The following is a 56,357-nucleotide window of genomic DNA, read 5'->3' as shown; positions in this document are numbered from 1 at the left end:
TACGTCAAGCTCGACTCGGAAGCGAGAAGCATCGTGAACGAGAAGCTGGAGAAGCAGGTAGAGGCGATGCGCCAAGCAGTGGAATCCGTTGCGAAGGAATACGGTGCGAAAGCGGAGTTCGACAACAGGCTGGCCTATCCCGCGTTCATGCACGGCGACGAGGAGCCGGTCGTGGAGCTGGCGAAGGAAGCGATCCGGAACATTGGCGCAACGCCGCGCACGTTCCATTCCGGCGGCGGCAGCGACGCGAATATTTTCAACGGCTTCGGCGTGCCGACCGTGAATCTCGCCATCGGCTACGAACATATCCACACGACGAACGAGCAGATCAAAGCTGCGGATTTGGTCAAGGTGGCGGAGCTGGTCGTGGCGATCGTTTCGTTGTCTGCACAGCGACAGGCGTAAGCCGATTATTATCATCAGAAAGGGGCAACCTTCGAAGCTGTAGAGATTTTCTACGCTCGAGCTGCCCCTATTTTTGAACCTATATGGCGAACTGCATTGGTCCCTATTTGGCACTGATATCATTGGAGTATCATTGGAGCCGACTCCGGCAATGTCGTTTCGTTAGCGCGAACGGGAGTTTTTCAGAAATTCGCCCAACGTCGGCGCAGGCAGGGCGAGGGCGGTTTTCGAGCCGGTTTTGCTTAGCAGCTTCAACTGATGACGGATTTCCCAAGCCTTGCCCACAAGCGTCAATCGGCTGTTCACGATATATTGTTTCATCGTCGCGCACCCCTTAATAGCTGTTTTGATAGAAGATATGCCGCAAGCGGACAAGTTATGCAATGATCCATATCATCCGATCGATACCGATACCAAGGGAGAGATTCGCATATGCTGGAAAAAACCGAACAGTACCAAGAAGTAACCGTCAAGACGGAATCGATTTTTCAAGGGAAAATCATTTCGCTGCAAGTGGATACGATTCAGCTGCCTAACGGAGGCACGGCGACGCGAGAAATCGTCCGTCATCCCGGAGCGGCTGCGGTGCTGGCGCTGATCGAAGGCAAGATGCTCGTGGTGGAGCAATATCGGAAGCCCATGGAGAAATTCCAAATCGAAATTCCGGCAGGGAAATTGGATGCCGGCGAAGATCCCATGGTCGCCGCGGCGCGCGAGCTGGAGGAGGAGACGGGCTACCGTGCGGGCAAGCTTCGTCCGCTGAGCGCTTTCTACACGTCGCCGGGATTCGCTGACGAGAAGCTATACCTTTACATCGCAGAGGATCTGACGAAGGGGGAAAGCGCGCCGGACGAAGACGAGTTTCTGGCCGTGGAAGCCATTACGTTCGAGCAGGCACAGCAGTATATCAAGGAAGAGCGCATCAGCGACGCCAAAACCGTGCTGGCGGTGTATGCTTGGCATATCTACCGCCTCACGGGGGAGATTTAAACGATGACACGCCAAGCGGCTTCGCTGAAGCGGGTTTTCGCGGACCTGCACCTTCATATTGGACGCACAGAGCGCGGGGAGCCCGTCAAGATTAGCGGTAGCCGCGACCTGACGTTCCGGAACATCGCCCACGAAGCCGCGGTGCGCAAAGGCATCAGCCTGCTCGGCGTTATCGACTGCCACTCTCCCGGCGTGCAGCGGGATATCGAAGAGCTGCTGCTGACCGGCGAAATGACCGAAGCCGAAGGCGGGGGCATCCGGTACCGGGATACCGTCATCCTGCTCGGCGCGGAGATCGAGGTGCGGGACGCCGGTTTCGGGATCGCCCATCATCTGGCGTATATGCCGGATTTCGCGGCGATGCGGGATTTCACGTCATGGCTCTCGAAACATATGCGCAACGTGCAGCTGAGCTCGCAACGTTTGTATGTGCCGGCTCGCGAGCTGCAAGAGGAAGTCAAGGGCAGGGGCGGCTTGTTCGTGCCTGCCCATATTTTCACGCCGCATAAGAGCTTGTTCGGCAGCTGTTCCGACAAGCTGGAGGATACGCTGGATCCAGGCATCGTGGATGCCGTAGAGCTGGGGCTCAGCTCCGACAGCCGGATGGCAGGATTCATTCACGGCTTGGACAGCTTTCCGTTCGTGACGAATTCGGACGCGCATTCGCTTGCGAAGATCGGACGGGAATATAACGAGCTGCGCCTTGCCGAACCGTCCTTCCGGGAGCTTGCGCTCGCGCTGCGGGGCGATGAAGGGCGTGGAATCGCGGCCAATTACGGGCTGAATCCCGTTCTTGGCAAATACCATCGGACCTACTGCCTGAATTGCGGTTCGCTGGCCGAAGAGCAGGACCATGAACGCTGCGCCCAGTGCGGCAGCCAGAAGCAAGTCAGGGGCGTTCTGGATCGCATTATGGAGCTCGCCGAACAGGCGGGACGCAAGTCGCCGTATATACCGGATACCCGGCCCCCGTACGTCTATCAAGTGCCGCTGGAATTCGTTCCCGGCATCGGACGGAAGACGCTGGACAAGCTGCTGGAACGATTCGGCACGGAAATGAACATCCTTCACGATGCCTCGGAAGCGGAGATCGCCGAGACGGCGGGCGAATCGGCGGCGGCGATGATCGTATCGGCCCGCATCGGCACGCTTGCGCTTGAAACCGGCGGAGGCGGCAAGTACGGCAAGGTCGCCAAACGTCCTTAAGGAAAGCGGCGTACGAGGAATAAACGTCATAGCGGAGGGAGCTTGGACATACACTGTACCAATTCTTATTGGAGGCGTATGCCATGCGAACTTCCGCGCTTCAATCGTCCGCGAAGGATCGATTGTCGCTATATGTGTTTGTGTTCGTGCTCTTCGTTGTCGGCGTCGTGTTCGGCGCGCTGATGGTCAATGCGCTTACGCTGGGCCAGCAGCAGGATTTGTCGGACGACGTGCAGCAGTTCATCGTGCATATTCAGAACGGAACGCTGCAGCAGGGAAGCGAGACGTTCGCCGACCGCGCCTGGTTTCAGGCCAAATGGCTGCTGATCGTCTGGGTGCTGGGGCTGACCGTCGTCGGATTGCCGTTCGTGCTGGCGCTCGACTTTCTGAAAGGCGTGCTCGTCGGCTTCGCGATCGGCATGCTTGTCCGGGAATACGCATGGAAAGGGCTGGTGTTCTCGCTGGCTTCCGTAGCGCCGGTCAACCTGATCGCCGTGCCGGCTTTCCTGATCGCGAGCGTATCCGCCGTCACCTTCGGCGTCCATGTCGTCAAGAGCAGGTTTCTCGGCCGTTTCGGCCCGCTGGGCCGGCCGCTGCTCTCGTTTACGGCTACGGCAGCTATCATGCTGGTTCTCTTGATTGCCGCCGCTTTAGTAGAGTCGTACTTGACGCCGATCCTGTTAAAGTGGGCTGTACCGCTGGTTAATGATGTCAACGGTCAATTGGAATCATTCTAAAATAATTGACTTTCCCCGATAGAAGCACCTATAATTAAAGCTGAAACTAACCGGTTCCGGCTCAAGTCAAGTTGCGAGGGGGAAAGCGATGGAATCCCGGATTGATAAGATCAAGCAGCAGCTGCAGTCGCAGGGGTACAAGCTTACTCCGCAGCGGGAAGCTACAGTTCGCGTGCTTTTGGAGAACGAAGCGGATCATCTGAGCGCTGAAGATGTGTTCATGCTCGTAAAGGACATAGCGCCTGAGATCGGGCTGGCCACCGTATATCGCACGCTGGAGCTGCTAAGTGAGCTACATGTCGTGGAGAAGTTGAATTTCGGTGACGGCGTTGCCCGTTACGATTTGCGAACGGACAATAATAAGCATCATCACCATCACCTCATCTGCGTGCAGTGCGGCACGATGAGTGAAATATTAGAAGATTGGCTTGGTCCGCTCGAAGAACGGCTGGAGCGGGAGTACGGCTTTACGGTCGTCGATCACCGGCTGGACTTCCAAGGCGTTTGCAAGAATTGCAGAGCGAAGAACAATCTGCCAAAACCGGAGCAAGAATAACTCCCTCAAGCAGGGTGCGCAGTCTATGGACTGGGCGCCGCTGTAAAGGGAGTTTTTTGTCGCCTTTTTCGGCGTTGAGGCGAGGCGCTGACGTTCCCGATTGTCACCGCGCGATGAAGCCATTCAGCAAAGCATACCGCAGCGTTTTAACTGCGGCCGTTCTTCCGGCTCTTGCGACCGGAGCGGCTGGCTGTGGCCGCGCCGCGGGCTTTGCGGCTAGTTCGGCTGGCTTCGGTTCCGTTGTCGCTTTCGGATAGGCCGGAAGCGGCAAACAGCTGCATCACGCCGTAGCCCTGGGAGCGCGTGCCGTACCCCGATATTTTCTTGGCCGTCGAGCGCAAGCGCTTCTTGATGCCGTAAGCCGTCAGATTGGGCTGGAGCGATTTCAGCAGCGCCACCCCGCCAGCGACATGCGGACAAGACATGCTGGTACCGGACATGATGGCATAACCGCCGCCCGGACGGGCCGATTTAATGAAGCTCCCCGGGGCGGTGACGTCGATGCCGTAGCCTCTGCTGCTGTAATCGGCGACTTTGCCGCCGCGCGTGGAGGCTGCTACCGCAATCGCATCCGTATATCGTGCGGGCTGGTCGATGCCCTGTTTATTCGACGGCCCGTCGTTGCCCGCGGAGGCGACGACGGTAATGCCGTTCTTGCGCGCCCGCTGGACGGCTTCCTTCAGCGCGGAGCTCGTTTCGCCGGCGAGGCCGAGGCTCATGTTGATGACTTTGATGTTCTTCTTGATGCACCATTCGATTCCTTTGATGAGATCGGATACATAGCCGGCGCCGTTCGCGTCCAGCGCCTTGACCGCATAGAGCTTCGCGTTCGGGGCAACCCCCGGAGACAAGCCGTTCTTGCCGAGGGAAGCGGCGATGCCCGCGACATGCGTGCCGTGTCCGTGGTCGTCTGCATACGAAGATCCGCCCATCGTATTGACGCCGCCGGATACGCGCAAGTCGGGATGCTTGCCGATGCCGGTGTCGATGATCCCGATGCTGGCGGCGCTACCGCGCGTCGATGGCCACACTTTATGAGCTTGCACCTGACTGATGTTCCAAGACGCCTGCACGTCGCCGGAGTCCGCTCGAACGCGAGCCCTTTTCGTCTGCGTCCGAAGATTTCGTTTCAAGTAAGGGGAGGAGGACGACTTGCGGGCTCCCGAAATGGACAGCTTTGAACCGCCGCCGCTGCCTTTTCCCATCCCGTTCCCGGAAACGATGCCGTGCGCATGCACTTTGAAGTCCGGCTCGACGTAACTCACGTCCGGATGCCGGGCCAGCTTTCGCAGCTTATCGCTGCGCCGGCCGTCGATATGGCAAACGATGACGCGTCCCTTTTGAATGCTCTTGAGTGGCTTGATCCCGTAATTCGCCAGCTGCCGCATGCATCTCGCATATTGATCCTGCCGCTTGAAGCTAATGAGCTTTCGTGACGTATGCGATGTCGATCGGGCTGTCGAGCAGCTAAGCAGCAGCTTCTCCACCTTTGGCAAGGCCGTTCCTCCTTTAACGATAGGCAAACTTGAATGATATGATCTTCGGAAATCGCCAACGTATAGCAAGCTGATCTGTATTCGGATTGACACGTACCTTGAAGCGAACGAAGCCGTTACACCAGTGTATGGAGGCATGCGTACAAGGGCTTGGGCAGGCGCCTGATAGGGTACATATTTTATGACAGCCGGGGAAAAGGTATCAGCGAGGACTGTCAACCCGTCCTCTGCGTGTATATGATGAAGCATGGAACTGGAGAGGGAGATGCATATGATCATTGGCGTGCCGAAGGAAATCAAAGCAAGCGAGTACCGCGTCGCGCTGACTCCTGCCGGAGCGGCGATGTTGAAGTCGGCCGGGCACGAGGTCGTCGTTCAAAGCGGCGCCGGAGAAGGAAGCAGTTTTACGGACGAGGCGTACGCGGCGGAGGGAGCGGCGATTCTGCCCGAAGCCGGCGACGTATGGGCGCGTGCCGAAATGATCATGAAGGTCAAAGAGCCGCTGCCCGAAGAATTCGGTTATTTTCGCGAGGGCTTGCTGTTGTTTACGTACTTGCATCTCGCGGCGGCGCCCGAATTAACGAAAGCGCTCGTCGATAAGCGGGTTTCCGGCGTGGCGTACGAAACGATCCAGATGCCGAATGGCAGCTTGCCGCTGCTGACGCCGATGAGCGAGGTGGCCGGACGGATGGCCGTCCAGGTCGGTTCGCAGTTTCTCGAGGCGTTCTACGGCGGCAGAGGCATTCTGCTTGGCGGCGTACCGGGCGTTCCTCCGGCGGAGGTCATTATTCTCGGCGGAGGCATCGTCGGTACGAATGCGGCGCGCATCGCGCTCGGCATGGGTGCCAGCGTCGTCATTCTCGAGCGCAGCGCCGATCGGATGCGTTATATCGACGAGGTGTTCGGCGGCCGAATCGGTACGCTCATGTCGAATGCTTACAATATTGCAAGCGCGGTTAAGAAAGCCGACCTGCTCATCGGCGCCGTGCTCATTCCCGGCGCCCGCGCCCCGCATCTCGTCACGGAAGAAATGGTCAAGACGATGAAGAAAGGCGCCGTTATCGTCGATGTCGCCGTCGACCAGGGCGGGACGATTGCGACGATCGACCGCGTTACGACGCACAAGGATCCGGTATACGAGAAACACGGCGTGCTTCACTATGCCGTCGCGAACATGCCGGGCGCCGTGCCTCGCACGTCCACGCTGGCGTTGACGAACGTAACGATGCCGTATGCGCTGGAGCTGGCGGGAAAAGGATTAGCCGGTGCGGTCGCGAACAACGAGCCGCTGCGCAAAGGCGTCAATACGTACAAAGGACGCGTTACGCATCCGCAAGTCGCCGAGGCGGTCAGCATGCCTTATGTCGAGCTGGGTCAGCTTCTCGAGAACGTATCGTACGAGGAGCTGGGCTAGCCGCTCCCGCTCAAGCGCGCCAGCCCTAGTGCGATTGCGCTTGCCCGAACCGATGCGGGCCGGCGCCTAGGCATGAATCGATTTCCCTTCTCATAAGGTGTTGTAAAGGACAACCTGGGCTTGCATCCTGAAGCGCCGGTCGTTGTTCGTACACGCGGAGAAAGGGGACGCTGTCGATGGTAGTCTCGGTGCGCAGATGGCTGCGTCGGTTTATTTTCGTGCTGCTGCTCAGCTTCTTCACCATTACGATGTACGGCGGGTGCAGGCTGCTCGCGGTGTGGATCGCTCCTGACGATCCTTATCGCGTGCCGCAGGGCCATGCGCTTAAAGTGTTTAAAGCGTCGGATCAGCAGCAGGGTGAGAACGGCAGCATCGCCGAGCGGCTGCGGCTGTTTTATTGGTACGGCGAATAGGGTATTTCACCGGAAGGAACTCGCTTAAACCGCTTAAGGCCGGCGCAGGCCGGTCCGCCTTGCTTAGCAGGAAAACAGCGGTTTGCCGTTGAAATAAGCTAGTGGCTGGCTGAAGCGACGGCCGGATCACCCTTGAGAGGACCGCATGGAATGAAGGAGCAAGTGCAAGCTTTTATTAATTCGCTGCAGCAGGGAAGCCGCAATCGTTCCCCGCTTACGCTGCAATCGTACGAACGGGATTTGTCGCAGCTGCTACGCTATTTGGATAGCGAGGGAATAGGCCGCGTTCAGGACATTCAGAAACATCATCTTTCTTTATACGTACTTCAATTGAAAGGCCTGGGCCGCTCGGCTGCGACCATCTCCAGGCAGCTGGTGTCTCTCCGCGCCTTTTTTCATTATCTGCTTGCGGCTGGACGCGTGACCGCCAATCCGACGCTCCATTTGGAGCCGCCGAAGCAGGACAAGCGCGTTCCGGACGCCCTAAGCCTCGAAGAGGTCGAGCGGCTGCTTGCCGCCCCGGATACGGCGACGATCGCGGGCATTCGCGATCAAGCGATGCTGGAGCTGCTGTACGCGACGGGCATGCGCGTCTCTGAACTTATTTCATTGGATCTTGAGCATGTCCAGCTGATGCTGGGCTTCATACGCTGCATGGACGCGAAAGCGAAAGAGCGGATTATCCCGCTGGGCGGCGCCGCGGCCGACGCGCTGACGTCGTATCTGGGAGACGTTCGGCCGCAGCTTGCGAAGAATGGCGGCGAAGCGTTGTTCCTGAACAGGCAGGGAGGCCGGATGACCCGTCAAGGCTTCTGGAAAATCATGAAGAAATACGCGTCGGAAGCGGGAATCGGCAGCGAGCTGACGCCGCACTCGCTGCGACATGCGTTCGCGTCGCATCTGCTGCAGAACGGGGCTGACCTTCATTCCGTCCAGGAAATGATGGGACATGCCGGTCTGCAGACGACGCAAAAGTATGTGCAGCAAGCGAAGACGCGCATTAAGGACGTCTATCAGCTCGCTCATCCGCGTGCCAAGCGGCTCTGAAGAAACACGACAAACACAACAACACAACAACATAACAACAAACAACAAGACAAGAAACGGAGTGAAAGCATACGATGCGTTTTGAACGGATTGCAGTCATAGTGCTGGACAGCGTCGGCATAGGAGAATTACCCGATGCGCCGGCGTTCGGGGACGCGGATTCCCATACGCTCGGCCATATTTTGCAGGAAGTGCCTGCGTTAAGCTTGCCGCATATGAGATCCTGGGGGCTCGACCGGATCGCCCAGCTGGGCAGCTGGACGCCGGAAGGAGAGGCGGGAGCCTATTACGGCAAAATGGCCGAGGTATCCTCGGGCAAAGACACGATGACCGGCCACTGGGAAATCGCCGGCCTCAAAATCGCCGTACCGTTCCAAACGTTTACGGACGGCTTCCCGGCGGAGCTGATTCAAGCGTTCGAGGAACGGACAGGCCGCGGGGTGCTCGGCAACAAATCGGCCAGCGGCACGGAAATCATGGACGAGCTGGGCGAGGAGCAGCTGAAGACGGGCAAGTGGATCGTCTACACGTCCGCGGACAGCGTATTTCAGATCGCGGCCAACGAAGAGCTTATTCCGCTGGAGGAGCTGTACCGTGCCTGCGAAATCGCGCGCGAGTTGACGATGGATGAACGATACGCGGTCGGCAGGGTCATCGCACGGCCGTTCGTCGGCAAGCCGGGTTCGTTCAAACGCACTTCGAACCGTCACGATTATGCCGTCAAGCCGCCGGAGCCTACCGTTCTGAACGCGCTGGAGGATGGCGGGTTCGACGTCATTGCAATCGGCAAAATCAATGATATTTTCTGCGGCGAGGGCATTACGGAAGCGACGCCGACCAAGAGCAATGCGGACGGCATCGACAAAACGCTGGAAGCGCTGGACAAGCCGTTCCGCGGCATGCTCTTCACGAATCTGGTCGACTTCGATTCGCTGTTTGGCCATCGCCGCGATCCGCAGGGCTACGCGGGAGCGCTCGAAGAATTCGACCGTGCGTTGCCTGAGCTGGCCAAGCGGCTCGGAGAGCGCGATCTGTTGATCGTGACGGCCGATCACGGCAATGACCCGACCTATGCCGGCACCGACCATACGCGCGAATACGTGCCGCTGCTCGCATACGGTCCCGGACTCGCGAAGACCGGTTCGCTCGGCGTGCGCGCCACGTTCGCCGACGTCGCCGCTACGATTGCGGATAACTTCGACGTGAAGCGGCCGGCGAACGGGACATCGTTTCTGAACGAGCTGATTTGATTCGATTCCTTCAAGCCGACGATCGATTGGGAGAGGCAGCACGCGTTGAACAAGCGTCGGAACGGGTTTTCGACATCTTTCAAACCATTTTAGGAGGATATTCATAATGACATTGAACGCAGCGCAAGTCCGCGAAGCGGCGGACTATATATTGGGGAAAATCGAAGCAAAGCCGGAGGTCGGCTTAATCATGGGGTCGGGCCTCGGCATTCTGGGCGATTACATAGAGGACGCCGTCGTGATTCCTTACGCGGACATTCCCCACTTCCCGTTATCCACGGTCGAAGGCCATGCCGGAGAATTGTTGATCGGCACGCTGTCCGGACGAACGGTCGTGCTTATGCGCGGACGATTCCATATGTACGAAGGCTACGGTCCCGATTTGACGGCCTTCCCGGTTCGCGTCATGAAAGCGATCGGCGCGGACAAGCTGGTCGTGACGAATGCGGCAGGCGGCGTCAATACGGCCTACAATCCCGGCGATCTCATGCTGATCAGCGACCATATCAACTTCCAGGGACGCAATCCGCTCGTCGGCCCGAACGACGACGAACTGGGTGTCCGTTTCCCGGACATGTCGCAGCCGTACAGCAAACGCCTGCGTCAGCTGGCCGCCGACGTGGCGAAGCAGCAAGGCTTCTCCCTCCAAGAGGGCGTATACATTGCCGTACTGGGACCATCTTACGAAACGCCAGCGGAAATCCGCATGATGCGCGTGCTCGGAGCGGATGCTGTCGGGATGTCTACCGTTTCGGAGGTCATTGCGGCGAATCATTCCGGCATGGAAGTTCTCGGTATTTCGTGCATTAGCAACATGGCGTCGGGTATATTGGATCAGCCGCTATCCCACAACGAGGTCATGGAAACGACAGAACGCGTGAAATCCCAGTTCCTTGGTCTCGTAACGGGACTGATTCCATCGGTTTAAATAAACGCGCGTTGTAACAAAATTGTAACATTAGGGTCGACTGATTGTGACAATCTTTGTTTTGGCATCGTCGTATAATGTCCGTGATAATGATTACACCATCTCTCATAAAGTGGGGAATTTCTTTCATGGACAAGCAAAGCTATCATTTACTTGAGCGTCTGCGCGGACAACTGGTTGCCGCAGCATTGAGACAAGGATCGTTCCTTAATCGGGACGTGCTCATACTCAGCCAGACGCTCGATCAGTTGATCGTCAAGGCACAACGAGAGAAAATGCGGAATCCGGAGGCGGCTCAAGGCTGAGAGCCGGACGAGCCGACTCCCGGCGGGACGCAGAGGAGGCAGACTGACTTGCGAGCGGTGGACATCATTCACAAGAAACGAAACGGCGGGGAATTGACCAACGATGAACTGTCGTTCCTTATTAAAGGTTATAGCCAAGGGGAAATTCCGGATTATCAAATGTCAGCGTGGGCGATGGCCATATATTTTCGCGGTATGAATGCAGAGGAAACTGCTTACCTGACGATGGCGATGGCAGAGTCCGGGGATCAAGTCGATTTATCGCCGATTCGCGGCATTAAAGTGGACAAGCACAGCACGGGAGGCGTCGGGGATAAAACCAGCCTCGTCATCGGGCCGCTTGTCGCGTCCTGCGGGGTGCCCGTAGCCAAGATGTCGGGAAGAGGCTTGGGGCATACCGGCGGAACCATCGATAAAATGCAATCGATGCCAGGATTTAGGACAGAGCTTACGCGCGAAGATTTCATCGCGCAAGTGAACGACATCGGCGTTGCCATCATCGGTCAAAGCGGCGATATGGCGCCGGCCGACAAGAAACTGTACGCGCTGCGGGACGTCACAGCGACCGTGGAGTCCATTCCGCTGATCGCCAGCTCTGTCATGAGCAAGAAAATCGCCGCCGGGGCGGATGCCATTGTCTTGGACGTGAAAACCGGCAGCGGCGCTTTCATGAAGACGCTGGACGATTCCGAGAAGCTGGCGATGGCCATGGTCGAGATCGGCACGAAGGTCGGCCGGCGGACGGCCGCGCTTATCAGCGACATGGACCAGCCGCTTGGCTTCGCGATCGGCAACGCGCTCGAAGTGCGGGAGGCCATTGAGACGCTTCATGGCCGCGGACCGGCCGATCTGACCGAGCTGTGCATCGCGCTCGCTTCTCATATGGTCGTCCTTGGCGGACAAGCCGCGAATCTGGAGGAAGCGGAAAATCTGCTGCGCGAGAAGCTTCGCTCGGGCGAAGCGCTCGCCAAGTTCAAGCAGTTCGTGGCTGCGCAGGGCGGCAATCCAGAGGTCGGCGACGATCCTTCCTTGCTGCCGCAAGCGCCGGTCATCGTGGAAGTGCCGGCTCCGAAGAACGGGCATGTGCATGCCATTCAGGCAGAAGAACTGGGACTCGCGGCCATGCTGCTCGGAGCGGGACGGGAAAAGACGGACTCCGTGATCGATTATGCGGTCGGCATTACGCTGCAGCGCAAAGTAGGCGAGCCGGTTCGCGAAGGCGAGACGATCGCGCTGCTTCACGTACGGGAAGACAATGCCGCCGTTCAGGCCGTATCGAAGCGGGTGCAGGATGCATACAGCATCGGCACGGACGAGCTGTCGCCGTCACCCCTGCTGCTTTCGATCGTGACGGAGTCGGGGATCAAACGCATATAACGCGGACGGAGGCGGTTAGCGCCCTGTCCGCCCGCAAGCATCCGATCATCGATCGGATGCTTTTTTTTGCTGGCATTGCTGGAATATTTTAGATCGATCAGGTGCACACTAGGAATGAGATTTTAGCCGGTTTGCGGCCTTGATTACCTTATAGACGGGATAAGTTTCATGCCTGTGCATTTCTAGAAGGTGATCGGAACGAAACGCGAATCGTCGCCTAATGACGGCGCCAGCCGTTTCACCTTATGCCGCGGGCATCACTCAGGAGGAGAACATCGATGAAAAACAACTGGAAAAAGCTCGTCGTCGCAGGACTGACGATGGTTTTAGCGCTTTCTGTACCTGTATCGGCCATGGCGGAAGAAAAACCGGCAGCGCAGGCTCCGAAGGCTGCGGGCACGGCGGATCTCGCGCCTTCCGCGCGTTCGGCGATTCTGATGGATGAAGGCAGCGGTACGATTATTTACGAGAAGAACAGCCATGTCAAGCTGCCGCCGGCAAGCATTACGAAAGTCATGACGATGCTGCTGATCATGGAAGCGATCGATCAAGGGCGCATTAAATTGACCGATAAAGTACCGACAAGCGAATATGCCGCATCCATGGGCGGTTCGCAGATTTTTCTGGAGCCGGGCGAGCAGATGACCGTCGACGAGATGCTGAAAGGCATCGCGATGGCTTCGGGCAACGACGCATCGGTTGCGATGGCGGAGAAAATCGCCGGCACGGAGTCGGCTTTCGTCGACATGATGAATAAGCGCGCCGAAGAGCTGGGGCTGAAGAACACGCATTTCGCGAACTGCAACGGTTTGCCGGCAACAGATCACTACTCCTCCGCGCATGATATCGCCGTCATGTCGAGAGAATTGCTGAAACACAACGAAATTACGAAATATACGGGCGTTTACCAGGACTACTTGCGCAAATCGAGCGAGAAGCCATTCTGGCTGGTGAACACGAACAAGCTGGTTCGTTTCTACACGGGGGCGGACGGTTTGAAAACCGGCTTTACGAACGAAGCGAAGTTCTGTCTCACCGCAACCGCTCATCGCGATAATCTTCGCGTGATCGCCGTGGTGATGGGCGAACCGAACACGAAGACGCGCAATGCGGAAGTGTCCCAAATGCTGGATTACTCGTTCGCGCAATATATGAATCACACGATCTTCAAGAAGGGCGAGGCCATGGGCAGCGTCAAGATCGAGAAAGGCATGCTCCCCGAGCTGCCGCTTACGGCGAAGCATTCCTACAGCGTGCTGCTGAAGAAAGGCAGCTCCGTCAAGGATATCCGCTACGAGCTGCGAATCGATCCGCTGAAGGCGCCGGTCAAGATCAATGCGCCGATCGGCAAGCTGATCGTGTTCCAAGGCGACCAGGTGCTGACGGAATTCGCCGTGGACGCTCCAACCTCCGTCGACCGTGCGGGCTGGTGGACGCTGTTCAAACGTTCCATGGGCAGCCTGTTCGGCTGATCTGCCGCATGGCGATTGCCGTGATTCGCGTTCAAGGCAAGCGCCGCCGTACCTTGCAAAGCGCATAATTTGTCTGCTTGTAGCGGTCTGCTTCTAGTTTTGTCGGGGGGCAGGAAAAGGGCTCCGCAGCGTAGAATCCTCCATCAACACGAAAGCGAGCCGAACGTTACATCGGTTCGGGATGTCTCGTGCTCCGCAAATTTGACGTTAGGAGTGGACAAGAGGATGAGCTTGCAGGTTGAATTGGAGCATTACCGTAACGTGCTTATCGTCAGGCTGCGCGGCGAGCTGGATCATCACACCGCCGATGTCGTCCGTTTCAAGATGGAGGAAGCGATTCTTCGCGGCAACAGCGATCATATCATCCTCAGCTTGAAGGAACTGCTGTTCATGGACAGTTCGGGTCTCGGCGTCATACTCGGCCGTTATAAGCAGCTGAAAGCCAGAGGCGGCAAAATGGTCGTCTGCGACGTGAACCAAAGCGTCTATCGCCTGTTCGAGCTATCGGGTTTGTTTAAAATATTGCCGATTCACGATAACGAGCGTCTTGCGCTCACAAGTTTGGAGGTCGTTTCATGAACGCGAGAAATGAGATGACACTTACGTTCTCCGCACGTTCGGAGAACGAGGCGTTCGCCCGCGTCGCGGTTGCGGCGTTCGTCTCGCAGCTGGACCCGACGCTCGAAGAGCTGAACGATTTGAAGACAGCGATCTCCGAAGCGGTTACCAATTCGATTATCCACGGCTACGACAGCGACCCTGACGGCATGGTCACGATCGAAGGGCTGATCGAAGGCGACGTCGTCCGGTTAATCGTGAAGGACAAGGGACGCGGGATCGAAGACCTCGACCTGGCACGCCAGCCGCTGTACACGTCCAAGCCGGAGATGGAACGTTCGGGAATGGGCTTTACGATCATGGAAAACTTCATGGATGGCTTCGACGTGTCGAGCGAGCCGGGCAATGGAACAGCCATCGCGATGACGAAGCGCATCGAATCGAAAAAAGCGCTATTCAATTAGGCGCATAGGGGTTGGACCGCATGGATGTCGATATGAAACAAACGGCGCAGCCTTACTTGGACGATTCCGAGGTGAAGCGGCTCATCGCCATGAGCCAAGCCGGAGACACGCTGGCACGCGATACGCTGGTGCAGTGCAATATCCGGCTCGTCTGGTCCGTCGTCCAGCGGTTTATGGGACGCGGCTACGAGCCGGAGGACTTGTTCCAGATCGGCTGCATCGGCCTGCTCAAGTCGGTCGATAAGTTCGATCTGTCCTACGAGGTCAAGTTCTCCACCTATGCAGTGCCGATGATCATCGGCGAAATCCAGCGCTTTCTCCGCGATGACGGTACGTTGAAGGTCAGCCGCTCCCTGAAGGAAACCGCCAATAAGGTGCGCAAGACGAAGGATGAACTGTCGAAGGTGCTGGGGCGCCTGCCGACGATCAAGGAGGTTGCCGAGCGGCTCGGCATCACGCCCGAGGACGTCGTCTTCGCGCAGGAAGCGAACAAGCCGCCGACCTCCATTCATGAGACGGTATTCGAGAATGACGGCGATCCCATTACGCTGATGGATCAGATTGCCGACGATTCGCAGGAGCGCTGGTTCGATAAGCTGGCGCTGAACGAAGCGATCGGCGGTCTCTCGGAGCGCGAGCGGCTGATCGTCTTCCTCCGCTATTACCGGGATCAGACGCAGTCGGAAGTCGCCGCGCGGCTCGGCATCTCGCAGGTGCAGGTTTCCCGGCTGGAGAAGAAAATATTGCAGCTCATTCGCGATCAGATCGCGCAATGAGCGAAGCTGTCAAGAAGCCGATTGCCCGGTTGGGGCGATCGGCTTTTTTTCGTCGGCAACTTTGGATATTCGCTCACGGTCAGGGGGCGTTCCATGCTTATTCATCATTTGCTGTGATTATCCTGCGGCTCCTTTTCTCATACTAACAGGGAGATCATGACTGACGTTAAGGAGGGGGTGCGATGAGCGCCGAGAAGACGCCAAGCGTGTACCTGCGGCTGCGCAAGCGGATTGGCATCCGTCCCGAGGGGACGGTGACGCTGAAGCAGGCTGCCCGGCTATTCGCCAGCGACCCGCTGCTGGAAGCGAGGCTGGAGTCGCTCACGCTGCACCGGCACTCGCTGAAGGACGGCAACCGCGTCGTCATCGACCTGCTGCAGATCGTCCGAATCATCCGCGAAGAGGCGCCGGACGCCGTGGTGGACGCTTACGGGGATCCGCAGGTGCTGGTCATCATCGCCGATGCGCCCCGGGAGCCGCGCAAGCCCTTGCTGATCTTGACGTGGCTGCTGCTGTTCTTCGGGTCGGGACTCGCCATCATGAACTTCCATACCGACGTCAATATGAAAGACGTGCATGAACGGATTACGGAGCTCGTGACCGGCAAGAAGACGGAGCATCCGCTCTGGTTCCAAATTCCGTATTCGCTCGGGATCGGGATCGGCATGCTCGTCTTCTTCAATCATCTGTTCCGCAAACGGTTCAATGAAGAGCCGAATCCGCTTGAAGTCGAGCTGTACATGTACGAAGAGAACGTCAATGCCTACGTGATCGCCGATGAAATGCGCAAGAAGACCGAGCCGGGCGAAGAAGCGAAGCCGCAGCTGAAGCAGCCCGAAGCAGGGATCGACGATGGTTAGCGCGGCTGGCGCGGCGTTCGTGGCCTTGCTCGGGTTTGCCGGCGGCTTGGGCGTCGGAAGCGCGCTGGCGGCGCTGCTCATCGTGCTGGATATCATTCCCCGGCTGGCGCAGCTCACCTTCGCGTACCGCAAATCGATCTGGTTCGAGACGGCCGTCGTGAGCGGCGCCGTATTCTGGTCGCTGGCGGACTTCCTCGAATGGCGGATGTGGCTGCCGAAGATATTCACGATGATCGTCATCGGCACGTTCGACGGCATTTTTGTCGGGATGCTTGGCGCCGCGCTGACGGAAGTCATGAACGTGCTGCCGATTTTGGCCAAGCGGGTCAGGCTCAGCCGATATCTCGTCAGTCTGGTGTATGCCATGGTGCTCGGCAAAGTGACGGGCTCTTTGTTTGACTGGCTTGTTTTTCAATATATGGATCCTTAGGAAATGACGAAGAGAGAAGGTTAGAAGATGCGCGAAAGCGAACGTGGCGGGAAAGACCAGGGAACGAGGGAATTCAAGAAGCCGATCCACGTGTTCTGGCATGAGGACGAGGACGGGTTCAAAGTCGATACGATGGATGATAGCGGCGACAATGCGGTGCAAGCGGACAACGCCCCCATTCAGGCGGAGCTGTTAAGCGATGACGAGCCGCAGCCTATTATCAGTCATCGCAAGCCGGCCAAGGAAGAAGCTAAGGATAAGGCTAAGGGAGAGAAGAAGACTGTACCGATTCCGTTAACGTTGGAAGCCTTCTCCAGCAAGCTGGAGGTAGAGGCCGGATACAAAACGACATTCGATATCGTGCTTCGGGAAATGACGTTCGGCGACCGTCGCGTGGCGTTCTTCTTCTACAACGGCTTCGCGAAGGACACCGTGTTGACCGAAGTGCTGAAACGGCTCACCTATCTGCAGTCGGAGGATTACGGAGCCACGTCGTTCCATGACTTCTTCCGGCTTTACGTGCCCGCTATCCAGGTCGTAGAGGAATCGGACTGGGAGAAAATGATGACGGACGTGCTGGCCGGCGGCACGGCGATGTACATCGAAGGCGAATCCAAGGTGCTCCTTATCGATGCCAAGGCGTACCCTGGCCGCAATCCGGAAGAACCGACGCTGGAGCGGGTGGTCCGCGGCGCCCGCGACGGCTTCGTAGAGACGATGCTGACGAACGTGACGCTCGTCCGCCGGAGACTGCGGGACAAGCGGCTTCGCTATGAAATCCTGCGGGTCGGCGAACGCACGCAGACGGATATTTGCATCGCCTACATCGACGATATCGTCGATCATGAAATGCTGGAGTCCATCCGCGACAAAATCAAAGCAGTCAAAATCGACGGCCTGCCCTTGGCGGACAAGCAGTTGGAAGAAGCGACGGTGAAGCGGGGCTGGAATCCGTTCCCGCTCGTCCGGTACTCGGAGCGTCCGGATACCGTAGCCGTCCATCTGATGGAGGGCAATATCGCGGTGTTCGTCGATACGACGCCGAGCGTCATGATTCTGCCGACGACGTTCTTCGACTTGCTGCAGCATGCGGAGGAGAATCGTCAAACGCCGTTCATCGGCACTTACTTGCGCTGGGTGCGTTTCATCGGTATCGCGGCGTCGCTCTTTCTGCTGCCGCTCTGGTTTCTCTTCACGCTGAAGCCCGAGCTGAAGCCGCCGGCGCTCGACTTTATCGGCGCGCAGAAACCGGGCCGCCTGCCGATGGTCGCCCAGTTTCTGATCGCCGAAGTCGGGGTAGACATGCTGCGGATGGCCTCGATTCACACGCCGACGCCGCTCGCGACCGCAATGTCGTTGATCGCCGCCATCTTGATCGGCGATATTGCCGTGAAGACGGGGCTGTTCGTGAACGAGGTCGTCCTGTACATGGCCGTTGCGGCTATCGGCATGTTCGCGACGCCGAGCTATGAGTTGGGGCTCGCCAACCGGATTATCCGGCTTGTGCTGATCGTCGCCGTCGCCTCGTTCAAAGTCGAAGGCTTCGTCGTCGCGACGACGCTCTTCTTCATCCTGCTATGCATGGAACGGTCGTTCAACCGTCCTTACATGTGGCCGCTGATCCCGTTCGATCTCAAAGGCTTGCTGGGCATTCTGCTCCGGGTGCCGGTGCTCCAAAACCGCAAACGTCCGAACTATCTGAAGCCGCAGGAGCAGGACAGATTACCCAATGGCAGCGAGTCGCGGTAACCTTTTTGAAAAAAATACAAATGAAATGTGGAATTATCCATTTCGGCGGGGAACCGAATGCGCTATACTGTTGCTAAATGGTGCAAACAACAACATTGGGAATTTTTACGGAGAAAGCGGAGGGAAACTGGATGTACTTACACGGTACTAGCAAAATTAACGCGCAAGGTCATTTGGAAATCGGAGGCTGCGACACGACGGACTTGGCACAACAGTTCGGAACGCCCCTATATATTGTAGACGAGGCGCTCATTCGTCAGAGAGCCCGCGAATACGTGGAATCGTTCCGCGCATCGGGCTTGAAATTCCAAGTCGCATACGCCAGCAAAGCGTTCAGCGTTATGGCTATGTGCTCCATTGCTGAGCAAGAAGACCTGTCGCTTGACGTCGTATCCGACGGCGAGCTTTACACCGCGTTGAAAGCCGGCTTCCCGGCTGCGCGCATTCACTTCCACGGCAACAACAAAACGCCTGACGAAATCAACATGGCGCTGGATGCGAATATCGGCTGCTTCGTCGTCGACAACTTCAACGAAATGTACCTGCTGAACGCACTCGCGGCCGACAAAGGCAAGCGCGTCAACGTGCTGCTGCGCATCACGCCAGGCGTAGAAGCGCATACGCATGATTACATCTCGACAGGCCAAACGGATTCCAAGTTCGGATTCGACCTTGGCAACGGCACGGCTTACAAAGCGATTCAAGAAGCAGTAGCTCAAACGAACCTGGAACTGCTCGGCGTTCACTCCCATATCGGTTCGCAAATTTTCGAAGTCGAAGGCTTCGCGATGGCTGTCGATAAAGTTGCCGGTTTCGCCGTGCAAGTCCGCGACGAGCTGGACGTAACGTTCCGCGTCATCAACCTCGGCGGAGGCTTCGGCATCCGATACGTGGAAGGCGACACGCCGCTTCCGATCTCGCAATACGTGAAAGCGATCACGGATTCGATCAAAACGAATTTCTCCGCGGCAAGCTACCCGCTGCCAGAAATTTGGGTCGAACCGGGCCGCAGCATGGTCGGCGATGCCGGCACGACGCTGTACACGGTCGGGACAAGCAAGGACATCCCAGGCGTTCGTAAGTATATCGCAGTCGACGGAGGTATGTCGGATAACCCTCGTTTCGCGCTGTACGAGTCCAAGTACGAAGCGATTCTGGCGAACCGCGCGAACGAGCCGCTGGAAGAAACCGTTACGATCGCAGGCAAGCTTTGCGAGAGCGGAGACAAGCTGATCATGGATCTGGAACTGCCGAAAGCGAATAGCGGCGACCTGCTTGCCGTGTTCTGCACAGGCGCGTACAATTATTCCATGGCAAGCAATTATAACCGTGTCCGCCGTCCGGCGGTCGTCTTCGTGAAAGACGGCGCCGCAGACGTTGCCGTCAAACGCGAATCGCTTGACGATATCGTCGGCAACGACGTGATTCCGGCAAGATTGCAAACGTCCGCAGCAAGTAAATAAACGGCATCGCCGTTCCTTACGAGAGTCCAAGCGTGGCATAAGAGGAAATCTTATGCTATGCTTGGACTTTACAATGAAAAATGACAGGAGGCAGTTCAATAATGGCTAAACAAGCAAAAATCACCATGTCTAACGGATCCGAGGTTCTTATCGATCTGTTTGAAAACGATGCGCCTAACACGGTTGCCAACTTCGAGAAGCTGGCGAAAGAAGGCTTCTACAACGGCTTGACGTTCCACCGCGTTATCCCGGGCTTCGTCGCTCAAGGCGGCTGCCCGAACGGCACAGGCACCGGCGGTCCCGGCTACACGATCAACTGCGAAATCAACCCGAACAAGCACGAGCGCGGAGCGCTCGCTATGGCCCATGCCGGCCGCAACACGGGCGGAAGCCAGTTCTACATCGTGTACCAGCCGCAGCCGCATCTGGACGGCCAGCACACGGTATTCGGCAAAGTGGCGCAAGGCATGGAGCATGTCGATAAGTTCCAAGGCCGCGACAAAATGGAAAAAGTCGAGATCGTCGAAGTATAATTGCCCTTCGCCGCAGCAGCCGGAACGCGTTCCGCTTGCTGCGGTTTTTCATTTTTCGCGCAAGCGGACGGAGCGTTCGACAATTAAACCGACGAAACAGGTTGCTTTTTCGATGTGGGAGTGGTAACATTTCCACAAAAGTATTTGCGATTTTTCCTTCGGGGTCGGGTGCAATTCCCAACCGGCGGTGATCAGAGGGCTGCAGTCCGCTTGAGCGTATGCGGCAGTCATCCTTTGTCAGTCCGTGACCCGCCTTGCAAGCGTGCGACTCCTTACCGGAATGCATGGCTGCTTGACGGTGGACCTGGTGTAAATCCGGGACCGACAGTAAAGTCTGGATGGGAGAAGGAAAAGGCACGTGAATTCCATTTTTTCAATTCTTGCCAACCTTGTTCTTTTTTTCACATGGTTGCCGAGTTTGTTTGAATGTGTCTTCAGACGCGTCCTTTTACCTGGAATTCTCTGATCACCCCGTTGGCGCTATATGCCGAGGGGTGATTTTTATTTTGTCGACGCTCGACGTTCTGAACGACGAGACTTATATGCGGCTAGCGCTCGATCTGGCTTCGAAAGCAAAAGGGCAGACCGATATCAATCCCGTTGTCGGCTGCGTTATCGTGCGGGAAGGCCGGATCGTCGGCCTCGGCGCGCATTTGCGCCGGGGGGAAGGCCATGCGGAGGTACACGCGCTGCGCATGGCCGGTGACGAGGCCGAAGGCGCGACGGCGTATGTCACGCTGGAGCCGTGCAGCCATCACGGCCGGACGCCGCCATGCTGCGAACGGCTGATCGAGGCGAAGGTGGCCAGAGTCGTCGTTGCCTGCAAGGATCCCAATCCGCAGGTAGCGGGGCGGGGCATCGACAGGCTGCGCGAAGCGGGCATTTCCGTTGATGTCGGTCTGCTGGAACGGGAATCGATGCTCATGAACGAAATGTTCAACAAGTTTATCGTTACCCGGCTGCCGTTCGTCACGATGAAATCGGCGATGACGCTGGACGGCAAGCTGGCGGCGAAGACGGGCGACAGCCGGTACGTCAGCGGACCGCAGGCCAGGGAGATGGTGCATACGCTCCGTCATAGGCATATGGGCATCATGGTCGGCGCGGAAACCGCGCTGGTCGACGATCCGGAGCTGACGACCCGGTTGTCCGTGCCAGCGGTTCATCCGATCCGCATCGTCGTCGATTCCAGGCTTCGCCTTCCGCTTGAAGCCCGCATGCTGCAAGACCGTTCAGTGCCGGTTCTCGTGCTAACGGTGGAAGGCTCCGATCCGGGCAAACGTGCCGCGCTTGAAGCGGCCGGCGCTGAAGTCATCGACTGCGGCGGAGGAAGCCGCGTCGATCTGAAGATTGCCATGCGCAAGCTTGGCGAGCGGGAAATCGGTTCGATTCTGCTGGAAGGCGGCGGCAAGCTTAACGGCGCGATGCTGGAGCTGGGCTTGATCGACAAGCTGCTGCTGTTCGTCGCTCCCAAAGTGATCGGCGGCCAAGCGGCGCCCGGCGTCTTCCAGTTCGACGGCTTCGAGAAGATGGCGCATGCCATTCCGTTCCGGGATGTGCAGGTGGAACGGATCGGCAGCGATATTTTCCTAGGCGGCTATCCCGACTACGAGACGGGCGACCGCACCGGCGGAGCTTAATTCGCGCTTGTCGTCCTAAGATCGGTTGTAATTATAGCGGCTGGCCGTTAATTGGCATTCCGGAAGAGAGGAGGAATCTGGCATGTTTACAGGGCTTATCGAAGAAATCGGCACGTTGAAGCGCTCCTATAAGCAAGGCGAGGCCATGCTGCTCGTCATCGAGGCGGATCGCGTGCTGCAGGGCGTAGCCATCGGCGACAGCATTTCGGTGAACGGCGTTTGCTTGACGGTCACCGAATATGGCGCGCGTTCGTTCACGGTCGATGTCATGCCGCAAACCTACCGTCATACGAACCTGAAGGATATCCGTTCCGGCGAGCCGCTTAATCTGGAGCGGGCCATGCAGGCCGGCGGGCGATTCGGCGGTCATATCGTGCAAGGCCATGCGGACGGAACCGGCGAGATCGTATCCAGGCGCAGCGACGCCAATGCAGTCGTATTCACCATTCGGCCGCATGACGGCAGGCTGATGCGCTACGTGATTCCGCAAGGCTCCGTTACGTTAGACGGCATCAGCTTGACCGTAGCCGAAGCGGACCGCGACAGCTTCGCCGTATCGATCATTCCGCACACGCTGAAGGAGACGGCGCTGCAGTTCAAGAATGCCGGCGGCGTCATCAACGTCGAATGCGACGTGCTCGGCAAATACGTCGATCACCTGCTTCACTACAAAGACAGCTACGACGACGGCGACCGCACCGGAAAGCCGGAGAGCGGCAGCAAGCTGACCGCCGCGTTTCTTGCGGAGAACGGATTTTTCTAAGAACGACAGAGATAGACAAAAGGCATGCAAGCAGCCTATAAAAGGAGCGGATAGCGATGAGCAACCAACTGGGAGCAAAGAAAATGCCGGAAGAACAACCGGTGTTCGATTCCATTGAAGAGGCGCTGAACGATCTCATTCGCGGCAAAGCCATCATCGTCGTCGATGATGAAGACCGCGAGAACGAAGGCGATTTGATCGCGTTGGCAAGCAAGGCGACGCCGGAGATCATTAATTTCATGATCACGGAAGCGCGCGGCCTCGTCTGCGTGCCGATTACGGCGGAACGCGCGGAAGAGCTGGATCTGCCGCCGATGGTACAGCGCAACACGGATTACCACGGCACCGCGTTTACCGTGTCGGTCGATCACGTTTCGACGTCGACGGGCATTTCGGCATTCGAACGTTCGCAAACCGTGCAGGCGTTGATCGATTCCGATACGAAGGCGGACGACTTCCGCCGTCCGGGTCATATTTTCCCGCTGATCGCGAAGAAGGGCGGCGTTCTGCGCCGCACGGGGCATACGGAAGCGGCGATCGACCTTGCCACGATGTGCGGCTCCAAGCCGGCGGCGGTCATCTGCGAAATCATCAAGGAAGACGGAACGATGGCCCGCCTTCCGGATTTGATCGAATTCAAGGCGAAGCATGACTTGAAGCTGATCTCGATCGAGTCGCTTATTCATTATCGCAACAAGAAAGAAAATCTGGTGGAGCGGGCTGTCGAAGTGAGAATGCCGACCGATTTCGGCATATTCCGGGCGATCGCTTACACAAACGAAGTGGATAACAAGGAGCATGTCGCGCTCGTCAAAGGCGAGATCGATCCTTCGAAGCCGACGCTCGTGCGCGTTCATTCCGAATGCCTCACCGGCGACGTGTTTCACTCCCACCGCTGCGATTGCGGACCCCAGCTCGAAGCGGCGCTTCGCCAAATCGACGAGGCGGGAAACGGCGTGCTGCTCTACATGCGCCAAGAAGGCCGCGGGATCGGCTTGATTAACAAACTGAAAGCTTACCAGCTTCAGGAGCAGGGATTGGACACCGTCGACGCGAATATTAAACTTGGTTTTGCCCCGGATTTGCGCGATTACGGCATCGGCGCTCAAATTTTGAAAGATCTCGGCGTGCGCCAAATGAAGCTGTTGACGAACAATCCCCGCAAAATTCGCGGTTTGGAAGGCTACGGCCTCGAAGTCGTGGAACGCGTGCCGATCCAAATGGATGCGAACGAGGACAACGATCTGTACCTGCACACGAAGAAAGACAAATTAGGCCATTTGCTTAAATTTGACGATGTAGAATATACCATTTAATCCGGTCGTAGGATCGGGACATTCAGAGAGGATGAATTATAATGCCAAACGTATTCGAAGGACATTTAATTTCCGAGGGGTTAAAATACGGCGTCGTCGTAGGACGTTTCAACGAGTTTATTTCCAGCAAGCTGCTTGGCGGCGCGCTTGACGCTTTCAAACGCCATGGCGCCGACGACAACGAAGTGGATATCGCTTGGGTGCCCGGCGCGTTCGAAATTCCGCTGATCGCCCAGAAAATGGCCGAGAGCGGCAAATACGACGCCGTTATCACCCTTGGCGCCGTCATCCGGGGGTCCACGCCGCATTTCGACTATGTATGCAACGAAGCTGCCAAAGGCGTTTCCGCGGTCGCTTTGAAAACCGGCGTGCCGACGGTATTCGGCGTTCTGACTGTCGACTCCATCGAGCAAGCCATCGAACGCGCGGGTACGAAAGCCGGCAACAAAGGCTGGGAAGCCGCGGTAACGGCCATCGAAATGGCGAACCTGACCAAAGTGCTTCAAGGCTAATCGCCGAAGCACGAACTGCAATTCAATTAACCTTTTTAGGAGTGGGCCTGTACCATGGCGGTGACCTATAAACTGGAATCGTTCGAAGGACCGCTCGATTTGCTCCTTCATCTCATCGATAAAGCCGAGATCGACATTCACGAAATTTCCATCAGCGAGATCACGGATCAGTATATGGATTATTTGAATGCGATGCAGGAGCTGGAGCTGGAAGTTACGAGCGAATTTCTCGTCATGGCGGCAACGCTGCTGTCGATTAAGAGCAAGCAGCTGCTCCCGAAACCTCCGGTCATCGAGGACGAGTATTATGACGATTGGCCGGACGACGGGCTCGACCCGCGCGACGAACTGATCGCGAAGCTCGTTGAATACCGCAAGTTCAAACAAATTGCCGAGCAGCTCCGGGAGCAGGAATTCGAGCGCAGCCTGGTCTACACGAAAGAACCGGAGGATATGACGCCGTTCATGAAGGTCGTGCCGGAAAACCCCGTCAAAGGGCTTAACGTAAACGATCTGATCGCGGCGTTCCAGAAGGCGCTTCGCAAGGCTACGCGGCGCAATGTCGTTGCGACGATCCACCGCGATGAAATTTCGGTCAAAGACCGGATTCGCGATATCGTTTCCGTGCTGCGGGAATTCGAGACCGTTCGCTTCTCGAAGCTCATCCGCGACGACATGAGCCGCCATGAAATCGTCGTGACGTTCCTGGCGCTGCTCGAATTAATGAAGATGAAGCACATTCGCTGTTTTCAGCACAGCCTGTTTGATGATATCGTTGTGCATTGGAGGGGAGAAGCGGCTGATGGCGGATTATTCGAAACTGAAGTTGATTATTGAGGGACTGCTGTTCATGGCAGGGGACGAGGGTTTGACGGCGAAGCAGCTGTCGGATATTCTCCAGCTTGATGCGGCGGCCGCGGCGGATCATGCCAAGGATCTGATGAAGGATCTGAAATCGAAGAAGCGCGGCATTCAAGTATCGCTCGTCGCCGGCGCTTACCGCCTGACGACGAATCCGGATCACGCGGCTTATTTCGAACGGATGGCGTACTCGCCGACGCGCTCGAGCTTATCGCAGGCTGCGCTCGAGACGCTGTCTATCGTTGCTTACCGGCAGCCGATCACGCGCGTCGAAATCGAGGAGATCCGCGGCGTGAAATGCGACCGGGCGATTCAATCGCTGGTCAGCAAGGACTTGATCGAGGAAGTCGGCCGCGCCGAACAGATCGGAAGACCGATTCTATATGGAACGACCAAGTCGTTTCTGGATTACTTCGGCTTGTCGGGCCTCGATGCGCTGCCTGAGCCGTCGTCCGTGTCGATCGACGATTTGGACGACCAGACGCAGCTGCTCTTCGAACGGCTTGAAGGGCGCCAGATGACGATCGAAGATATGTCGCTCGCCGATATCGAGACCGAGTTGAACGAAGAACGGCATAGCAAGCCTGAAATTGAAACGGAAACGGAAACGGAATCGGAAGAAGGGCCAGATTCAGCATCTGAATCGGAACCCGATCCGGAGCCTGAACCGGAGCCTGAACCGGTGCCTGAGAACTGATACGCATAACCGAATGAGATTTGTCCGCAAGGTCATACTATATCCGACCAACTTAGGGAAATGGGGGAAGACGCCATGCTTGGCTACCCGTTCGGATGGATGATTGCGGCAGGTCTCTTTTTTTTGCTCGTGCTCGTTATTGCGCTGTCGCCGGTCGTCATTCGCGGCCGCATTAGACGGGTTGGGAATGATGATGACGCCGAGCTGCGGATCCGGGCCTTGTTCGGTATCGTGAATTACCACTGGCAGCTGCCCGAGATGAAATTCAGCGGTCTCGGGATGGAGCTGAAACGGGAATTGACGGCGGAGAACGTCGGCGGAAGCGACAGGAACGTGGACAAGAAAAGCGTGGATGCGAAGAGCATCATGAAATCGATCGATTGGTCGCATGCGCTGCTGCGGCATACGGATGATTTGCTCGGCTGGGTTCGCAGGACGCTCGGCCACGTGCGGGTCACGGAGTGGAAATGGTCAAGCGCGGTCGGAACGGACGATGCCATGTGGACGGCGATGCTTACCGGCATGGTCTGGTCGGTGAAAACGACCGCCATCGGCGTGCTGTCGCAGCTGATTCGCCTGCAGACGGATCCGGAAATCGCGGTACAGCCGGTGTATCAGCAGGCGCATTTCTCCACGGACGGCCAGTTTACGGCCAAAGTCGGCTTCGGCTATGCGATCTTTGCCGGCATTAGGCTCTCGGTGAAGTTGAAGCATGCTGCTGCCAAAGGGGTGCCGCGCGGCATCATCGGCTGGCAGCGGATTTTGCTTCGCGGCTGATTACATAATGCGCTTTAGGCGGGGGAACGCTAGAAACGGCAAGGAGCAGTATCTGATTTTGAACCGAGGAGGACTTTTTCGATGGCAGACCATCCGATTCAAGGCTTAATGCAAACCGCAATGGAAAACATCAAGGAAATGGTAGATGTTAACACGATAGTGGGCGACCCCGTACAGACCCCTGACGGCAGCGTCATCATGCCAATTTCCAAGGTCGGTTTCGGCTTCGTGGCGGGCGGCAGCGATATCCGCATGGGCGGCGACAGCGGCAGCAAGAGCGGCGATGCGCACAACGCATCCGTTCAATTGCCGTTCGGCGGCGGCAGCGGCGGCGGCGTTTCGATTACGCCGATCGCATTTCTCGTCGTCGGCACTCATGGCGTCCGTATCGTACCGCTGGACAATCAAACGCATCTGATGGAGCGCGTGCTTGACTCCGCGCCGCAAGTATTCGACAAGATCCAGAGCATGTTCAAGAAAGATCAATCCTCGTCCGAAATCGATTCCGTGCTTATCGACAGCATGGATATGCGCTAAGCGCGAACGACGACGGTAAGCTTTTGCTTCAATGAGTGACCGTCCATTCCGGGGCGGTTTCTTTTTTTAGGACGAGTTGGGATATATCCCGCTCTGTTTCATATACTTGTACAAGACGAGTACCGACATCCAGAAGGAGGACAACCATGAGGCTCGCCTGCATAAGGAATAAACTGGTAGCGATCGCCGCGACTGCCTTGCTGCTTCTGCCGGGTTTCGACGGGTCCGCGAACGCGGAGTCGAAAGTGTTGAGGACCGGGGCCCAGGGGTCAGCGCTGATTGACGTAGAATCCGGCCGGATTCTATATAGCCACAACGGGGACAAGCCGATGCTGATTGCCAGCCTGACCAAAATCATGACGGCAATCGTCGCGATCGAGCACGGAAAGCTTTCCGATATGGTCGAGACGAGCGTCCGGGCAGCCGGCAAGGAAGGCTCCTCGATTTATTTGAAGCGCGGAGAGAAAATGAGCTTGCATAATATGCTGTACGGGCTGATGCTTCGTTCCGGCAATGACGCGGCCACGGCCATCGCCGAACATGTCGGGGGCTCGGAAGAAGGCTTCGTGCATATGATGAACGCCAAGGCCGAAATGCTCGGTTTGGCGAATTCGCAGTTCATGAATCCAAGCGGATTGGATGCCGCGGGCCACTATTCGTCGGCGAATGACTTGGCCAAGCTCACCGCTTACGCGCTCAAGAATCCCGTTTTCAAGGAAATCGTCAAAACGAAAAGCAAGTCGGCTCCGAATCCGAACGACAGCTGGGATTACCTCTGGAAGAACAAGAACAAAATGCTCGCCATGTACGAAGGGGCGGACGGCGTCAAAACCGGCTACACGAAGAAATCGCTTCGCTGCCTGGTCAGTTCGGCGACCCGCGGCGGACAGCAGCTGGTGGCCGTAACGATCAACGACAGAGACGACTGGAACGATCATATGCGGATGCTCAATTTCGGCTTCAACTATTATCCGCTCAGCGAAATCGCGCATAAAGGACAGCCTGTAAGCGGCTATCCGCTTGCCGTTGGCCGCACGCTTCGCTATCCGTTTGCCGAAGGTGAGAAAGAGCAGCTGCATACGAAGCTGAATCTGCTGGACGCGCGCTCCGCGGCGTATCTGCTAGGCGAGCGCGGAACGATGCAATGGTTCGTTGGCGACGCCAAGATTGGCGAAACGCCGGTATACGATCCGAAAGGCTCGAGGATCGCGTTACCCGATAAGCCGGCTTGGGCGGCTGGGCAATGAAATAACGCACATTAGCAGGAAGGAGGCGGCAGGATGGTAAATATCATTTGGCTCTTCTTCATCGTGATCAGCTTCGTGGCCGCCATTATGAACGGACGGATGGAAGCACTCACCGAAGCTGCGTTCGAAGGCGCCAAAAGCGGCGTAACCGTCAGCTTCGGCTTAATTAGCGTGATGGTGTTCTGGCTGGGCTTGATGCGGATCGGCGAGGATGCGGGACTTCTCCGCAAAATCGCCGTCCTGCTTCAACCCGTCGTTCGTTTCCTGTTTCCTGACGTTCCTAAAGGACATCCCGCACTCGGTTACATAATGAGCAATATGAGCGCTAATATACTGGGTCTCGGCAATGCGGCGACGCCAATGGGAATCAAAGCGATGCAGGAGCTGCAGAAGCTGAATCCCGAGAAGGAGACGGCATCGGCGGCCATGTGCACCTTGCTGGCGTTGAACACGTCCAGCATCACGCTTGTTCCGACGACGCTGATCGCGATCCGCATGACGTACGGATCCGCGAATCCGACGGAAATCGTCGGCACGACGCTCGCGGCTACGCTGGTCGCAACCATAGCGGCGATTGCCGCCGACCGCTGGTACAGGCACCGGTATCGCCGCAAGCCGCCCAATTCGATCGGCCGGAACGGAACGGCGATGAAGGACCCGCCGGGAGCGCAAGGTCCGCCGGGGAATTTCGATTCCGAAGGATTCGGCGGCCAAGGCGAGACGGCCCGCGACAACCTTCTGGCTGCGAAGCATGGAAAGGGTGAGGCCCTTGTATGAGTGGGTAACGTCCATATCCGCTTGGCTCATTCCGTTCATGATCGTATTCATACCGCTGTATGCCGCTTTTAAGAAGGTTCCCGTATATGAAACGTTCATCGACGGCGCCAAGGAAGGCTTCGGCACTGCGATTAACATCATTCCGCATCTCGTCGGGATGATGGTGGCCATCAGCATGTTCCGAGCATCCGGAGCGATGGATATGCTGGCTAGTCTGATTCGCCCGTTGTTCGACAGTTTGGGCATTCCTAGCGAAGTATTGCCGCTTGGGCTGCTGCGGCCGCTGACGGGAGCGGGGTCGCTCGCGTTCACGACGGAGCTGATCAAGACTTACGGACCGGATTCCATGATCGGACGCATCTCTTCCACGATTCAAGGAAGCACGGATACGACGTTATATGTCCTGACGGTTTACTTCGGCGCCGTCGGCATCCGCAAGAGCAAGTACGCTTTGAAGGTGGGCCTGTTTTCCGACCTTGTCGGTTTTTTTGCAGCCATTATCATTTGTTTATTCGTCTTCGGCTCTTAACTTACATCTGAGCGCTACATAGCCATCATCTCTTGCAACGAAGCTCCATCGCAGGCGCCGCCCATGTTTCGGGAGCCCGCAGTGGGGCTTTTTTCTCTTCTTTGGGACTTCTTGCCCGACCAAGCTTTATTTCATATGTCGATTTAGGGTATGATGGAGGGTGAGGTGAAGACATTGGAACGTTTACAGAAAATTTTAGCGCAGGCCGGCGTAGCATCGCGCCGCAAATGCGAAGAGCTCATTTTATCCGGGAAGGTACAGGTCAACGAAGAAACCGTCACGACCCTGGGAGCCAAAGCCGATCCGGCAGTGGATGTCATCACGGTTGACGGACGCAGAATCAAGAGCGAAAGCAAACTGTACTTGATGTTACATAAACCGAAAGGCGTCATTACGAGCGCGAGCGACCCGCAGGGACGCAAGATCGTCTCCGATTACTTGCCGGGCATCAAGGAACGGGTGTATCCCGTCGGCCGGCTGGACTACGATACGGAAGGGCTGCTGCTGCTGACCAACGACGGCGAGTTCGCCAACCTGCTTACGCATCCGAGCCATCACGTGCCGAAGACGTACTGGGCAACGGTTAAGGGCGTGCCGCACGGCTCGGCGCTGGAGCGCTTGAAACAGGGCATTCTGCTTGAGGACGGAATGACGGCCCCTGCCGAGGTGGAATACCACGATGTCGATACGGAGAAAAATCAGTCCACGATCACGATTACGATCTATGAGGGCCGCAACCGGCAAGTCCGCAGGATGTTCGACGCCATCAGTCATCCCGTCGTCCTGCTGCGAAGAATTCGCTTCGGCGATTTGGGCCTGCACGGACTGGCACGCGGGAAGTTCCGCCACTTAACGCCGAAAGAGATTCAAGAGCTTCGGTCGGCGGCTGTCAAGACACATAAAATTCAAAAATAACGAGCGGCGGCAACCTCAATTGCCGTCCGATTTTCGTTATAATGAGAATACGGAAATAGCATCTTTGCAGCATAGGAACAGGCGGTGAACGAATATGAAATCAAACCGCAGACTCATTCAAGTGCTGATCTTCCTCGGCGTTCTCGTTCTCGGCGGTTACGCCATCGGCAACTCGCTGTTTGCCGACGGCAACGGTCTTCCGAGCAAGGGCTCGAAGCCGCCTTCTTTCGCGCTTCTCGACATGGATGGCAAGACGCATCGTCTCGAGGACTATAAAGGCAAGGCGCTCGTCATTAATTTCTGGGGCACGTTTTGCCCGGGCTGCGTGACGGAAACGCCGGATTTGGAAGAACAGTACAAGAAGCATGGGGACAAGCCGTTTGAAATCGTCGGAATTAATCTGAGTGAGGATCATTTGGCGATCAGCAATTTTATCAAGCAATATGGCGTCAGTTACACGATGCTGCAGGACAACAATCGCCAAGTCGAGCAAGCGTATGGACTTAGGTCGTATCCTACCACCTTCTTTGTGAAGCCAGACGGTACGATTTCGGACGTCTTTATCGGGCCGATGGGGAAAGAAGACATGGACGCGCGTATTACGAAGCTGCTGGCGTCCTAGTCGAAGGAGGTTTTTTGGTTTGTCAGCTTTTGAAAATACGAAATGCGCCTGCGGCCATCAGAATCCGACAGGCACGGTTCTGTGCGAGAACTGCGGCTATCCGATGGATCCGGAGGAAGAGAGCAGCGAGGCTCCGCTGGAAATGCGTTACGACGGTATCGCGCGCCGGTCGCAGAAGGTCAATCCTTCGCCGATCGACCGGGTATGGAACTTCTTCTCATCCGTCAAGATCGCCGTCCGGCTGATCATTATCACGCTGATCGCGGCGATGATCGGCACGGTCTTTACGCAAGAGAACGCTTTTATCTCTTTCGATCCCAGCACGTATTACGAAGACCGGTACGGCTGGATCGGCAAATGGTATTATAAGCTCGGTTTCTCCAACACGTACGAATCCTGGTGGTTCATCGGTCTGCTCGTCATGATCGCCACCTCGCTCGTCATTTGCAGCCTGGATCGCGTTCTGCCGCTTTATCGGGCGCTGAACAAGCAGCAAATCCGCAAGCACGAACAGTTTCTGACCCGTCAGAAAACCGTGTATGCAGGCGAGATCGAAGGCGCAGAAGAAGCCTGGATCGATAACATGGCGAAGCAGCTGAAGCGCAGGCATTACAAGGTTCACGTCGAAGGCAGCGCGCTGCTGGCCGAGAAGTATCGGTTCACCCGCTGGGGCCCGTACATCAATCACATCGGCCTTATCATTTTCCTGCTCGCGGTGCTGCTGCGCACGCTGCCCGGCTGGTCGATCGATAACTATGTGACCGTCTCTGAAGGGCAAACGGTCAAAGTTCCGGAGACGTCGTATTACATCAAGAACGAGAAGTTCACGATCAATTACTACACGGATGCCGAGCTGCCGAAGGAATTGAAAGGTACGGAGAGGGCGAAGCTTTACGAAACTCGCGCCGTGCTCTACACCTGTTCCGCCGATTGCGACGATCCGTCGAAGACGCCGAAGCTGACCGAAGTGACGCGTCATAACATTATCGTGAATGATCCGTTGTCGTATAAAGGCATCAAAGCGTACCAGTTCGGATACGACGACACGGCGAAGCTGAAAGCGGTCAATCCCGTCCTGATCGATAAGAAGACGGGGAAGACGTATGGTCCTTTCGAGCTTGACATGCGTAATCCGAAGCTGAACTACACGCTTGGGCCGTACACCTTGGATCTGCGCCAATCCTATATGGATTTTGCGCTGAATTCGGAAGGCCAGCCGACGACGAAGTCGCGCGAGCCGAATGCGCCTGCGTTCGTATTCGTGCTGAAGGGGCCGGGATTGCCGGACAACGGCGAACCGTACATGTACTTCCCGAAGCAGAACGACAAGCAGCGTTTCAGCCAAGATGTCATCAATGCCAATATCGCGGATCGATTCGAATTGAAGGTTCCGTCGATGACAGGCGTGGAGTTCGCGCCAGTGGAAACTTCGCTTAACATCCGTTACGATCGGGCGATGCCTTATATTTGGGTCGGGGCGGGCATTTCCCTATTCGGGCTCCTGCTGGGCTCCTACTTCCATCATCGCCGGATTTGGCTGCGCCTTGACGATCGCCGCGTGACGCTCGGCGCACATACGAACAAGAATAATTACGGCATGCGTGCCGAGGTCGCGTCCGCCTTGAGCGGAATAGGCATCGTCGTAGAGCCAAAGTCGCTCGATAACGGGAGGAACAAATCGTGAGTTTGCTTGATTTTAGCAGCGACGCGTTTATTGTCGCATTCTTTCTTTACTGCTTCGGATTTTTCTTTTACGGCGTATCCGCGCTCGGTAAAAAGTGGAGCAAGCGCAGTCCGGAGGAGCATATCAAACGGTGGGGGCGAGTCGCGTACATCGTTTCCGTGCTTGGGTTCCTCGCGCATCTGACGTTCTTCTTCACCCGCTGGGCAGGCGGAGGGCATATCCCGACGAGCAACATGTACGAATTCATGTCATTCCTCGCCATGGCGATAATGGCAGCCTTCCTCGTCGTCAATGCGATTTACCGCAAACCGCTGCTCGGGCTGTTCACGCTTCCCCTCGTGGTAATCATTGTCGCGTACGCGGCCGTGTTCCCGCAGGAAGTGCAGCCGCTCATTCCGGCTTTGCAGTCCTACTGGCTGAAGATTCACGTGACGACGGCCGCGTCGGGCGAAGCGTTCTTCGCCGTCGGTTTCGCAGCCGGATTGATGTACCTGCTTCGTACGGTCGACTTCACGAAGAAGGATGCGAAATCAAGACGCGAGCAGCGTTGGGTCGAGTTTACGCTGTACGTCATCATTGTCATCATTGCATTCATCAGTACGGTCTTCGCATTCCGCGGAGCGGGCTACGAAGCCAGCTTTAAACAGGAAACCGTCACGATCGACAGCAGCGGCGTAGAGAATTCTACGATCAATACGGTCGAGTATTCGCTGCCGCCGATCTTTAAACCGTACAACAGCCAGGTTATTTCGATGGATTCGTTCATCGGGATCGACAAGCCGCTGTTCGAGACGCCGCATTGGATGAAGGGCGTCGATGCGGCGCGCAAGCTAAATACGATTACGTGGTCGATCATTAACGGTTCTATCCTGTATGGTATTCTAGTGCTCCTGCTGCGCAAACGAATCGGCGCTGCGATCCATCCGCTCATGGACGGCATCGACGCGGACGATATCGATGAAATCAGCTATCGTGCCATCGCGATCGGCTATCCGATCTTTATGCTCGGCGCTTTGATATTCGCCATGATTTGGGCCTATATCGCCTGGTCGCGTTTCTGGGGCTGGGATCCGAAAGAGGTATGGGCGCTCATTACTTGGCTGTACTATACGGCTTATCTGCATTTCCGTTTGTCGCGCGGCTGGCATGGTTCCAAGTCCGCATGGCTTGCGGTCATCGGTTTCGTCGTCGTTATGTTTACGCTGATCGGGGTCAATCTCGTCCTCGTCGGCTTGCACTCGTACGCGGGTGTTTAAATCCGTTCTTGCTTCCAGGCGCGCGTCTCTTGAGACGCGCGCCTGCAGCACAGAAGGGGCAACTTCATTCCTGCTTGAGAGGAGACATATACAATGTCTGAAGAATTACACCGCATTCTTGTCGTCGATGACGAAGAACGGATCCGCAGACTGCTTAAAATGTACCTGGAGAAGGAAGGCTACCTCATCGAGGAGGCGGAAGACGGCGAAACCGCGCTGCGGATGGCGACGGTCGGCGAGTTCGATTTGATTCTGCTCGACGTGATGCTGCCTGGTATCGACGGCATTGAAGTCTGCACGCGCCTGCGGCAAGTCAAAGCGACGCCAGTCATCATGCTTACCGCTAAAGGCGAGGAAATGAACCGGGTGCAGGGCTTCGAAGTGGGCGCCGACGATTACGTCGTGAAACCGTTCAGCCCTCGCGAAGTCATCTACCGGGTCAAAGCGATTCTTCGCCGTTCCTCTGCGACGGCTTTCTTGACCAAGGAAGCGCTGACGAGCAACAACATCGTATTCCCGCATCTCATTATCGAGCACGACGCGCATCGCGTCATGGCAGGCGGACAGGAAGTGAGCCTGACGCCGAAAGAATACGAGCTGCTGCACTACTTGGCGATTTCGCCGGATAAAGTTTTCTCGCGCGAAGAATTGCTGAAAGACGTCTGGAATTATGAATTCTTCGGAGACCTTCGCACGGTAGATACGCATGTGAAGCGACTGCGCGAGAAGTTGAACAAGGTTTCCCCGGAAGCGGCGATGATGATTACGACGGTATGGGGCGTCGGCTATAAGCTCGAGGTGTCCAAATAAGTGGTTATTTGGCGCAGCGTAGTCGGCAAGCTTTGGCTCACCATCATTGCACTCGTGGCGGCCGTGCTGCTCATTCTAGGCATGTTCCTGCTGCAATATATAGATATCGCGTTTAGTTCGAACTCCCATGCGGTCAAGGTGCTTTTCGTCTACACGGCTATTATCGGGTTTCTGCTCTCGACGTTCTTCGCGTTCTTCCTGTCCACCAAAATCACGCAGCCGCTGCTGCAGATGAAGAAAGCGGCGGATTTGATTTCGCAAGGGGAGTACCGCACGCGCGTGCCGATTCGATCCACCGACGAGATTGGCGATCTTGCGAATACGTTCAATAACATGGCCTCCGAGCTGGAGACGCTCATTCGCGACTTGAATCACGAGAAAGAGCATCTAGCCAGCGTGCATCGCAGCATGGCGGATGCCGTGGTCACCTTCGACACGTCCGGCCAAGTCATTCTGGCCAATCCGCACGGCCAGCAGCTCATCGATCGTTGGATGGAGCTGGAGTGGACGGAGGAGTCCCGCGTACGGACGCAGGTACCGGGTCCCATGTTCGACCTCTATCGTAAAGTGCTTCGGGAAGGCCGCGATCTGACGGACAAGGTGCATGTGCAAAGCGGCGTCTGGTCGGTTGTCATGGCACCGCTCAAATCCAACGATTCGGTTCGCGGTGCGGTCGCCGTTATGCGCAACGTAACGGAGGAGTCGAAGCTGGAGAAGCTTCGCCGGGATTTCGTTGCGAACGTATCGCATGAGATACGTACGCCGTTATCTATGCTGCAGGGCTACAGTGAAGCGCTGCTGGACGATATCGCGGCTTCGCCGGAAGAACGCAAGGAGCTCGCTCAAGTCATCTACGAAGAATCGCTTCGGATGGGACGCTTGGTGAAAGATTTGCTGGACCTTGCACGGATGGAAGCCGGACATATGGAAATGAACTTGGAGCCGATGGATTTGACGATGCTGCTGAAACGCGTGCATCGCAAGTTCCAAGGGTTAGCGAAGGAACAGAATATCCAATTGGATATCGAGCTGGCTTCCGATCCGCTCATGATTGCTGAGGCAGACGAAGACCGCTTGGAGCAAGTGTTAACGAACCTGCTAGGCAACGCGATCCGTCATACGCCGCAGGAAGCGCGCATTGCGATTTGCGCGCGTCAAACGGTTGTCGACCAGAAGGCTTTCGTGGAGATTAAAGTCAGGGATGAAGGCGAAGGGATTCCGGGCGAAGATCTTCCGTACATCTTCGAACGGTTTTACAAGGCCGATAAAGCACGTAAGCGCGGCGCTTCATCGGGCGGCACCGGGCTTGGTCTAGCGATCGTGAAGAACATCATCGAGTCGCATCACGGCCAAATTCGCGCCGAAAGCACGGTTGGCGTAGGTACGGTCTTCACGGTGCTTCTGCCGGTCAATCCGGTTCACTAATAACGATTCCGTTCATAAGAAGAGGCGTCCCGCACTGCGGGACGCCTCAGAGTGTAGAGAAACCCACGTTTTTTTAAAAACGGCGGGTTTCTTTTTTATCTCTCTTTCAATTTCAGGGCTTCGGAGGGCGTATTACCCCTCCGAAGCCCTCTTCTCTAGTTGGAGGGCAATCTTCTTCATGTTCTGTACGGCGGCGGTCATCAACGCTTGTTCCATCACGTTATGTAACCCCCGCAAACGGCAATAGCGAAACCCGTGGAGCTGTTTAGCATCCGCGAAGCTTCGCTCAATTGTTTCTTTTCGTTTTCGGTACAACTTTTTCCCCGACTTGCTCAGGCGATTCAAACGTACTTTCTCCTTGCTGTCCTCCCAGATATGCCGGGTCACAATCTTTCGCTTGTTGTGGGATCGTGTGCACTTCTCCAGCATCGGGCAGGATGCGCACTGTTTCGGGTTTGAAGCATAGTGCCGGTAACCTTCACGGTCCGTGGTTCGGTAGGGCAGCTCTTGCTGCTGTGGGCATACGTAAACGTTTCGCTCTGCATCATAGGTAAACTTCCACTTTGGAATCAGACCCTGTGTTGGTTGAAATCTTCGGTGCGCAATGACGCCGAAAATGTTACGGTCTTCAAGTCCCTTGCAAATCGGCGTTGTCATATAACCAGAATCAAGTGCGACAGCTTCTACGGCAAAACCAAATCGGTTACGTTGGCGGTCCAAGCGTGAGAGATACGGCACGGAATCATGCACATTGCCTGCGGTGACGAAGACATCGGTAATGAGGTTGTGTTTCGCATCGACGGTGCGGTGGTCCAGATAGAAGAAGCCTTCCGGCTTGCCTTCTCGAAACATATAACCGCTGTCCGGGTCGGTTGTACTGACCTTCACTTCCTTGTCTTCATTCACCTCCTCTCGTGGTTTTAGAGCTTTTTTCCTTGCGCTTTTCGGTCAGATTCGACCGCGGAATTTAACTCGTCCAGATAATCACGCGTGTTTTGCTGAACCTGCTCTTTGGTGTATTTGTGTTTATTCGCATTGGCTTTTACGTGCGTGGAATCGGAAACGAGCATACGACCGCCAACCATCCGATGCGAGATGGCTTGCAGCACAATCTCATCGAAGATGTCCTGGAAAACCGAGGTACCTTTGAAACGCGTACGACGATTCCAGCTGATCGTGGTGTGGTCCGGAACACGATCGGTGAGTCCCAATCCTAGAAACCAGCGATAAGCCAAGTTCGTTTGGACCTCGCGTTCCAGTTGACGTTCGGAACGAATGCCGTAGAAATAGCCTAAGAAGATCATCTTGAAGAGAACAAGGGGATCGATAGCTGGACGCCCATTGTCTTGCGAATAGAGATGGCGAACCTTCTCGTCGATAAAGGTGAAGTCAATGTATTTATCGATCTTGCGAAGCATGTGATCCGCAGGTACCAAATCTTCTATGGAAACCAATTCGTAATTCTGCTGTTTTTCTTTGTTCGATCGTAGCACCGCGGCACCATCCGTTCGTAAATGTTACTTATATTATAACATATTAACGCGGTGTCGTATTAAATTAATTGGGCAAAGTGAAGGCTGTCGAGACTTTCTCGACAGCCTGAGGCGTCCCGCACTGCGGGACGCCTCTTCTTATGTCGGAGAAGGAGCGACAGAAAGTCACATCTTGTTGAAGGAAGTAGACAAATCTTGTTGGTCGTGAAACATTTTCTTTCCGTAAACGCCGAAAAGGGATAAAAAGAGCGCCGTTCCCCGAAAGGAACGGCGCTCTTTGTCTGATCATTAGCTGCAATCGGTGTATGACGATTAAAGCGTAATTTCTTTGGCTTTGTTGATTTCGGACAGTTTCACCAGTTCGGTGATTACTTCTTTGGATACCGCCTTATCCACAGTCAATACCATGATAGCTGCTCCGCCTTGAAGCTCGCGTCCAACTTGCATGGCGGCGATGTTGACGCCGCTGTTGCCAAGCAGTGTGCCGACGCTGCCGATGATGCCCGGCTTGTCGTTGTGCGAGATCAGGATCAGATTGCCTTCCGGCGCGACGTCGACAGTGAAACGATCGATCTGAACGATACGCGGACCGTATCCTGTCAGCATTGTACCCGTTACTTGGCGTGTCGCTACTTTGGAACGAAGCACGACCGTAATGGAATTCGTAAAGTCGCGGGCTGCATGCTGATTGTTCACGACGATGTTGACCAGACGTTCTTTGGCCAGGTGCATCGAGTTGACAACGTTGACTTGTTCCGCGCCCAAGTGGTGGGAAAGCACGCCGCGAACGATATAACGCGTGAGCGGCTGCGTATCGACTTCAGCCAAATCGCCGGCATAGCTGACCGAGATTTCTTCGATCGCGCCTTCCGTCAGCTGCGATACGAAGCTTCCGAGCTTCTCGCCGAGCGAGAAGTACGGTTGCAGGATGTTCAGTACGTTTGCCGGAATCGGAGGCATGTTCACTGCGTTCATAAATGGTTTATCGCGAAGAATGTTCAACACTTGCTCGGAAACGTCGATCGCTACGTTCTCTTGCGCTTCTACCGTGGATGCGCCAAGATGCGGAGTAACGATGATTTTCGGATGCTTCAGGAAAGGGTGATCCGCTGCGGGAGGCTCGACTTCGAATACGTCGAACGCTGCGCCGGCAACGATGCCTTGATCGGCTGCTTCCACAAGGGCAAGCTCATCGATGATGCCGCCGCGTGCGCAGTTGACGATTCGCATGCCTTTCTTCATCACTTCGAATTGAGGACGGGAAATCATATGGCGCGTTTCAGGCGTCAAAGGCGTATGAACAGTCATGAAGTCCGCGTTGCGTACGATGTCGTCGACGCTGGACAGGCGAACGCCCATCTTCTCGGCGCGTTCTTCCGTCAGGAATGGGTCATAGCCCCAAATTTCCATGCCGAACGCTTTTGCGCGCTTCGCCACTTCACTGCCGATACGGCCCATGCCCATTACGCCAAGCACTTTGCCGCGCAGCTCGACGCCAAGGAACGATTTGCGATCCCATTCGCCGCCGACTGTTTTCAAGTACGCTTGCGGAATGTGACGAGCAACGGCCATCATCATGGCAAAGGTATGCTCGCAAGTCGTGATCGTGTTGCCGTCCGGCGCATTAATGACGATAATGCCGCGTTGGGTGGCTGCTTCCAAATCAATGTTATCGACGCCGACACCTGCGCGTCCAACGACTTTCAGCGATTTGCCTGCATCCATGATGCGGGCGGTGACGCGGGTTTGGCTGCGAACGAGCAGTGCATCGTATTCACCGATAATAGCAACGAGCTCGTCCTCGCTAAGACCTGGCTTTTTGTCGACTGCGACGTCCTCCGCATCCACGAGCTTCTGAATGCCTAAATCGCTGATTGGATCTGAGACCAATACTTTAAACATGTTGGATTGCCTCCTGAGCGTTTGTATGATGGGGTGTATAGTAGAAGTGAAAGACCCTCGACCATCCCGCCGCACAGCGCAGCGCCATAGTCGAGAGTCTATTCACGCGATCACACATCAAAGCTATGTTTGAATCCAGATGAAGCGCAAATACGGTCTACATTAATGCTTTCTATTTTATAGCAAGAGCAACTATAAATGCAATGCTTTAAGCTTGGAATTTAAGTATTATCAATATTCAGATTATAACGCCCTGAGACATACTCGGATGGAGACGGTTACAGGCCGCCAAAGGGCGGCGGCAGCCGTCCCGCCTTGCTCAAACGTGAAAAATTCGATATGATCGTCCGTAAATGGGAGGTATTATAATGGAACGATGGAATCAGATACAACCGGATATATTTTGGAAAATGCTGCACGAGGAAGGACTCGATCCGGCTCTAATCATAGATGTGCGCGAGCAAGAAGAATGGGATTACTATCATCTTAATGGAAGTACGCTATTGCCGCTTTCGTCATTCCAAGAGACATGGGAACAGGTTCCCATGGACCGACCGGTCTACATCATCTGCGCGCATGGCGTCCGCAGTCAGGCGGTTTGCCGGTATTTAAATGAAAAAGGATACGGCAGCCTGGCCAACGTAGTCGGCGGAATGGCGGCGGTATCCCATTTCGATGGTTTCCAATATGACTAATTATTCATCTTGATTATTCATTCACCGGATAGAAGAACGGCAGCTGCGGCAGCAGCTCTTTGCTATAAAGCTCGTCCTTGCTGGTGCTGAAATCGCCGGCTCGGACGGCTTCGGTTTTGACGAGCAAGTCGATGACGGAGTCGACGGTTCGCATTTTCATGGAAGCGGCTTGTCCGGAACCGATGAACTCGTCTACCCGGGAAGTCAAGTCTTGCGGATAGAAGGAAGCAAGCGTCTTGCGTGCATTGAGCTGATCCGCGGCCACTTTATTCTTGACGGTAAGCTTAAGCAATTTCCATTGCGCGATGCTGACATCTGTCGATTTCTCGTAGTCTTCCGGGATGTTTGGATTGACGGATGCGCTCCACTTCAGCATTGCGGCATAATAGTCCTTCTGTCCGCCTAGGGCGAATTTCACGCCGTCTGCGTAGTAGGCGTCTTTCATCAGCGCTTTGTACAATTCGTTCGATTTCATATCTTTCGACGAACCCGCTCCGCGCTGCGCGGCTTCCGTAAACATGCGCAAGCTCTTGAGAAGTTGAAGCTGCGCGGACTCCAGAAGCGGAGAGCTCTTCGACACCGTGGAATGTTGGGTTTCATCGTAGGTTTTCTTAGCTAAGCCGGACAGCTCCTTCAGAGACGAGCCGATATCGTCCAATTGTCCGGACGGCAATTTCCGGATGACGTCGATCCATTCGTTTTGAAATTCACGGTAAGGCAAAAATACGGTATGATAGAAGGATACGAGATCCTGCTGCTGATAAGCGGCGGCAACGCCTTTATTGCTGCTGCTGAGATGTTTGGTATTTTGGACAAAATTTGCTTCCGTCCGGTCGGAACCGACTTTGACGCCATAGAAAAAAGCGCCAACCGAGAAAACGAGCATGAAAAGGAAGCCAAGACTAAAGAGCATTTCGGTGCGAGTTAAACGTTTCTCCATGTTAATCCCCTTCATACTGTATTTCGACAAAGTTTTCAACCCGAATGTCCTATAAGTATAGGATAAAACCTTTGAAAAGGAAATATAAACCTTCCATGGCAGGAGCAGGACATGAAAAAATTCGACATTCGCAAAATCAAGCTAAGAACGACGCGCCTCGAAGACATCGATGATCGGATGCTGCTCATTAATTTGTACGCGACGCAAGCGATTACTCTTGTTATCGGTTTTATTTGGCTATTATTTCAGGGGCGCAATCCATTTAATTTATTTAAGCCCGGAGACAGCATGCACTTCATTTATTGGGGCGTCGGATTGGCTGCCGCAGTCATCGTCCTCGATCTATTAGCCGCGCGAATCGTGCCGGACGAGGCGAGCGACGACGGAGGCGTCAACGATCGGATTTTCCGTCATCGGCCGATCTGGCATATCGCCGTGCTGTCGCTGGTCGTGGCGATTTGCGAAGAAACGCTGTTCCGGGGAGCCGTACAATATCATATTGGACCTTATTGGACATCTATTATATTTGCGACCATACATGTCCGATATTTAAAGCACTGGATTCCAACGGGACTCGTATTCTGCATCAGTTACGCGCTCGGCTGGATTTATATGAAGACCGGCACGCTGTTGGCACCCATTCTCGCGCATTTCATTATTGATTTGGTCATGGGGCTGGTCATCCGTTTTCGGAGGGAAGAATGAGCAGAGTTCAGAAATTCAGCAGGAAGAAAGACGCATCGCAAGTTTTGACCGTGGACGAGAGCGCAGCTGCGCTTGAAGCGGAATGGGGACTGGAAACGAACGAAGAAGCAGGGCAGCTGCCGCCAAGAGGACGGACGCATCCGTCCAACCGACAACAGATGTCCAGATGGTTCTACAGGATTCTGATCGTTTTGTTCATTGCGCTGCTGATCGGCTTATTGTGGTGGGGAAGACAATATGAATATGGGATGAACGACTAGCGGTTTGTCCAAGGGAGGTCGAGGTCCGATGTGGATCGCGTGGGTTGTCGTCGTGATCGCGGCGGCAGCCGTCTCGTTACTGGGTTATATGATGATTCTATCTTACCGCTATCGTCTGGATGAGCAGACCGTTGTGCTCGAAAGGCTTCCGGCTGGTTTCGACGGCACGTCGCTCTTGTTCATCAGCGACGTGCATCGGCGGTTAATTCCGATGACAGTGATCGACGCCGTCAAAGCGGCCGGAGGCGCAGAACTGGTGCTGATCGGCGGGGATTTGCGCGAGAAGTCGGTTCCTGCCTTGCGCACCCGGGAGAACATCAGGCGGCTGAGGCAAATCGCCCCCGTGTACATGGTTCACGGCAATCATGATTATGATGAAGATATCCGGCCTTACGAGGTGTTGCTCGAAGAGGAGCGTGTCAGGTTGCTGGCGAACGAGTCCGTCGTATTGGAGAAACGAGGCGGCAGTCGAATTCGGCTGGCGGGCGTCGACGATCCGCGGACCTTCCACGATAAACCGGAGCTGGCGCTTGCCGAGATGGAGGATGGGCGCGGCAAGCTTTTCACGATTCTCCTCGCGCATGACCCTATTATCGTGCAGCGGCTGAAAGGCGATGAATATATCGATCTTATTCTTTCGGGTCATACGCATGGGGGGCAGATCGCGCTGCCGTTGACCGGGCCTCTATGGAAAGGCGAAGATGCATCCGGTTACTGGAGAGGCTGGTTTCAGTTGCCCGGCAAAACAACGAAACCGCAGCTGTTCGTCAGCTGCGGTTTCGGGACTTCGCGGCTGCCGCTCCGATTGTTGACGGAAGCGCAGCTGCATCGGATTATTTTGCGGACGCCGCCGTCGGATGGAGCCCGAGATCGATCGTTGCCGGATCGATAAAGCCGTAGCCTTTCGCTTCCAGCTTCGTGAGCAGAGAATCCAAGGCTTGGGTAGTCCAGGGGAGCTCGTGCATGAGGATATTGACGCCGGGATGAAGCTGTTCCAGCACATTGGCGACGACTTTATCCGGCTTATTCTTCGTGCTGCTGTCCCAATCGAGCGAGCCGTCGGACCAGGTCATATAGAGCATCCCGCTATCGCGAACGAAGCCTTTGACCTGATCATTGCCCGATCCGAATGGCGGGCGGAAGAACACTGGCTTGTGGCCCGTCACTTTGTTGACGATCGTTTGCACGTCGCCGATTTGCTTCTTGACCGTTTCCATTTTTTCCTTCTTCAAATCGATATGGTCCCAGGAATGATTGCCAATCGTTTGACCGCGGTCGGCGATTTTTTGAAGCAGTTCAGGATGCTGCTTGACGCGATAGCCGTTGACGAAGAAGATGGCTTTCGCTTTATGCTTGTCGAGCGTATCGAGCAGGGAACCGAGCGTTTTGTCGGCCTTGGGGCCGTCATCGAACGTCAGCAGCACGACCTTGCTGCTGGCCGCTTCCTTATTAATAGGAACGAAGCTGTAAACGGCATTCATCCGGTACAGCTTTTTTGGCGTTTTCGAGGGCGCGACGGCAGGTGCCGCGGCGTTCGATGCTCCGCCGGAATTATTCGTATCGGCGGCTTCAGCAGTTCCGCTGCTGGTTGGATTGTTGGGATTGCTGACAGCGCCGGAACCAGGCAGAACCGCATCCGCGTTGTCTTGCGATGTTGAATCGGCAGCCTCTGAGCAGCCGGCTATTGCTACCAATAGCAGCATAAGCGCCAGCGCAATCGTCGTCTGTAAAGCTCTAAGCTTCCGCATGTCGGTCAGCCTCCTGTAGTCGCAGCATCCGGCTGCAAGTTGTACGATCATTGTATCCTATATTATTACCGAACGACGGACATTCCGAACCTCCCTTTCCTGAATTTGTGCTGGAATGACCTTGCGGCCGCGAGGCAAAACTAACAGCGAATCGGAGTGCATCAGCATGTTTGGAGGAGGATAATCCCGATGAAATGGTCAGTATTTCTGCTTGGAGGTCTTGCCGGCGTCGCAGCCGCATCCTACGTTGCCAGGAGAAGACCCGGAATGTTCGCGTGGGCTACGAGTGCGGCCGGCCAGGCGATGACGGGCGTTTCGAGGAAAGCGATGGGCGCCATGGTCAATCACAAATTCGGCGGCGAAAAGATGCATTCGGCCCCAAAGCAATCAAGCGGTTCCGCAAGAGAGTCCGGCGGCGCCTGGGGACAAATTGAAATGCTGCTGAACAGCGATCCCGGCGTGAAACAGCAAGTCGACGAAATCAGGGCCGAAGCGAAAACCCATTAAAAAAATACGGTAAAAAGAGAATCGTTTCGCCCGCAGCTGCGTATAAACAGTTGCGGGGCGGAGACGATTCTTTTTTTTGGGCATCTAGTGCATTTCGTTCCCAGACATGCTAACATAGCACTAAGCACTTTTTATTCACCAAACCGCAGCTGCTACATACGCTGTGTATAACAGATGTCACCCGCGTTCAGCGCGCTTTCGAAGATGGTCTTTGCTCCGAATACACGAAGCAGATGCTATTCGAAAAGGAGGATCCTATCATGAAAATCGAACGGCTCAATCAAGACAAAATCCGCATCTTCCTGACGTTCGACGACTTGCTGGAGCGTGGGATCCAGAAGGAAGACATGTGGCGCGAAATTCCGAAGGTTCATGAACTCTTCAGCGAAATGATGGATCAAGCCTACAGCGAACTGGGCTTCGACGCCAGCGGACCGCTGGCTGTAGAAGTGTTCGCGCTTCCGGCCCAAGGCATGGTCGTCATCGTAACGCGAGGCAAAGTAAATGGAAAATCGGACGACCACATGCAAGAAGAAGAGAACGATGAAGACGTCTACGAGATGGAAGTCACGCTGGAGCAGAGCGATATCGTGCTTTACGCGTTCCGTGATATCGAGGATGTCATCTCCGTCTGCAAACAGCTCAAAGCAGCGGATTTGATCGAAGACGGACGTCTCTATGCCTACAACGGCAAATATATGCTAGCTTTCGAGCCGGTCGGCATCGAGCTTCCGCGTTATCATGCCATCATCGCCCTGCTGGCTGAATACGGAGAAGCTGCTTCCGTTACGACCGCCGTTCTCGAAGAATACGGCAAAGTGGTCGTGCCCGCCAAAGCGGTGCTCGAAATCTGCACTCATTTTTAATCCTTGCTCTAGAATGAAGCATCAGCAGCGGATTGTCCGCGTGTCTGGTGCTTTTTCTTTTTCTAAAGCGGAATCGGCCCGAATCCAAGAACCGAATAGTTGACACTTTGCCCGCTCATACTGTAGGAAAAGGCGGTGAACATTCCCTTGACTGGAATGGACAACAATAATGTACTGACTTCGACGCAAATCGTGATCGAAGAGGCGCTTCGTAAACTAGGGTACGGCGACGATATGATTGATTTATTGAAAGAACCGATGCGGATGCTTACGGTTCGTATTCCAGTGCGCATGGACGATGGCAAAACCCGCGTGTTTCTTGGATTCCGCGCGCAGCATAACGACGCTGTCGGGCCGACGAAGGGCGGCGTTCGGTTTCATCCGGACGTGAACGAGCTGGAAGTAAAGGCATTGTCGATTTGGATGAGTCTCAAATGCGGCATCGCGAATTTGCCGTATGGCGGCGGTAAAGGCGGCGTTATTTGCGATCCCCGTAAAATGTCGTTCCGCGAACTGGAACGGCTGAGCCGGGGCTATGTCCGGGCGATCAGCCAAATCGTCGGACCGAACAAGGACATTCCCGCTCCGGACGTCATGACGAATGCGCAGATCATGGCCTGGATGATGGACGAATACAGCCGTATTCGGGAATTCGATTCTCCCGGCTTCATCACGGGCAAGCCGCTCGTGCTGGGCGGATCTCTCGGAAGAGAAAGCGCGACGGCCAAAGGGGTCGCCATCATGATCGACGAAGCAATGGCGAAGAAGGGCATTCCCGTAGCGGGCTCTCGCGTCGTCATTCAAGGCTTCGGCAATGCCGGCAGCTTTCTGGCTAAATTCATGCACGATGCCGGAGCGAAAGTCGTTGCTATTTCCGATGTGCACGGCGCATTGTATAATGAACAAGGATTGGATATCGAACATTTAATGGACCGGCGGGATTCGTTCGGTACCGTGACCAATTTATTTCAGAATACGATCTCCAATGACGAATTGCTGACGCTGGATTGCGACGTGCTCGTGCCTGCCGCGATCGAAAACCAAATAACGGCAAGCAACGCGGACCGAATTCGTGCTAAAATCATTGTTGAGGCCGCGAATGGCCCGACGACGTTGGACGCGACGCGTATCGTAACGGACAAAGGCATTTTGCTTATTCCGGACGTGCTGGCAAGCGCCGGCGGCGTTATCGTTTCTTATTTCGAATGGGTACAGAACAATCAAGGCTACTATTGGTCGGAAGCGGAAGTCGACGCCAAGCTGCGGGAAATGATGGTGCGCGGCTTTAACAGCGTCTATGAGCTGCACGCGCTCAAGAAAGTCGATATGCGGCTGGCCGCTTATATGGTCGGTGTGCGCAAAATGGCGGAAGCGGTCCGCCTGCGGGGCTGGGTTTAATGATGAATCGCGTTTCCCCGCGGACGTGATCGCTTCCTTGTGGATGGTGACAATTAGATTATGCTGCTTTTCTCGATCATTACGGCCGCTGTCGCTCCCGGCATCGCGCTGCTGACTTATTTTTACTTGAAGGATCGTTACGAAGCGGAACCGATTCATATGGTGCTTCGGGTATTTCTGATGGGGGTTCTGATCGTTCTGCCCATCATGGTTATTCAACGCGGATTGGAATTGTGGCTCGGAAACGGGCCGGTCGTGTTCTCGTTCGCCGTTTCCGCGGGCGTCGAAGAGCTCGTGAAATGGTTCGTGATCTATCACATCATTTATAAGCATAAGGAATTTGACGAGCCATACGACGGTATCGTATATGCGGCCGCGATTTCTTTGGGCTTCGCGACGGTCGAGAACGTGCTGTACGCGATCTACCAGCCGATGACGGTAGGATCGCTGCTCATTCGGGCGATGCTTCCCGTTTCGGGCCACGCGCTGTTCGGCGTGACGATGGGTTATTACCTTGGAAAGGCCAAGTTCGCGGCAGCGGATAAAGCCAAGCGTCGGTTTTTGATTCTAGCGGCTGTTTTTCCGTTGCTGGAGCATGGCTTGTACGACTACATCATGGGTTCGGGCTCTACGTATTGGGCATTGTTCATCGTGCCGCTGATGCTGTATTTGTGGATTCGAGGCGTTCGAAGAATCAATCGCGCGAATGCCGGCTCCCCGTTCAGGCTGCTCGCCCATGAAGAGGAGATTAAGCTGTGACATTTCCGTCCATAATAAGGGAAAAACCCTTTTTAGGAGATTAGAATGGACACAATGGCTCGCGTTAAGGTTACGATTCGCTGCAATCATTGCGGAGAGAAATTCGTTCTCCGCGGTCGCAGAGAGAAAGACAGGATCGACACGGGATTCAAGCAGTGCCTGTGCAATAACATCCAAGATTTCGATATCGAAGAATTAGCGCTCTGATTGGCGTTAATCGGAAGCAGGAAATCTTCCCCAAACATGCATAAAGCTCCTTTCGGCAAACCAAACTAACACCAGGTTTTGCATACGAAAGGAGCTTTTGCTATATGTATCGTCGCTTAAGCGCGGTGCTTTTCCCGGTCATGACGCTGTTCTTCATCGGCTCCATCTATTGGGGCTACCAGGAGCACCAAGAGAAAAACTCCATACTGATCAAGGCCGAAAACCAGTACCAGCGCGCCTTTCACGACTTGTCTTACCACGTGGACCAGCTGCATCGCGAGCTTGGCAACACGCTTGCCGTCAACAGCGCCTCCCAAGGGTTTCAGCGCAAAGGACTGGTCAATACTTGGCGGCTGACGAGCGAGGCGCAGAACGAAATCAATCAACTGCCGCTTACGCTTCTTCCTTTCAGCAAGACGGAAGAGTTCCTGTCCAAAATCGCCAATTTCTCGTACAAGACTTCGGTCAGAGACTTAACGAAACAGCCGCTCAGCCCGAACGAGTTCAAAACGCTCAAGACGCTGTATGCGGATTCCGAGTACATTTCTAAGTCGCTTTACGGCGTGCAAGAGAAAGTCATCGGCAACAATTTGCGCTGGATGGACGTCGAAACCGCGCTCGCCACGGAAAAACAGCCGGGGGACAACTCGATTATCGACGGGTTCAAAACCGTGGACAAGAAGGTCAGCGAATATCCGGAGCTGGACTGGGGGCCTTCGGTCGCGAGCATGTACCAGAAGCGGACGGTCAAGATGCTGGGCGGCCAGATGAGCACGCCCGAAGAAGTAAAGCGCCTCGCGGCGAAATTTCTGAAGCTTGACGAAGCCAAGGCCAACGAGATCCGCGTCGTGGAGAATGGCAAAGGGACCGAATATTCGTCCTTCTCCGCAACCTATAAGGCAAACAAGGCCGACAATCCGATCGAGCTGGACTACTCGCAGAAGGGCGCTCAACTGATCTGGTTCGAGAATCCGCGCGATATCGGCAAATCCGTGATCAGCATTCAGGATGCGAAGCAGAAAGCATCGGATTTTCTGGCTCGCCACGGCTATCCTGCAATGAAGGCCGTCTCTTACGATGACGGGAACGCCACGGCGACGTTTACCTATGTTGAAACGCAGGACGGCGTACTCATCTACCCGGCCAAGCTGACGGTCAAAATCGCGCGCGATAACGGGGAGGCCGTGGCCATTCAGGCTGCAGATTACGTGTACGAGCACCGTAAACGCAAACTGCCGAAGCCGAAGCTGATGAGCGCGGATGCGCGGGTCTCGCTCAATCCCGATTTCAAAGTATCGCGGGAGCAGCTGGCGCTGATTAAGAATGACGCGGATCAGGAAGTGCTCTGTTATGAGTTTGTCGGCAAAATAAATGGAGCGGTCTATAAAATTTACGTAAATGCGGACAGCGGCGTGGAAGAGAACATCGAGCAGCTTCCGGAATAACAGTGGTATACGGGACGCGCCAGAGGGCGTATCGGAAGACGTTGTTGAAGCGGCGTCTTTCGATATGCGACTCCAGGCACGTCTTTTTTGTTCCTTTTCCCTCTCTCCCCAAATTTCGACATGCTGTGCTATAATCGAACAAGGGGAGGGGAAACCATATGCTGCCAGTAATTAATCAAATGTTATACTTGCAAATTGCGTCATCCGACGAAGAAGAGGCTGCGTTGGAATATAAAGCGAGAATTGCGGACGGCACCGACGATGAACTGCTTATCGAGGTTCCCCTGCATGAGGGGACGGGACGATTGAAGCGGCTGTTCCTCGGAGACGAAATTTCCGCTCATTTTATTTCACAAGAGGGCGTAAAGAACTATTTCAATACGCATGTGCTCGGGTTCAAAGAAGATACGTTTCGCTTGATTCGCATCCGCAAGCCGGAAACGGAATCCATCACTAAAATTCAACGGAGGCATTTCCTCCGGGTTGCCGCCGAGCTTGAGATTGCGATTAAACTGTCCGGCAATATTCGTTTCATCGGTTTGACCGACGACGTAGGCGGAGGCGGCATTTCCTTCATGGTCGACGCGAAGTGGCCGATCGGGCAAGGAACAGAGCTTGACTGCTGGCTGCTCGTTCCTTACCGCAATGGGTCGGTCGATCACTCCCAGTTCAAGGCGGAAGTCGTGCGGGTCAAGACGCTCGAGAACGGCAAGCATCAAGTGATGGCGAAATTCTCGAAAATATTGGATAGCGAGCGCCAGCGAATCATCCGCTTCTGCTTCGAACGGCAGCTCGACTACCGAAAATGATAATTCCGCACAAGTATGAATAAGGATTCCTTCCGTGGTAAAACTAGCCTTATCCGGGGCTCGGCCGCATGGGTCCGCCTCTCGATAATGTACTGAAACGGCGTGTCGGCCTGGGAGGAATCGTTCGTGCTGCATAAGACGCAGAAGGAATACATAGCGCTTGCCGATTACGTGACGAGCGTATTGAAAATCATTGTAATCGTCTTGCTGATCGCCATTGCGGCAAGTCAGCTGGCACTGCAAATTCCGCAAGTCCGCCTATGGGTGACCGGCGTAGACCGGCTGGAGGGGACGCCTTTCTAGCTGGCAGTAGTGCCTGGCACACCTCCGAGCGGCTTATATCGTTATCGAAAGAAACGGCTCCGCCGCCCGCTAGGACGGCCTTGCCGTTTCTTCTTTAAATTCAGGAACCTATAAGTAGTTTCAACTTATCCTAGGCTTGTATTTCTCCGGAATGAAGTGCGCAAGTGCCGCCTTTAGGATGGCACGTGCCACTTCACCTTGCCTGTCCGCGTTCTTTGCACTTCCTAGAAGGCTGTGGTATAATTTTTACTATCGCAGGCAATGCCTGCTTTTTTAATGACGATTAGAGCAAGGTGGCAGCCGCTGCCCGAATTTCAAGGAGGTCAAACACCGCTTGGGCATGAATGGGGGAAGCATCAGCGGCCGTATTAATGTGGCAATCGATGGTCCGGCAGGAGCCGGTAAGAGCACCGTTGCCCGTAAAGTCGCTGAACAACTTGGTTACATTTACATTGATACGGGTGCGATGTACCGGGCTGTTGCTTATGCAGCAATTGGTGCGGGTATCACCCCTGACGATTCGGACAGGCTGGGTCAGCTCGTTCAAACGTTGAAGATCGTGCTTGCGCCTGGCGACGAAGGACAGACAGTTTGGCTGAATGGCGAGAATGTCACGTCAGCAATCCGGACTCGCGAAGTGACGCTGATCGTATCGCAAATCGCTTCCCACGAACCCGTTAGACTCAAGTTGGTCGAGCTTCAGCGGGGACTGGCAGATGCCAAAGGCATCGTCATGGACGGCCGTGATATCGGCACGCATGTATTGCCGAATGCGGAAGTAAAGGTATTCCTTGTCGCCAGCGTCAAGGTGCGCGCGCTTAGACGGTTTCAAGAGCTGAGCGGGAACGAAGCCGTGCCGCTGCAGCAACTGGAACAGGAGATCGCGGAGCGCGACCGCAGCGATGAGCGCAGGGAAATTTCGCCTTTGATTTGTGCGAAGGATGCGGAAGTGATCGACAGCACAGAGCTTTCGATCGACCAAGTCGTTGCACTTATTCTAGACTTATGCCGAACCAAAACGGTGGAGGCGAAGTAAACTATGCTATATAGCATCTGTCGCAGTTTGCTGCGCATCATTTACGCCGTCCTTTTCCGATTCGAAGCAAGCGGCTTGGAGAACATTCCTTCTTCCGGTCCCGTCGTTCTCTGCTCCAATCATATCAGCCTGCTTGATCCGACGACCGTTGGCACCAAAGTGAACCGCAAAGTTCACTACATGGCAAAGGCGGAGCTGTTCAACGTACCCGTGTTCGGGCCGTTTATCCGTTCTTTGGGCGCTTTTCCCGTCAAACGGGGAGGGGTCAGCAAGGAGGCCATCCGCACGGCGATCACTTTGTTGAAGGAAGGCAAAGTGATGGGAATCTTCCCGGAAGGTTCCAGGTCCGCAGGTGACAGCGCAGGCAAGAAGGGCGCTGCCATGATTGCTTTAAGAAGCGGCGCAGTGGTTATCCCGGTCGCCATTATCGGAAAGTACAATATCTTCCGTAAGATGCGTATCAAGTATGGCAAGCCCATCGATATGTCGGACTTCATTCAAGATTCATCTTCCGATGTGCTGGAGAGAGTGACGGAAACCATCATGAGCAACATTCGCAGGATGGTCAAGGAAGGGTAATCATTACACGTTATTCATGTTTTAAACGGTGGGCCCGTCCATGCTGTTTCAGGGCGGCGGCTTCACGTTTAAATAAAGTTGGGGTATGAATTGAGGAGGTTATTTCAAATGTCAGAAGAAACAAAAGTTCAAGAGTCCGCAGCAGCGGAAACAATTAGCCAGGATGCTTTGGATAATTTCGTGTCCTTGAAAAAAGGGGACATCGTGAATGGTACGATCGTCAAAATCGAAGATAACCAAGTGACTGTTAGCCTTGGATATAAATATGACGGTGTGATTCCACTTCGGGAACTTTCCTCGATTCAACTGGACAGCGCAACTGATGCTGTTCAAGTAGGTCAAGAAGTGCAATTGAAAGTCGTCAGCATCGATGACGAGAAAGAAAAGCTCGTTCTTTCGAAGAAAGCCATCGACAGCGAGAAAGCATGGGATGTACTGCAAGGCCAATTCGAAGCCGGCGAAGTGCTTGAAGTTACGGTTGCCGACGTCGTTAAAGGCGGTCTGGTTGCAGATATCGGCGTGCGCGGATTTATCCCTGCATCCATGGTTGAACGTCATTTCGTAGAAGATTTCAGCGATTACAAGGGCCGCAAGATCCGCGTAAAAGTGAAAGAAATCGACCGCGAGAACAATAAAGTGATCCTGTCTGCGAAAGAAGTACTGGATCAAGAGTTCGAGCAAAACAAACAATCCATCATCGGCGGATTGCAAGCAGGTCAAGAACTCGACGGTACGGTTCAACGCTTGACGCCATTCGGCGCATTCGTTGACATCGGCGGCATCGACGGCCTCGTTCACGTATCCGAACTGTCCTGGCAGCATGTTGCACATCCGAAGGATGTCGTTGCTGAAGGCCAATCCGTACGCGTGAAAGTACTGAAAGTGGATCCGGCTGCAGGCAAAATCAGCCTTAGCATCAAAGCGGCTCAACCAGGTCCTTGGGATTCCGCGAACGGTCAATTCAACATTGGCGACATCGTTACGGGTACTGTGCGCCGTATCGTAAACTTCGGCGTATTCGTCGAAATCGCGCCAGGCGTTGAAGGTCTCGTTCACATCTCCCAACTTGCGCACCGTCACGTGGCTACGCCAAATGAAGTTGTTCAAGAAGGCCAAGAAGTGAAAGCGAAAATTCTGGACTTTAATCCGGCCGAGAAACGCGTTAGCCTGAGCATTAAAGAAACAGAAGAAGCGCCGGAACAACCAGCTCGTCCTGAGAGAGAGCGCGGCGAACGCAGCGATCGCGGAGACCGTGGTTCGCGCGGCCCTAAAGTCGAGCTGAACAACCCGAACGTAAGCCTCAGCAACGAAAGCATGAGCTTCACGCTGGCTGAGCGTTTCGGCGACAAGCTGAAAAACTTGAAATAATCGATTCCTAAAGGAACGATAGCAGATCGTTCCAAGGAACGATAGCAGATCGTTCCAAGGAACGATTCCAACAATAGAAGCCGTTACTATCGCAGCAGCGATAGTAACGGCTTTTTTGCGTTCAATTGCGCCGCTGCGAGGGGATAAGGAGAATGGCCAACAGCGCATAATAAAGGCAATAAAGGGGGGAGAAGCATGAACGACGGTTTCATTGCCTTATGGCTCTTATCCATGGCGGCGATTCTATATTTTACCGGATGGGAACAGGCCGTTGCGGACGGCATGCCGCTCCGCCTCCTTGGCGTGTTTATCGGCTCGTCCTGCGTGCTGCAATTCATCACGATTGCCGTGCAGGATCAGTTCGTGATATCCGGCGGCGCAGTGCTTGCAATCGGAACAGCGGTCATCCTGCTCATCTCCATCCGCATGCCGGGGAACATGCTCTACATTCTGTTCTCTGCGCTGTTGACCGGGTTCATGTGGACCTGGATGCGTTATATCTACAGCATGGATCCCGTATTCATCGTTATCCATCCGCGTTGGGACGGTCCCGTGCTTGCCGGCTTGTTCGCTGGATTGCTCGTCGACCGCTTCAGGTCTCATTTCATCCTTGTCGTATTCAGCGCCGTGATCGCGTTAAGCAGTCATTATCTGGGACCGGCCGCGCATGCTGCTCCGCTGCAGATCGGTTCACTGGCATGGTGGGACGGACTAGCGATCGCGTTGACGGCCGCAAGAGTCATGGGAAGCATCAAATCGTGGCTGAAAGAAAAAGCGTTACGCTTAGCAGACATACGTTCAAGCGAAGAAGGAGGAAGCTCGTAACGATGTGGGAACATATATGGACGCATTTGAAATCGGGTCAGCCTCATCATGTGTTGTATGGCATCATGCTCGGCGTGGCCTTCGGATTGGGTTCACGCCTCATGATGCTTCGAACGGACTATCGCCAATACCCTACATATCCCCACGGGCGCATCATTCATATTTCGCTTGGCGTCATAGCTGCTTCACTCGGAGCCGTGGCGATACCGGCGCTGTATAAGAAAGACTTTACGGCGATAACCTTCCTGACGCTGGCGGCACAGCAATTTCGGGATGTGCGCAACATGGAGCGCCAAACGCTGACCAAAATCGACAGCATGGAGCTTGTGCAGCGCGGCTCGACTTACATTGAAGGGATCGCGATGGTTTTTGAAGGCCGCAATTACTTGGTTATTCTATCGTCGCTGCTGACGAGTCTGGCCTCGCTGGCACTCGGTCTTCCGTTCGGCATCGCGATGGGCGTGCTGACATTGGTGCTCGTTAATTCTTTGAAATCAGGCAAATCCATTGCTCACATAGCGAAAGCGGAGATTGCCGAAGTGAAAGTGGATGGTCCGGATCTATACGTCGGCGATGTCTATATCATGAACGTAGGACTTTCCTCGAACCAACAAATCATCGCGGAACGAGGGCTTGGCATCATACTGACGCCGTATAATCCCAATGGAAAAGCGACGCTCAGCAATCTCGGCCAGCGGCAGGCGATTTTATTCGATTTATCCACCATTCTCGGCGTGTACCGCGACGATGGCGAGCCTGCGCTCGTTCCGATGGCGAAGCTGGACATCAAGGACGGCCGGTTGGCGGTATTCCTGCTGCCGCAGGAGAAGGATCCGGCGAAGGCCAAGGCCGTCGTTCTGAAAGTGCCGATCCTCGAATCCGCTGTACGCATGCCGACCGAAGCGAGCGTCAATCAAGGGGAGAGCAAGCAACATGGCTAAAATCGTAGCGATCGTCACGGATTCGCATGACCATGTCGCCGGCGGAGCGCCGATTTTCGTTGAAAGCGACAAAGAAAAACGGGAATCGACAGCATTCCTCCTGGAGAAGATTTTGGATGCGATCGCACATGATTTGAAAAACGGGAATTACATTCTCGTTGATCACCGTGCGGAATGAAATGTTAGCCAATCCCGCTGTTTTTTGCTATGATGGTAGGCGTGAGTATGGAGAAAGCCCCTTCTTGGTTCACCCATGCACTATAGGGATCTATCAAGTCCCGCTTACTAAAACGGCATGCAGCCGTTTCTATATTGAGGAGTGAAACTATGTCTAAACCCATTATCGCCATCGTTGGGCGGCCAAACGTGGGTAAGTCTACGATATTCAACCGCGTCATCGGAGACCGGTTAGCGATCGTAGAAGACAAGCCTGGAGTGACCCGGGACCGGCTTTACGGTACCGGTGAATGGAACGGCAGAGCTTTCAGTATCGTTGATACTGGAGGTATCGAGATCGACGGCGAGGACGAAATCATGAAGTCCGTCCGCATGCAAGCAGAGCTGGCCGTCGAAGAAGCCGATGTCATTATTTTCATGGTCGACGCCAAGGTTGGTCTTACCCATGCGGACGACGAAGTCGCGCAAATGCTGCTTCGTTCGCGCAAACCGATCGTCGTAGCGGTTAACAAAGTAGACAATTTGAACCGCAGAGACGATATCTACGAGTTCTACAATCTCGGCTTCGGCGACCCGATCGCGATTTCCGGTGCCCAT

General features: G+C 55.2%; 63 protein-coding genes and 1 riboswitch (2 of these 64 cut by a window edge). Of the genes, 57 read left to right on the top strand and 6 right to left on the bottom strand.

From position 1 onward, the window contains the following. Window positions 1-405: the end of a M20/M25/M40 family metallo-hydrolase gene (locus GZH47_RS04965; protein WP_162638984.1), read on the top strand. Its footprint begins 729 nt before the window's first position; 405 of the gene's 1,134 nt are visible here — the last part of the coding sequence; its start codon lies beyond the left edge, outside the window; its stop codon occupies window positions 403-405. Between the two features lie 162 nt (window positions 406-567). Here the strand turns inward: GZH47_RS04965 and mciZ are convergent, their stop codons facing one another. Then, window positions 568-726, bottom strand: coding sequence for a Z-ring formation inhibitor MciZ (gene mciZ, locus GZH47_RS04960; RefSeq protein WP_162638983.1), 159 nt, complete (start codon window positions 724-726; stop codon window positions 568-570). Window positions 727-837: 111 nt separating this feature from the next. Between mciZ and GZH47_RS04955 the strand changes: the two genes are divergently transcribed. The 4 genes from GZH47_RS04955 (at window position 838) to fur (ending at window position 3,894) form a co-directional block, all read left to right on the top strand. Continuing rightward, window positions 838-1,395, top strand: coding sequence for an NUDIX hydrolase (locus GZH47_RS04955; RefSeq protein WP_162638982.1), 558 nt, complete (start codon window positions 838-840; stop codon window positions 1,393-1,395). A gap of 3 nt (window positions 1,396-1,398) precedes the next feature. Next, window positions 1,399-2,601: an endonuclease Q family protein gene (locus GZH47_RS04950; RefSeq protein WP_162638981.1), complete on the top strand. Its 1,203-nt coding sequence runs from the start codon at window positions 1,399-1,401 to the stop codon at window positions 2,599-2,601. An 83-nt stretch (window positions 2,602-2,684) separates the two neighbouring features. Continuing rightward, window positions 2,685-3,338 (top strand): stage II sporulation protein M, encoded by a 654-nt coding sequence (gene spoIIM, locus GZH47_RS04945; protein WP_162638980.1) that lies wholly within the window; start codon window positions 2,685-2,687, stop codon window positions 3,336-3,338. An 88-nt stretch (window positions 3,339-3,426) separates the two neighbouring features. Next, window positions 3,427-3,894 carry a ferric iron uptake transcriptional regulator gene (gene fur, locus GZH47_RS04940; protein WP_162638979.1) on the top strand — a complete coding sequence of 156 codons (468 nt, stop codon included), beginning with the start codon at window positions 3,427-3,429 and terminating at the stop codon, window positions 3,892-3,894. A gap of 146 nt (window positions 3,895-4,040) precedes the next feature. Here fur and GZH47_RS04935 read toward each other — a convergent pair whose 3' ends face one another. Beyond that, window positions 4,041-5,381 carry a S8 family peptidase gene (locus GZH47_RS04935; RefSeq protein ID WP_225446513.1) on the bottom strand — a complete coding sequence of 447 codons (1,341 nt, stop codon included), beginning with the start codon at window positions 5,379-5,381 and terminating at the stop codon, window positions 4,041-4,043. A gap of 280 nt (window positions 5,382-5,661) precedes the next feature. Between GZH47_RS04935 and ald the strand changes: the two genes are divergently transcribed. The 33 genes from ald to GZH47_RS04770 all read left to right on the top strand — a co-directional run bounded on the left by ald (window position 5,662) and on the right by GZH47_RS04770 (window position 36,797). Beyond that, entirely contained in the window at window positions 5,662-6,804 is a 1,143-nt protein-coding gene (gene ald / locus GZH47_RS04930) for an alanine dehydrogenase (RefSeq protein ID WP_162645082.1), read from the top strand. A gap of 176 nt (window positions 6,805-6,980) precedes the next feature. Next, window positions 6,981-7,217 (top strand): DUF4227 family protein, encoded by a 237-nt coding sequence (locus tag GZH47_RS04925; protein WP_162638977.1) that lies wholly within the window; start codon window positions 6,981-6,983, stop codon window positions 7,215-7,217. A gap of 150 nt (window positions 7,218-7,367) precedes the next feature. Further along, window positions 7,368-8,264, top strand: a complete 897-nt coding sequence (gene xerD / locus GZH47_RS04920; protein ID WP_162638976.1) for a site-specific tyrosine recombinase XerD — start codon at window positions 7,368-7,370, stop codon at window positions 8,262-8,264. 74 nt (window positions 8,265-8,338) lie between these two features. After that, a complete protein-coding gene (locus GZH47_RS04915; protein ID WP_162638975.1) occupies window positions 8,339-9,514 on the top strand; it encodes a phosphopentomutase in 1,176 nt (391 codons plus the stop codon). 106 nt (window positions 9,515-9,620) lie between these two features. Continuing rightward, complete coding sequence (locus GZH47_RS04910) at window positions 9,621-10,442, top strand: purine-nucleoside phosphorylase (RefSeq protein ID WP_162638974.1); 822 nt, start codon at window positions 9,621-9,623, stop codon at window positions 10,440-10,442. 128 nt (window positions 10,443-10,570) lie between these two features. Beyond that, window positions 10,571-10,747 (top strand): aspartyl-phosphate phosphatase Spo0E family protein, encoded by a 177-nt coding sequence (locus GZH47_RS04905; protein ID WP_162638973.1) that lies wholly within the window; start codon window positions 10,571-10,573, stop codon window positions 10,745-10,747. A gap of 48 nt (window positions 10,748-10,795) precedes the next feature. After that, complete coding sequence (locus tag GZH47_RS04900) at window positions 10,796-12,124, top strand: pyrimidine-nucleoside phosphorylase (RefSeq protein ID WP_162638972.1); 1,329 nt, start codon at window positions 10,796-10,798, stop codon at window positions 12,122-12,124. A 278-nt stretch (window positions 12,125-12,402) separates the two neighbouring features. After that, on the top strand, window positions 12,403-13,596 hold the full coding sequence (locus GZH47_RS04895) for a D-alanyl-D-alanine carboxypeptidase family protein (RefSeq protein WP_162638971.1): 1,194 nt from the start codon (window positions 12,403-12,405) through the stop codon (window positions 13,594-13,596). 225 nt (window positions 13,597-13,821) lie between these two features. Continuing rightward, a complete protein-coding gene (spoIIAA, locus tag GZH47_RS04890) occupies window positions 13,822-14,175 on the top strand; it encodes an anti-sigma F factor antagonist (protein WP_162638970.1) in 354 nt (117 codons plus the stop codon). After that, window positions 14,172-14,618: an anti-sigma F factor gene (gene spoIIAB / locus GZH47_RS04885; RefSeq protein WP_162638969.1), complete on the top strand. Its 447-nt coding sequence runs from the start codon at window positions 14,172-14,174 to the stop codon at window positions 14,616-14,618. The genes spoIIAA and spoIIAB overlap by 4 nt, the downstream gene beginning before the upstream one ends. 20 nt (window positions 14,619-14,638) lie before the next feature. Further along, window positions 14,639-15,394 carry an RNA polymerase sporulation sigma factor SigF gene (sigF, locus tag GZH47_RS04880; protein ID WP_162638968.1) on the top strand — a complete coding sequence of 252 codons (756 nt, stop codon included), beginning with the start codon at window positions 14,639-14,641 and terminating at the stop codon, window positions 15,392-15,394. Window positions 15,395-15,576: 182 nt separating this feature from the next. Then, the gene (locus GZH47_RS04875) at window positions 15,577-16,254 is read left to right on the top strand and encodes a stage V sporulation protein AA (RefSeq protein ID WP_162638967.1); all 678 of its coding nucleotides are present in this window, start codon (window positions 15,577-15,579) and stop codon (window positions 16,252-16,254) included. Beyond that, window positions 16,247-16,684, top strand: coding sequence for a stage V sporulation protein AB (locus GZH47_RS04870; RefSeq protein ID WP_162638966.1), 438 nt, complete (start codon window positions 16,247-16,249; stop codon window positions 16,682-16,684). The genes GZH47_RS04875 and GZH47_RS04870 overlap by 8 nt, the downstream gene beginning before the upstream one ends. A gap of 27 nt (window positions 16,685-16,711) precedes the next feature. Beyond that, the gene (locus tag GZH47_RS04865) at window positions 16,712-18,433 is read left to right on the top strand and encodes a spore germination protein (protein ID WP_225446364.1); all 1,722 of its coding nucleotides are present in this window, start codon (window positions 16,712-16,714) and stop codon (window positions 18,431-18,433) included. A 131-nt stretch (window positions 18,434-18,564) separates the two neighbouring features. Beyond that, window positions 18,565-19,896: a diaminopimelate decarboxylase gene (gene lysA, locus GZH47_RS04860; RefSeq protein ID WP_162638965.1), complete on the top strand. Its 1,332-nt coding sequence runs from the start codon at window positions 18,565-18,567 to the stop codon at window positions 19,894-19,896. Window positions 19,897-19,997: 101 nt separating this feature from the next. After that, entirely contained in the window at window positions 19,998-20,429 is a 432-nt protein-coding gene (locus GZH47_RS04855) for a peptidylprolyl isomerase (RefSeq protein WP_162638964.1), read from the top strand. Window positions 20,430-20,579: 150 nt separating this feature from the next. Then, a riboswitch (FMN riboswitch) is annotated at window positions 20,580-20,783 on the top strand. Window positions 20,784-20,971: 188 nt separating this feature from the next. Continuing rightward, window positions 20,972-22,069: a bifunctional diaminohydroxyphosphoribosylaminopyrimidine deaminase/5-amino-6-(5-phosphoribosylamino)uracil reductase RibD gene (gene ribD, locus GZH47_RS04850; RefSeq protein ID WP_162645080.1), complete on the top strand. Its 1,098-nt coding sequence runs from the start codon at window positions 20,972-20,974 to the stop codon at window positions 22,067-22,069. Window positions 22,070-22,151: 82 nt separating this feature from the next. Beyond that, the gene (ribE, locus tag GZH47_RS04845; RefSeq protein ID WP_162638963.1) at window positions 22,152-22,832 is read left to right on the top strand and encodes a riboflavin synthase; all 681 of its coding nucleotides are present in this window, start codon (window positions 22,152-22,154) and stop codon (window positions 22,830-22,832) included. A 56-nt stretch (window positions 22,833-22,888) separates the two neighbouring features. Next, window positions 22,889-24,148: a bifunctional 3,4-dihydroxy-2-butanone-4-phosphate synthase/GTP cyclohydrolase II gene (locus tag GZH47_RS04840; protein WP_318653410.1), complete on the top strand. Its 1,260-nt coding sequence runs from the start codon at window positions 22,889-22,891 to the stop codon at window positions 24,146-24,148. 41 nt (window positions 24,149-24,189) lie between these two features. Next, on the top strand, window positions 24,190-24,660 hold the full coding sequence (gene ribH / locus GZH47_RS04835) for a 6,7-dimethyl-8-ribityllumazine synthase (RefSeq protein ID WP_162638962.1): 471 nt from the start codon (window positions 24,190-24,192) through the stop codon (window positions 24,658-24,660). Between the two features lie 54 nt (window positions 24,661-24,714). Next, entirely contained in the window at window positions 24,715-25,497 is a 783-nt protein-coding gene (locus GZH47_RS04830) for a segregation and condensation protein A (RefSeq protein ID WP_162638961.1), read from the top strand. Beyond that, entirely contained in the window at window positions 25,463-26,218 is a 756-nt protein-coding gene (gene scpB / locus GZH47_RS04825; protein WP_162638960.1) for an SMC-Scp complex subunit ScpB, read from the top strand. Before GZH47_RS04830 ends, scpB begins: the two co-directional genes overlap by 35 nt. Before the next feature lie 75 nt (window positions 26,219-26,293). Further along, complete coding sequence (locus GZH47_RS04820; protein WP_162638959.1) at window positions 26,294-26,995, top strand: DUF2953 domain-containing protein; 702 nt, start codon at window positions 26,294-26,296, stop codon at window positions 26,993-26,995. Window positions 26,996-27,076: 81 nt separating this feature from the next. After that, window positions 27,077-27,532 (top strand): GerW family sporulation protein, encoded by a 456-nt coding sequence (gene ytfJ / locus GZH47_RS04815; RefSeq protein ID WP_162638958.1) that lies wholly within the window; start codon window positions 27,077-27,079, stop codon window positions 27,530-27,532. A gap of 146 nt (window positions 27,533-27,678) precedes the next feature. Beyond that, window positions 27,679-28,779 carry a D-alanyl-D-alanine carboxypeptidase family protein gene (locus GZH47_RS04810; protein ID WP_162638957.1) on the top strand — a complete coding sequence of 367 codons (1,101 nt, stop codon included), beginning with the start codon at window positions 27,679-27,681 and terminating at the stop codon, window positions 28,777-28,779. A gap of 33 nt (window positions 28,780-28,812) precedes the next feature. Continuing rightward, a complete protein-coding gene (locus GZH47_RS04805) occupies window positions 28,813-29,556 on the top strand; it encodes a nucleoside recognition domain-containing protein (RefSeq protein WP_162638956.1) in 744 nt (247 codons plus the stop codon). After that, entirely contained in the window at window positions 29,549-30,085 is a 537-nt protein-coding gene (locus tag GZH47_RS04800) for a spore maturation protein (RefSeq protein ID WP_162638955.1), read from the top strand. The genes GZH47_RS04805 and GZH47_RS04800 overlap by 8 nt, the downstream gene beginning before the upstream one ends. A 174-nt stretch (window positions 30,086-30,259) precedes the next feature. Beyond that, window positions 30,260-31,000 carry a pseudouridine synthase gene (locus tag GZH47_RS04795; RefSeq protein WP_162645078.1) on the top strand — a complete coding sequence of 247 codons (741 nt, stop codon included), beginning with the start codon at window positions 30,260-30,262 and terminating at the stop codon, window positions 30,998-31,000. Between the two features lie 94 nt (window positions 31,001-31,094). After that, window positions 31,095-31,622, top strand: a complete 528-nt coding sequence (locus GZH47_RS04790) for a redoxin family protein (protein ID WP_162638954.1) — start codon at window positions 31,095-31,097, stop codon at window positions 31,620-31,622. 19 nt (window positions 31,623-31,641) lie between these two features. Continuing rightward, window positions 31,642-33,306: a cytochrome c biogenesis protein ResB gene (resB, locus tag GZH47_RS04785; RefSeq protein WP_225446363.1), complete on the top strand. Its 1,665-nt coding sequence runs from the start codon at window positions 31,642-31,644 to the stop codon at window positions 33,304-33,306. Further along, window positions 33,303-34,562 (top strand): cytochrome c biogenesis protein CcsA, encoded by a 1,260-nt coding sequence (ccsA, locus tag GZH47_RS04780; RefSeq protein WP_162638953.1) that lies wholly within the window; start codon window positions 33,303-33,305, stop codon window positions 34,560-34,562. Before resB ends, ccsA begins: the two co-directional genes overlap by 4 nt. 93 nt (window positions 34,563-34,655) lie before the next feature. Continuing rightward, window positions 34,656-35,372 (top strand): response regulator transcription factor, encoded by a 717-nt coding sequence (locus tag GZH47_RS04775; RefSeq protein WP_162638952.1) that lies wholly within the window; start codon window positions 34,656-34,658, stop codon window positions 35,370-35,372. Then, window positions 35,373-36,797, top strand: coding sequence for a HAMP domain-containing sensor histidine kinase (locus tag GZH47_RS04770; protein WP_162638951.1), 1,425 nt, complete (start codon window positions 35,373-35,375; stop codon window positions 36,795-36,797). Between the two features lie 132 nt (window positions 36,798-36,929). Here GZH47_RS04770 and GZH47_RS04765 read toward each other — a convergent pair. Together GZH47_RS04765 and serA are read right to left on the bottom strand one after the other, a co-directional pair. Continuing rightward, a protein-coding gene (locus GZH47_RS04765) for an IS1182 family transposase (protein WP_162638950.1) occupies window positions 36,930-38,290 on the bottom strand; the annotation gives its coding sequence in 2 pieces (ribosomal slippage) (window positions 36,930-37,723 and window positions 37,723-38,290; 1,362 coding nt in all). Window positions 38,291-38,602: 312 nt separating this feature from the next. Beyond that, window positions 38,603-40,192 carry a phosphoglycerate dehydrogenase gene (gene serA, locus GZH47_RS04760; RefSeq protein WP_162638949.1) on the bottom strand — a complete coding sequence of 530 codons (1,590 nt, stop codon included), beginning with the start codon at window positions 40,190-40,192 and terminating at the stop codon, window positions 38,603-38,605. 368 nt (window positions 40,193-40,560) lie between these two features. On the opposite strand from serA, the gene GZH47_RS04755 reads away from it, so the two are divergent. After that, window positions 40,561-40,887: a rhodanese-like domain-containing protein gene (locus GZH47_RS04755; protein ID WP_162638948.1), complete on the top strand. Its 327-nt coding sequence runs from the start codon at window positions 40,561-40,563 to the stop codon at window positions 40,885-40,887. A gap of 13 nt (window positions 40,888-40,900) precedes the next feature. Here the strand turns inward: GZH47_RS04755 and GZH47_RS04750 are convergent, their stop codons facing one another. Continuing rightward, window positions 40,901-41,827, bottom strand: a complete 927-nt coding sequence (locus GZH47_RS04750) for a hypothetical protein (protein WP_162638947.1) — start codon at window positions 41,825-41,827, stop codon at window positions 40,901-40,903. Window positions 41,828-41,938: 111 nt separating this feature from the next. On the opposite strand from GZH47_RS04750, the gene GZH47_RS04745 reads away from it, so the two are divergent. The 3 genes from GZH47_RS04745 to GZH47_RS04735 are packed head-to-tail and all read left to right on the top strand — an operon-like array spanning window position 41,939 to window position 43,684. Next, window positions 41,939-42,532, top strand: coding sequence for a CPBP family intramembrane glutamic endopeptidase (locus GZH47_RS04745; protein WP_162638946.1), 594 nt, complete (start codon window positions 41,939-41,941; stop codon window positions 42,530-42,532). Next, on the top strand, window positions 42,529-42,792 hold the full coding sequence (locus GZH47_RS04740) for a hypothetical protein (protein WP_162638945.1): 264 nt from the start codon (window positions 42,529-42,531) through the stop codon (window positions 42,790-42,792). The genes GZH47_RS04745 and GZH47_RS04740 overlap by 4 nt, the downstream gene beginning before the upstream one ends. Before the next feature lie 28 nt (window positions 42,793-42,820). Beyond that, complete coding sequence (locus tag GZH47_RS04735) at window positions 42,821-43,684, top strand: metallophosphoesterase (RefSeq protein WP_162638944.1); 864 nt, start codon at window positions 42,821-42,823, stop codon at window positions 43,682-43,684. Here GZH47_RS04735 and GZH47_RS04730 read toward each other — a convergent pair. Continuing rightward, window positions 43,626-44,540, bottom strand: a complete 915-nt coding sequence (locus GZH47_RS04730; RefSeq protein ID WP_225446362.1) for a polysaccharide deacetylase family protein — start codon at window positions 44,538-44,540, stop codon at window positions 43,626-43,628. The two genes, GZH47_RS04735 and GZH47_RS04730, sit on opposite strands and share 59 nt — an antisense overlap. Before the next feature lie 189 nt (window positions 44,541-44,729). On the opposite strand from GZH47_RS04730, the gene GZH47_RS04725 reads away from it, so the two are divergent. The 15 genes from GZH47_RS04725 to der all read left to right on the top strand — a co-directional run. Continuing rightward, on the top strand, window positions 44,730-45,047 hold the full coding sequence (locus GZH47_RS04725) for a hypothetical protein (protein ID WP_162638943.1): 318 nt from the start codon (window positions 44,730-44,732) through the stop codon (window positions 45,045-45,047). Window positions 45,048-45,307: 260 nt separating this feature from the next. After that, entirely contained in the window at window positions 45,308-45,913 is a 606-nt protein-coding gene (locus GZH47_RS04720; protein WP_162638942.1) for a genetic competence negative regulator, read from the top strand. A gap of 156 nt (window positions 45,914-46,069) precedes the next feature. After that, complete coding sequence (locus GZH47_RS04715) at window positions 46,070-47,311, top strand: Glu/Leu/Phe/Val family dehydrogenase (RefSeq protein WP_162645075.1); 1,242 nt, start codon at window positions 46,070-46,072, stop codon at window positions 47,309-47,311. A gap of 60 nt (window positions 47,312-47,371) precedes the next feature. After that, window positions 47,372-48,070: a glutamic-type intramembrane protease PrsW gene (gene prsW / locus GZH47_RS04710; RefSeq protein ID WP_162638941.1), complete on the top strand. Its 699-nt coding sequence runs from the start codon at window positions 47,372-47,374 to the stop codon at window positions 48,068-48,070. 45 nt (window positions 48,071-48,115) lie between these two features. Next, a complete protein-coding gene (locus GZH47_RS04705; RefSeq protein ID WP_162638940.1) occupies window positions 48,116-48,277 on the top strand; it encodes a hypothetical protein in 162 nt (53 codons plus the stop codon). A 104-nt stretch (window positions 48,278-48,381) separates the two neighbouring features. Beyond that, window positions 48,382-49,722 (top strand): germination protein YpeB, encoded by a 1,341-nt coding sequence (gene ypeB / locus GZH47_RS04700; RefSeq protein ID WP_162638939.1) that lies wholly within the window; start codon window positions 48,382-48,384, stop codon window positions 49,720-49,722. 158 nt (window positions 49,723-49,880) lie between these two features. Next, complete coding sequence (locus GZH47_RS04695) at window positions 49,881-50,531, top strand: flagellar brake protein (RefSeq protein ID WP_162638938.1); 651 nt, start codon at window positions 49,881-49,883, stop codon at window positions 50,529-50,531. A gap of 126 nt (window positions 50,532-50,657) precedes the next feature. Then, window positions 50,658-50,834: a hypothetical protein gene (locus GZH47_RS04690; RefSeq protein ID WP_162638937.1), complete on the top strand. Its 177-nt coding sequence runs from the start codon at window positions 50,658-50,660 to the stop codon at window positions 50,832-50,834. 340 nt (window positions 50,835-51,174) lie between these two features. Beyond that, the gene (gene cmk / locus GZH47_RS04685; protein WP_162645074.1) at window positions 51,175-51,870 is read left to right on the top strand and encodes a (d)CMP kinase; all 696 of its coding nucleotides are present in this window, start codon (window positions 51,175-51,177) and stop codon (window positions 51,868-51,870) included. A gap of 3 nt (window positions 51,871-51,873) precedes the next feature. Next, a complete protein-coding gene (locus tag GZH47_RS04680) occupies window positions 51,874-52,449 on the top strand; it encodes a lysophospholipid acyltransferase family protein (RefSeq protein ID WP_162638936.1) in 576 nt (191 codons plus the stop codon). A gap of 108 nt (window positions 52,450-52,557) precedes the next feature. Then, entirely contained in the window at window positions 52,558-53,817 is a 1,260-nt protein-coding gene (gene rpsA, locus GZH47_RS04675; protein ID WP_162638935.1) for a 30S ribosomal protein S1, read from the top strand. A 195-nt stretch (window positions 53,818-54,012) separates the two neighbouring features. Continuing rightward, window positions 54,013-54,642, top strand: coding sequence for a YphA family membrane protein (locus GZH47_RS04670; protein WP_162638934.1), 630 nt, complete (start codon window positions 54,013-54,015; stop codon window positions 54,640-54,642). Between the two features lie 2 nt (window positions 54,643-54,644). Then, the gene (locus GZH47_RS04665; RefSeq protein ID WP_162638933.1) at window positions 54,645-55,583 is read left to right on the top strand and encodes a YIEGIA family protein; all 939 of its coding nucleotides are present in this window, start codon (window positions 54,645-54,647) and stop codon (window positions 55,581-55,583) included. Continuing rightward, on the top strand, window positions 55,576-55,761 hold the full coding sequence (locus tag GZH47_RS04660; RefSeq protein WP_162638932.1) for a capping complex subunit for YIEGIA: 186 nt from the start codon (window positions 55,576-55,578) through the stop codon (window positions 55,759-55,761). Before GZH47_RS04665 ends, GZH47_RS04660 begins: the two co-directional genes overlap by 8 nt. Before the next feature lie 149 nt (window positions 55,762-55,910). Continuing rightward, window positions 55,911-56,357: the 5' end (the start) of a ribosome biogenesis GTPase Der gene (der, locus tag GZH47_RS04655; RefSeq protein WP_162638931.1), read on the top strand. Its footprint extends 876 nt past the window's final position; the window shows 447 of its 1,323 coding nt (coding positions 1-447); the start codon lies at window positions 55,911-55,913; its stop codon lies off the right edge, out of view.

Origin of the sequence: Paenibacillus rhizovicinus (genome assembly GCF_010365285.1) — a bacterium.
GTDB lineage: Bacteria > Bacillota > Bacilli > Paenibacillales > Paenibacillaceae > Paenibacillus_Z > Paenibacillus_Z rhizovicinus.
This window is presented reverse-complemented; position numbering and strand designations above follow the sequence as displayed.

Coding starts and splice junctions, on each gene's coding strand:
- mciZ (WP_162638983.1), bottom strand. CDS start 726: ATGAAACAATATATCGTGAACAGCCGATTGACGCTTGTGGGCAAGGCT.
- GZH47_RS04955 (WP_162638982.1), top strand. CDS start 838: ATGCTGGAAAAAACCGAACAGTACCAAGAAGTAACCGTCAAGACGGAA.
- GZH47_RS04950 (WP_162638981.1), top strand. CDS start 1,399: ATGACACGCCAAGCGGCTTCGCTGAAGCGGGTTTTCGCGGACCTGCAC.
- spoIIM (WP_162638980.1), top strand. CDS start 2,685: ATGCGAACTTCCGCGCTTCAATCGTCCGCGAAGGATCGATTGTCGCTA.
- fur (WP_162638979.1), top strand. CDS start 3,427: ATGGAATCCCGGATTGATAAGATCAAGCAGCAGCTGCAGTCGCAGGGG.
- ald (WP_162645082.1), top strand. CDS start 5,662: ATGATCATTGGCGTGCCGAAGGAAATCAAAGCAAGCGAGTACCGCGTC.
- GZH47_RS04925 (WP_162638977.1), top strand. CDS start 6,981: ATGGTAGTCTCGGTGCGCAGATGGCTGCGTCGGTTTATTTTCGTGCTG.
- xerD (WP_162638976.1), top strand. CDS start 7,368: ATGAAGGAGCAAGTGCAAGCTTTTATTAATTCGCTGCAGCAGGGAAGC.
- GZH47_RS04915 (WP_162638975.1), top strand. CDS start 8,339: ATGCGTTTTGAACGGATTGCAGTCATAGTGCTGGACAGCGTCGGCATA.
- GZH47_RS04910 (WP_162638974.1), top strand. CDS start 9,621: ATGACATTGAACGCAGCGCAAGTCCGCGAAGCGGCGGACTATATATTG.
- GZH47_RS04905 (WP_162638973.1), top strand. CDS start 10,571: ATGGACAAGCAAAGCTATCATTTACTTGAGCGTCTGCGCGGACAACTG.
- GZH47_RS04895 (WP_162638971.1), top strand. CDS start 12,403: ATGAAAAACAACTGGAAAAAGCTCGTCGTCGCAGGACTGACGATGGTT.
- spoIIAA (WP_162638970.1), top strand. CDS start 13,822: ATGAGCTTGCAGGTTGAATTGGAGCATTACCGTAACGTGCTTATCGTC.
- spoIIAB (WP_162638969.1), top strand. CDS start 14,172: ATGAACGCGAGAAATGAGATGACACTTACGTTCTCCGCACGTTCGGAG.
- sigF (WP_162638968.1), top strand. CDS start 14,639: ATGGATGTCGATATGAAACAAACGGCGCAGCCTTACTTGGACGATTCC.
- GZH47_RS04875 (WP_162638967.1), top strand. CDS start 15,577: ATGAGCGCCGAGAAGACGCCAAGCGTGTACCTGCGGCTGCGCAAGCGG.
- GZH47_RS04870 (WP_162638966.1), top strand. CDS start 16,247: ATGGTTAGCGCGGCTGGCGCGGCGTTCGTGGCCTTGCTCGGGTTTGCC.
- GZH47_RS04865 (WP_225446364.1), top strand. CDS start 16,712: ATGCGCGAAAGCGAACGTGGCGGGAAAGACCAGGGAACGAGGGAATTC.
- lysA (WP_162638965.1), top strand. CDS start 18,565: ATGTACTTACACGGTACTAGCAAAATTAACGCGCAAGGTCATTTGGAA.
- GZH47_RS04855 (WP_162638964.1), top strand. CDS start 19,998: ATGGCTAAACAAGCAAAAATCACCATGTCTAACGGATCCGAGGTTCTT.
- ribD (WP_162645080.1), top strand. CDS start 20,972: ATGCGGCTAGCGCTCGATCTGGCTTCGAAAGCAAAAGGGCAGACCGAT.
- ribE (WP_162638963.1), top strand. CDS start 22,152: ATGTTTACAGGGCTTATCGAAGAAATCGGCACGTTGAAGCGCTCCTAT.
- GZH47_RS04840 (WP_318653410.1), top strand. CDS start 22,889: ATGAGCAACCAACTGGGAGCAAAGAAAATGCCGGAAGAACAACCGGTG.
- ribH (WP_162638962.1), top strand. CDS start 24,190: ATGCCAAACGTATTCGAAGGACATTTAATTTCCGAGGGGTTAAAATAC.
- GZH47_RS04830 (WP_162638961.1), top strand. CDS start 24,715: ATGGCGGTGACCTATAAACTGGAATCGTTCGAAGGACCGCTCGATTTG.
- scpB (WP_162638960.1), top strand. CDS start 25,463: ATGGCGGATTATTCGAAACTGAAGTTGATTATTGAGGGACTGCTGTTC.
- GZH47_RS04820 (WP_162638959.1), top strand. CDS start 26,294: ATGCTTGGCTACCCGTTCGGATGGATGATTGCGGCAGGTCTCTTTTTT.
- ytfJ (WP_162638958.1), top strand. CDS start 27,077: ATGGCAGACCATCCGATTCAAGGCTTAATGCAAACCGCAATGGAAAAC.
- GZH47_RS04810 (WP_162638957.1), top strand. CDS start 27,679: ATGAGGCTCGCCTGCATAAGGAATAAACTGGTAGCGATCGCCGCGACT.
- GZH47_RS04805 (WP_162638956.1), top strand. CDS start 28,813: ATGGTAAATATCATTTGGCTCTTCTTCATCGTGATCAGCTTCGTGGCC.
- GZH47_RS04790 (WP_162638954.1), top strand. CDS start 31,095: ATGAAATCAAACCGCAGACTCATTCAAGTGCTGATCTTCCTCGGCGTT.
- GZH47_RS04775 (WP_162638952.1), top strand. CDS start 34,656: ATGTCTGAAGAATTACACCGCATTCTTGTCGTCGATGACGAAGAACGG.
- serA (WP_162638949.1), bottom strand. CDS start 40,192: ATGTTTAAAGTATTGGTCTCAGATCCAATCAGCGATTTAGGCATTCAG.
- GZH47_RS04755 (WP_162638948.1), top strand. CDS start 40,561: ATGGAACGATGGAATCAGATACAACCGGATATATTTTGGAAAATGCTG.
- GZH47_RS04750 (WP_162638947.1), bottom strand. CDS start 41,827: ATGGAGAAACGTTTAACTCGCACCGAAATGCTCTTTAGTCTTGGCTTC.
- GZH47_RS04745 (WP_162638946.1), top strand. CDS start 41,939: ATGAAAAAATTCGACATTCGCAAAATCAAGCTAAGAACGACGCGCCTC.
- GZH47_RS04740 (WP_162638945.1), top strand. CDS start 42,529: ATGAGCAGAGTTCAGAAATTCAGCAGGAAGAAAGACGCATCGCAAGTT.
- GZH47_RS04735 (WP_162638944.1), top strand. CDS start 42,821: ATGTGGATCGCGTGGGTTGTCGTCGTGATCGCGGCGGCAGCCGTCTCG.
- GZH47_RS04730 (WP_225446362.1), bottom strand. CDS start 44,540: ATGCGGAAGCTTAGAGCTTTACAGACGACGATTGCGCTGGCGCTTATG.
- GZH47_RS04725 (WP_162638943.1), top strand. CDS start 44,730: ATGAAATGGTCAGTATTTCTGCTTGGAGGTCTTGCCGGCGTCGCAGCC.
- GZH47_RS04720 (WP_162638942.1), top strand. CDS start 45,308: ATGAAAATCGAACGGCTCAATCAAGACAAAATCCGCATCTTCCTGACG.
- GZH47_RS04715 (WP_162645075.1), top strand. CDS start 46,070: ATGGACAACAATAATGTACTGACTTCGACGCAAATCGTGATCGAAGAG.
- prsW (WP_162638941.1), top strand. CDS start 47,372: ATGCTGCTTTTCTCGATCATTACGGCCGCTGTCGCTCCCGGCATCGCG.
- GZH47_RS04705 (WP_162638940.1), top strand. CDS start 48,116: ATGGACACAATGGCTCGCGTTAAGGTTACGATTCGCTGCAATCATTGC.
- ypeB (WP_162638939.1), top strand. CDS start 48,382: ATGTATCGTCGCTTAAGCGCGGTGCTTTTCCCGGTCATGACGCTGTTC.
- GZH47_RS04695 (WP_162638938.1), top strand. CDS start 49,881: ATGCTGCCAGTAATTAATCAAATGTTATACTTGCAAATTGCGTCATCC.
- cmk (WP_162645074.1), top strand. CDS start 51,175: ATGAATGGGGGAAGCATCAGCGGCCGTATTAATGTGGCAATCGATGGT.
- GZH47_RS04680 (WP_162638936.1), top strand. CDS start 51,874: ATGCTATATAGCATCTGTCGCAGTTTGCTGCGCATCATTTACGCCGTC.
- rpsA (WP_162638935.1), top strand. CDS start 52,558: ATGTCAGAAGAAACAAAAGTTCAAGAGTCCGCAGCAGCGGAAACAATT.
- GZH47_RS04670 (WP_162638934.1), top strand. CDS start 54,013: ATGAACGACGGTTTCATTGCCTTATGGCTCTTATCCATGGCGGCGATT.
- GZH47_RS04665 (WP_162638933.1), top strand. CDS start 54,645: ATGTGGGAACATATATGGACGCATTTGAAATCGGGTCAGCCTCATCAT.
- GZH47_RS04660 (WP_162638932.1), top strand. CDS start 55,576: ATGGCTAAAATCGTAGCGATCGTCACGGATTCGCATGACCATGTCGCC.